At 67.9% G+C, this 56,194-nt stretch carries 54 protein-coding genes (2 of these 54 running past the window's edge); 25 read left to right on the forward strand and 29 right to left on the reverse strand.

The genetic code is table 11. From position 1 onward, the window contains the following. The 11 genes from AC1Q87_RS17165 to AC1Q87_RS17215 all read left to right on the forward strand — a co-directional run. A protein-coding gene (locus tag AC1Q87_RS17165) for an efflux RND transporter permease subunit (RefSeq protein WP_183772333.1) crosses the window boundary here: on the forward strand, positions 1–2,581 show its 3' portion. 662 nt of this gene lie to the left of the window's left edge; 2,581 of the gene's 3,243 nt are visible here — the last part of the coding sequence; its start codon lies beyond the left edge, outside the window; it ends in the stop codon at positions 2,579–2,581. 68 nt (positions 2,582–2,649) lie between these two features. Next, positions 2,650–3,948: a calcium:cation antiporter family protein gene (locus AC1Q87_RS17170; protein WP_492610080.1), complete on the forward strand. Its 1,299-nt coding sequence runs from the start codon at positions 2,650–2,652 to the stop codon at positions 3,946–3,948. Continuing rightward, on the forward strand, positions 3,935–4,381 hold the full coding sequence (locus AC1Q87_RS17175) for a hypothetical protein (protein ID WP_492610081.1): 447 nt from the start codon (positions 3,935–3,937) through the stop codon (positions 4,379–4,381). Before AC1Q87_RS17170 ends, AC1Q87_RS17175 begins: the two co-directional genes overlap by 14 nt. Further along, positions 4,378–4,836, forward strand: a complete 459-nt coding sequence (locus AC1Q87_RS17180) for a DUF411 domain-containing protein (protein WP_183772337.1) — start codon at positions 4,378–4,380, stop codon at positions 4,834–4,836. The genes AC1Q87_RS17175 and AC1Q87_RS17180 overlap by 4 nt, the downstream gene beginning before the upstream one ends. Before the next feature lie 12 nt (positions 4,837–4,848). Then, positions 4,849–5,199, forward strand: coding sequence for a DUF190 domain-containing protein (locus AC1Q87_RS17185; RefSeq protein WP_183772340.1), 351 nt, complete (start codon positions 4,849–4,851; stop codon positions 5,197–5,199). A 138-nt stretch (positions 5,200–5,337) separates the two neighbouring features. Continuing rightward, positions 5,338–6,036 carry a M23 family metallopeptidase gene (locus AC1Q87_RS17190; protein WP_343056118.1) on the forward strand — a complete coding sequence of 233 codons (699 nt, stop codon included), beginning with the start codon at positions 5,338–5,340 and terminating at the stop codon, positions 6,034–6,036. A gap of 296 nt (positions 6,037–6,332) precedes the next feature. Beyond that, on the forward strand, positions 6,333–6,686 hold the full coding sequence (locus AC1Q87_RS17195; protein ID WP_183772342.1) for a hypothetical protein: 354 nt from the start codon (positions 6,333–6,335) through the stop codon (positions 6,684–6,686). 51 nt (positions 6,687–6,737) lie between these two features. Further along, on the forward strand, positions 6,738–7,994 hold the full coding sequence (locus AC1Q87_RS17200; RefSeq protein WP_492610082.1) for a TolC family protein: 1,257 nt from the start codon (positions 6,738–6,740) through the stop codon (positions 7,992–7,994). Next, the gene (locus tag AC1Q87_RS17205; protein WP_183772346.1) at positions 7,991–9,235 is read left to right on the forward strand and encodes an efflux RND transporter periplasmic adaptor subunit; all 1,245 of its coding nucleotides are present in this window, start codon (positions 7,991–7,993) and stop codon (positions 9,233–9,235) included. Before AC1Q87_RS17200 ends, AC1Q87_RS17205 begins: the two co-directional genes overlap by 4 nt. A 9-nt stretch (positions 9,236–9,244) precedes the next feature. Beyond that, on the forward strand, positions 9,245–12,466 hold the full coding sequence (locus AC1Q87_RS17210) for an efflux RND transporter permease subunit (protein WP_183772348.1): 3,222 nt from the start codon (positions 9,245–9,247) through the stop codon (positions 12,464–12,466). Positions 12,467–12,565: 99 nt separating this feature from the next. Continuing rightward, a complete protein-coding gene (locus tag AC1Q87_RS17215) occupies positions 12,566–15,052 on the forward strand; it encodes a heavy metal translocating P-type ATPase (RefSeq protein WP_183772350.1) in 2,487 nt (828 codons plus the stop codon). A 19-nt stretch (positions 15,053–15,071) separates the two neighbouring features. On the opposite strand, the gene AC1Q87_RS17220 is transcribed toward AC1Q87_RS17215, so the two are convergent. Both AC1Q87_RS17220 and AC1Q87_RS17225 read right to left on the reverse strand, forming a co-directional pair. Beyond that, complete coding sequence (locus tag AC1Q87_RS17220; RefSeq protein WP_183772352.1) at positions 15,072–15,590, reverse strand: rhodanese family protein; 519 nt, start codon at positions 15,588–15,590, stop codon at positions 15,072–15,074. Next, the gene (locus tag AC1Q87_RS17225) at positions 15,556–15,918 is read right to left on the reverse strand and encodes an ArsR/SmtB family transcription factor (RefSeq protein WP_492610083.1); all 363 of its coding nucleotides are present in this window, start codon (positions 15,916–15,918) and stop codon (positions 15,556–15,558) included. The genes AC1Q87_RS17220 and AC1Q87_RS17225 overlap by 35 nt, the downstream gene beginning before the upstream one ends. A 75-nt stretch (positions 15,919–15,993) precedes the next feature. Between AC1Q87_RS17225 and AC1Q87_RS17230 the strand changes: the two genes are divergently transcribed. Then, complete coding sequence (locus AC1Q87_RS17230; protein WP_183772356.1) at positions 15,994–16,845, forward strand: MBL fold metallo-hydrolase; 852 nt, start codon at positions 15,994–15,996, stop codon at positions 16,843–16,845. A gap of 66 nt (positions 16,846–16,911) precedes the next feature. Further along, complete coding sequence (locus AC1Q87_RS17235; RefSeq protein WP_183772358.1) at positions 16,912–17,088, forward strand: hypothetical protein; 177 nt, start codon at positions 16,912–16,914, stop codon at positions 17,086–17,088. Between the two features lie 26 nt (positions 17,089–17,114). Here AC1Q87_RS17235 and AC1Q87_RS17240 read toward each other — a convergent pair whose 3' ends face one another. The 4 genes from AC1Q87_RS17240 to AC1Q87_RS17255 form a co-directional block, all read right to left on the reverse strand. Further along, a complete protein-coding gene (locus AC1Q87_RS17240; protein WP_183772360.1) occupies positions 17,115–17,780 on the reverse strand; it encodes a class I SAM-dependent methyltransferase in 666 nt (221 codons plus the stop codon). A 42-nt stretch (positions 17,781–17,822) separates the two neighbouring features. Then, a protein-coding gene (locus AC1Q87_RS17245; RefSeq protein WP_492610084.1) for an IS5 family transposase occupies positions 17,823–18,580 on the reverse strand; the annotation gives its coding sequence in 2 pieces (ribosomal slippage) (positions 17,823–18,238 and positions 18,238–18,580; 759 coding nt in all). A 78-nt stretch (positions 18,581–18,658) separates the two neighbouring features. Further along, a complete protein-coding gene (locus tag AC1Q87_RS17250; protein ID WP_183776741.1) occupies positions 18,659–19,411 on the reverse strand; it encodes a helix-turn-helix transcriptional regulator in 753 nt (250 codons plus the stop codon). Next, positions 19,412–21,535 carry a heavy metal translocating P-type ATPase gene (locus AC1Q87_RS17255; RefSeq protein WP_312161387.1) on the reverse strand — a complete coding sequence of 708 codons (2,124 nt, stop codon included), beginning with the start codon at positions 21,533–21,535 and terminating at the stop codon, positions 19,412–19,414. A gap of 198 nt (positions 21,536–21,733) precedes the next feature. Here AC1Q87_RS17255 and AC1Q87_RS17260 point away from each other — a divergent pair, with 198 nt between their 5' ends. Further along, positions 21,734–23,662 carry a cytochrome c/FTR1 family iron permease gene (locus tag AC1Q87_RS17260; protein WP_183776742.1) on the forward strand — a complete coding sequence of 643 codons (1,929 nt, stop codon included), beginning with the start codon at positions 21,734–21,736 and terminating at the stop codon, positions 23,660–23,662. Between the two features lie 147 nt (positions 23,663–23,809). Here AC1Q87_RS17260 and AC1Q87_RS17265 read toward each other — a convergent pair whose 3' ends face one another. The 11 genes from AC1Q87_RS17265 to AC1Q87_RS17315 all read right to left on the reverse strand — a co-directional run bounded on the left by AC1Q87_RS17265 (position 23,810) and on the right by AC1Q87_RS17315 (position 34,313). Then, a complete protein-coding gene (locus AC1Q87_RS17265; RefSeq protein ID WP_183776743.1) occupies positions 23,810–24,196 on the reverse strand; it encodes a copper-binding protein in 387 nt (128 codons plus the stop codon). Beyond that, entirely contained in the window at positions 24,193–27,351 is a 3,159-nt protein-coding gene (locus AC1Q87_RS17270) for an efflux RND transporter permease subunit (RefSeq protein WP_183776744.1), read from the reverse strand. The genes AC1Q87_RS17265 and AC1Q87_RS17270 overlap by 4 nt, the downstream gene beginning before the upstream one ends. Next, complete coding sequence (locus AC1Q87_RS17275) at positions 27,348–28,823, reverse strand: efflux RND transporter periplasmic adaptor subunit (protein ID WP_183776745.1); 1,476 nt, start codon at positions 28,821–28,823, stop codon at positions 27,348–27,350. Before AC1Q87_RS17275 ends, AC1Q87_RS17270 begins: the two co-directional genes overlap by 4 nt. Further along, positions 28,820–30,046, reverse strand: coding sequence for a TolC family protein (locus AC1Q87_RS17280; protein ID WP_312161392.1), 1,227 nt, complete (start codon positions 30,044–30,046; stop codon positions 28,820–28,822). The genes AC1Q87_RS17275 and AC1Q87_RS17280 overlap by 4 nt, the downstream gene beginning before the upstream one ends. Positions 30,047–30,162: 116 nt before the next feature. Continuing rightward, the gene (locus tag AC1Q87_RS17285; protein WP_183776747.1) at positions 30,163–30,453 is read right to left on the reverse strand and encodes a hypothetical protein; all 291 of its coding nucleotides are present in this window, start codon (positions 30,451–30,453) and stop codon (positions 30,163–30,165) included. Positions 30,454–30,570: 117 nt separating this feature from the next. Further along, positions 30,571–30,963 (reverse strand): hypothetical protein, encoded by a 393-nt coding sequence (locus AC1Q87_RS17290; RefSeq protein ID WP_183776749.1) that lies wholly within the window; start codon positions 30,961–30,963, stop codon positions 30,571–30,573. A 140-nt stretch (positions 30,964–31,103) separates the two neighbouring features. After that, positions 31,104–31,304 carry a hypothetical protein gene (locus tag AC1Q87_RS17295; RefSeq protein ID WP_183776751.1) on the reverse strand — a complete coding sequence of 67 codons (201 nt, stop codon included), beginning with the start codon at positions 31,302–31,304 and terminating at the stop codon, positions 31,104–31,106. 548 nt (positions 31,305–31,852) lie between these two features. Beyond that, on the reverse strand, positions 31,853–32,266 hold the full coding sequence (arsC, locus tag AC1Q87_RS17300) for an arsenate reductase (glutaredoxin) (RefSeq protein WP_183776759.1): 414 nt from the start codon (positions 32,264–32,266) through the stop codon (positions 31,853–31,855). Further along, positions 32,263–33,348, reverse strand: coding sequence for an ACR3 family arsenite efflux transporter (gene arsB / locus AC1Q87_RS17305; RefSeq protein ID WP_183776761.1), 1,086 nt, complete (start codon positions 33,346–33,348; stop codon positions 32,263–32,265). The genes arsC and arsB overlap by 4 nt, the downstream gene beginning before the upstream one ends. Positions 33,349–33,403: 55 nt before the next feature. Further along, entirely contained in the window at positions 33,404–33,943 is a 540-nt protein-coding gene (locus tag AC1Q87_RS17310; RefSeq protein ID WP_183776763.1) for an arsenate reductase ArsC, read from the reverse strand. A 10-nt stretch (positions 33,944–33,953) separates the two neighbouring features. Next, complete coding sequence (locus AC1Q87_RS17315) at positions 33,954–34,313, reverse strand: ArsR/SmtB family transcription factor (protein WP_183776765.1); 360 nt, start codon at positions 34,311–34,313, stop codon at positions 33,954–33,956. Positions 34,314–34,386: 73 nt separating this feature from the next. On the opposite strand from AC1Q87_RS17315, the gene arsH reads away from it, so the two are divergent. From arsH to AC1Q87_RS17340, 5 genes are all read left to right on the forward strand, one after another. Next, on the forward strand, positions 34,387–35,121 hold the full coding sequence (gene arsH, locus AC1Q87_RS17320; protein ID WP_183776772.1) for an arsenical resistance protein ArsH: 735 nt from the start codon (positions 34,387–34,389) through the stop codon (positions 35,119–35,121). After that, positions 35,121–36,386: an ATP-grasp domain-containing protein gene (locus AC1Q87_RS17325; RefSeq protein ID WP_183776776.1), complete on the forward strand. Its 1,266-nt coding sequence runs from the start codon at positions 35,121–35,123 to the stop codon at positions 36,384–36,386. The genes arsH and AC1Q87_RS17325 overlap by 1 nt, the downstream gene beginning before the upstream one ends. Positions 36,387–36,618: 232 nt before the next feature. Next, complete coding sequence (locus tag AC1Q87_RS17330) at positions 36,619–37,488, forward strand: cation efflux transmembrane domain-containing protein (RefSeq protein WP_183776781.1); 870 nt, start codon at positions 36,619–36,621, stop codon at positions 37,486–37,488. Between the two features lie 8 nt (positions 37,489–37,496). Next, positions 37,497–39,767, forward strand: a complete 2,271-nt coding sequence (locus AC1Q87_RS17335; RefSeq protein WP_183776785.1) for a methyltransferase domain-containing protein — start codon at positions 37,497–37,499, stop codon at positions 39,765–39,767. Positions 39,768–39,817: 50 nt separating this feature from the next. Next, the gene (locus tag AC1Q87_RS17340; RefSeq protein ID WP_312161399.1) at positions 39,818–40,336 is read left to right on the forward strand and encodes an MAPEG family protein; all 519 of its coding nucleotides are present in this window, start codon (positions 39,818–39,820) and stop codon (positions 40,334–40,336) included. Between the two features lie 254 nt (positions 40,337–40,590). Here the strand turns inward: AC1Q87_RS17340 and AC1Q87_RS17345 are convergent, their stop codons facing one another. The 9 genes from AC1Q87_RS17345 to AC1Q87_RS17385 form a co-directional block, all read right to left on the reverse strand. Then, entirely contained in the window at positions 40,591–41,388 is a 798-nt protein-coding gene (locus AC1Q87_RS17345; protein WP_492610085.1) for a ferredoxin--NADP reductase, read from the reverse strand. 11 nt (positions 41,389–41,399) lie between these two features. Next, the gene (locus tag AC1Q87_RS17350; RefSeq protein ID WP_492610086.1) at positions 41,400–41,747 is read right to left on the reverse strand and encodes a DUF3325 domain-containing protein; all 348 of its coding nucleotides are present in this window, start codon (positions 41,745–41,747) and stop codon (positions 41,400–41,402) included. After that, positions 41,744–43,339: a PepSY-associated TM helix domain-containing protein gene (locus AC1Q87_RS17355; protein WP_492610087.1), complete on the reverse strand. Its 1,596-nt coding sequence runs from the start codon at positions 43,337–43,339 to the stop codon at positions 41,744–41,746. Before AC1Q87_RS17355 ends, AC1Q87_RS17350 begins: the two co-directional genes overlap by 4 nt. After that, on the reverse strand, positions 43,336–43,680 hold the full coding sequence (locus AC1Q87_RS17360) for a hypothetical protein (protein ID WP_492610088.1): 345 nt from the start codon (positions 43,678–43,680) through the stop codon (positions 43,336–43,338). The genes AC1Q87_RS17355 and AC1Q87_RS17360 overlap by 4 nt, the downstream gene beginning before the upstream one ends. 2 nt (positions 43,681–43,682) lie before the next feature. After that, the gene (locus AC1Q87_RS17365; RefSeq protein ID WP_492610089.1) at positions 43,683–45,902 is read right to left on the reverse strand and encodes a TonB-dependent siderophore receptor; all 2,220 of its coding nucleotides are present in this window, start codon (positions 45,900–45,902) and stop codon (positions 43,683–43,685) included. A 116-nt stretch (positions 45,903–46,018) separates the two neighbouring features. After that, positions 46,019–46,873 carry a class I SAM-dependent methyltransferase gene (locus AC1Q87_RS17370; RefSeq protein WP_492610090.1) on the reverse strand — a complete coding sequence of 285 codons (855 nt, stop codon included), beginning with the start codon at positions 46,871–46,873 and terminating at the stop codon, positions 46,019–46,021. A gap of 46 nt (positions 46,874–46,919) precedes the next feature. Then, entirely contained in the window at positions 46,920–47,579 is a 660-nt protein-coding gene (locus AC1Q87_RS17375) for a methyltransferase domain-containing protein (RefSeq protein WP_492610091.1), read from the reverse strand. Then, positions 47,563–48,006: a Cu(I)-responsive transcriptional regulator gene (cueR, locus tag AC1Q87_RS17380; protein WP_436062580.1), complete on the reverse strand. Its 444-nt coding sequence runs from the start codon at positions 48,004–48,006 to the stop codon at positions 47,563–47,565. The genes AC1Q87_RS17375 and cueR overlap by 17 nt, the downstream gene beginning before the upstream one ends. Positions 48,007–48,017: 11 nt before the next feature. After that, positions 48,018–50,495 (reverse strand): heavy metal translocating P-type ATPase, encoded by a 2,478-nt coding sequence (locus AC1Q87_RS17385; RefSeq protein ID WP_492610092.1) that lies wholly within the window; start codon positions 50,493–50,495, stop codon positions 48,018–48,020. A 139-nt stretch (positions 50,496–50,634) separates the two neighbouring features. On the opposite strand from AC1Q87_RS17385, the gene AC1Q87_RS17390 reads away from it, so the two are divergent. Then, positions 50,635–50,832: a heavy-metal-associated domain-containing protein gene (locus tag AC1Q87_RS17390; protein ID WP_492610093.1), complete on the forward strand. Its 198-nt coding sequence runs from the start codon at positions 50,635–50,637 to the stop codon at positions 50,830–50,832. A 3-nt stretch (positions 50,833–50,835) separates the two neighbouring features. Here AC1Q87_RS17390 and AC1Q87_RS17395 read toward each other — a convergent pair whose 3' ends face one another. From AC1Q87_RS17395 to AC1Q87_RS17405, 3 genes are all read right to left on the reverse strand, one after another. Next, a complete protein-coding gene (locus tag AC1Q87_RS17395; protein WP_492610094.1) occupies positions 50,836–51,144 on the reverse strand; it encodes a YMGG-like glycine zipper-containing protein in 309 nt (102 codons plus the stop codon). A gap of 63 nt (positions 51,145–51,207) precedes the next feature. Continuing rightward, positions 51,208–52,353, reverse strand: a complete 1,146-nt coding sequence (locus tag AC1Q87_RS17400; RefSeq protein WP_492610095.1) for a patatin-like phospholipase family protein — start codon at positions 52,351–52,353, stop codon at positions 51,208–51,210. Between the two features lie 63 nt (positions 52,354–52,416). Next, on the reverse strand, positions 52,417–52,812 hold the full coding sequence (locus AC1Q87_RS17405) for an MAPEG family protein (RefSeq protein ID WP_492610096.1): 396 nt from the start codon (positions 52,810–52,812) through the stop codon (positions 52,417–52,419). A gap of 138 nt (positions 52,813–52,950) precedes the next feature. On the opposite strand from AC1Q87_RS17405, the gene AC1Q87_RS17410 reads away from it, so the two are divergent. The 5 genes from AC1Q87_RS17410 to AC1Q87_RS17430 form a co-directional block, all read left to right on the forward strand. After that, entirely contained in the window at positions 52,951–53,856 is a 906-nt protein-coding gene (locus tag AC1Q87_RS17410; protein ID WP_492610097.1) for a DMT family transporter, read from the forward strand. Between the two features lie 133 nt (positions 53,857–53,989). Continuing rightward, a complete protein-coding gene (locus AC1Q87_RS17415; protein WP_492610098.1) occupies positions 53,990–54,532 on the forward strand; it encodes a tetratricopeptide repeat protein in 543 nt (180 codons plus the stop codon). Positions 54,533–54,569: 37 nt separating this feature from the next. After that, the gene (locus AC1Q87_RS17420; RefSeq protein WP_492610099.1) at positions 54,570–54,932 is read left to right on the forward strand and encodes a hypothetical protein; all 363 of its coding nucleotides are present in this window, start codon (positions 54,570–54,572) and stop codon (positions 54,930–54,932) included. Between the two features lie 69 nt (positions 54,933–55,001). Beyond that, complete coding sequence (gene ypfJ / locus AC1Q87_RS17425) at positions 55,002–55,847, forward strand: KPN_02809 family neutral zinc metallopeptidase (protein WP_492610100.1); 846 nt, start codon at positions 55,002–55,004, stop codon at positions 55,845–55,847. An 8-nt stretch (positions 55,848–55,855) separates the two neighbouring features. Then, a protein-coding gene (locus AC1Q87_RS17430) for a DUF4336 domain-containing protein (RefSeq protein ID WP_492610101.1) crosses the window boundary here: on the forward strand, positions 55,856–56,194 show its beginning. The gene runs 363 nt beyond the window's last position; 339 of the gene's 702 nt are visible here — the first part of the coding sequence; its start codon is at positions 55,856–55,858; the stop codon falls past the right edge of the window.

Consider the following 56,194-nt stretch of genomic DNA (forward strand, 5'->3'; position numbering starts at 1 on the left):
GCCCGACCCATCGAAACTCGCAGCCTATGGCGTCTCCTACACCGAGCTCGCCAAGGCGCTGGAGGCCTCTAACCTCTCGGTGGGCGCCAATTTCATCCAGCGAGCCGGTGAGGCTTACCTCGTGCGCGCCGACGCCCGGGTCCGCACCCTCGACGAAATCCAGAACGCGGTGATCGCGACCCGCGGCACGGTCCCGGTCGCCGTCAAGGACGTCGCCACGGTCCGCGTGGGCGGTGATCTGCGCACCGGAGCGGCCACCAAGAAGGGTGAGGAAGTCGTCGTCGGCACGGCCTTGATGTTGATTGGCGAGAACAGTCGTTCGGTGGCCAAGGCCGTTGGCGAGAAGCTCGACGATGTCCGCAAGTCGCTGCCGCCTGGCGTCGTGGTCAACACGACTCTCGATCGCTCGGTGCTGGTCAACGCGACCATCGCCACCGTGGAGCGTAACCTGACCGAGGGGGCGATCCTCGTTGCGGCGACCCTTTTCCTCCTGCTCGGCAACGTGCGAGCGGCGCTCATCGCAGTGCTGATCATCCCGCTGTCATTCCTGATGATGGCGATCGGCATGAACAAGCTGAACGTGCCGGGCAACCTGATGAGCCTTGGCGCGCTCGACTTCGGCCTCATCGTAGATGGCACCGTGATCATCATTGAGAACTGCCTTTTGAGGCTGGCCGAGCGCCAGCATCGGGAAGGCCGGCTGCTACTACTCCCCGAACGCCTCGAGACGGTTTTGCACGCCTCCCAGGAGATGATCCGGCCGACGGTCTACGGCCAGGCGATCATCTTCCTGGTGTTCGCGCCGCTGCTCACCTTCACGGGAGTCGAGGGCAAGACGTTCTCCCCCATGGCCATCACGATCATGCTGGCCCTCGGCGCGGCGTTCATTCTGTCCCTGACCTTCGTCCCGGCGATGGTCGCCATCCTTATGCGAGGCAAGGTCTCGGAGAAGGAGGTGAGGATCATCGCCTACTCCAAGCGCCACTACGATCCGGTGCTCAAGCGCGCGATCGCTCGGCCATGGCCCTTCATCGGCGCCGGCGTGGCCCTCTTCCTGGTCGCGGGCGGCGTCTACACCACGCTCGGCCAGGAGTTCATTCCGCAGCTCGACGAGAAGAACCTCGCGATGGGGTCGTTGAAGATCCCGTCCACATCCCTTGAGCAATCCAAGAGCATGCAACAGCTGGTGGAACGCGCCGTCACCTCCTTGCCGGAGGTGGAGATGATGTTCTCCAAGACTGGCACCGCCGAGGTCGCTACCGACCCGATGCCGCCAAACCAGTCGGACGGTTTCATCATCCTCAAGCCGCAGAAGGAGTGGCCTGAAGGCGTCAAGACGAAGGCGCAAGTTGTCGAGCGGATCGAGGCCAAGGTCGCGCCTCTGCTGGGCAACAGCTACGAGGTCAGTCAGCCGATCCAGATGCGCTTCAACGAGCTCATCGCGGGGGTTCGGGGCGACGTCGCCATCAAGCTCTATGGAGACGACCTCGACAAGATGGGCCTCGCGGCGGCGAAGATTGGCGCCGCGCTGGAGAGCATCCAGGGGGCCGACGGAGTTCGCATCGAGCAAACCGCCGGCGCGCCCACCCTGGATGTTCGGTTCGACCGGCCCGCGATCGCCAGGTTTGGCCTGACTGTCGAAGAGGTCGCCGAGACCGTGGCCGCCGCCCTAGGCGGTCGCCAGGCGGGGGACGTCTTCGAAGGCGACAAGCGCTTCGACATCACTGTCCGTGTGCCAATGGCGAACCGCAACGACCTGGAAGCGATTGGTGCGCTGCCTGTGATGCTGCCGTCCGCCAATGGCGGCATGCAGCGTTCGGTGCCGCTGCGTGAGTTGGTGCAGTTCCGGTTCGCCGACGGTCTGAACCAAGTCAGCCGCGAAGACGGCAAGCGGCGTGTCGTGATCCAAGTCAACGTCCGCGACCGCGATATCGGTTCCTTTGTCAACGAAGCTCGAACCAAGGTCGAGGCCGTGGCCCTGCCTCCCGGCTCTTGGATCACGTGGGGCGGCCAATTCGAGAACCTCAAGGCCGCGACGGCTCGTCTCGGGCTTGTCGTCCCGATCTGCTTCATCATGATCTTCGTGATCCTCTACATGGCCCTGGGCGGCCTGGCGCCAGCCGCGTCGGTCTTTGCGGCTATTCCGCTCGGATTGTCGGGCGGGGTGTTCGCCCTGGCGCTCACCGGGATCACCTTTTCGATTTCGGCGGCTGTGGGCTTCATCGTCCTAGCTGGGGTCGCGGTGCTGAACGGCCTGGTGGTGATGTCGTCGATCCGGCAGCGGCTCGACGAGGGCATGCCGGTCTCCGAGGCGATTTATGAGGGCGCCGCTGAGCGCTTTCGGCCTGTCCTAATGACCGGCTTGGTGCCGGCCATCGGCTTCATCCCGATGGCGCTCGCTACCGGGACCGGCGCTGAGGTGCAGAAGCCCCTGGCCATGGTGGTCATCGGCGGCCTGATCACCGCCACCGCGGTCACCCTGGTGGTGCTTCCCGCCATCTCTCAACTGATCCTCCGCCTGGGCCGACGCCGAGCCGACCCCGCGGAGAGCCCGGCGGCGCTCACCCCCATAGCGCCGTGACTGGGGGCGCCGGCGTGGCCCACCTCCGCGCCGGCGCCAACCAGGCCCGATCATCGGAAGGAGTTCGCGTGACCCGTTCCAAAGTTCAGCCTCGCCAATTGTGGATTCCAGTAGCCATCGCCGTGGCCGCAATGCTCCCGGCCGTGGCGCTCCGCATTGAGGGCTGGCGACCAAACGCTGTGCTCGACATGGCGGTGTTTGGCGCGGCGATCCTAGCGGCGGGCTTCCTGCTGTCTTGGGGCGCGGAGGCGGCCGAGAAATACATCTCACAGGGCCTGATCCTGGCCGCGGTCGCCCTTGTCACGGTCTTGCCGGAGTACGCAGTCGACATCTACTACGCCTTTCAGGCGGGGCGGGCGCCGGACGAGGGATATGTCGCCTTCGCCGCGGCCAATATGACCGGCGCCAACCGATTGCTGATCGGCCTCGCATGGCCGGCCATGGTGCTCCTGCACTGGTGGCGGAGTCGCCAGCAGAGCATTCAGCTGGCGCGTGCCAACGCCGTGGAGATCATCGCGCTGGCGGTCTCCAGCGCCTATGCCTTCCTGATTGTTTGGAAGAACACGATCAGCGCGTGGGACTCGCTCGTGCTGATCGGCGTGTTCGGAGCCTACCTCTGGCGTGTCAGCCGCGTCCCCAAGGCGGCGGATGAGGACGAGGAGGACGAGCCGGGCCCTGGCGCCGTGATCGCTCAGATGCGGCCGGCTCTGCGCTGGCCAGTGATGATCGGCATGACCGCCATTGCTGCAGGAGTCATCCTCGCCGTCGCCGAACCATTCGCAGAGTCGATGATTGATGGCGGGCGCGCGCTCGGGATCGATCAGTTCCTACTCATCCAATGGCTTGCTCCGATCGCCAGCGAGGCTCCCGCTGTCGTAATCGCAGTGCTGTTCGTCCTCGCAGGCCGCGCGGCCGCAGGCCTGGTCGCGATGATCAGCGACAAGATCAATCAGTGGACCCTGCTGGTGGGCATGCTGCCACTGGCCATGAGCCTTGGCGCCGGCAGGCTGATGGCGATGCCGCTGGACGCGCGCCAGCACGAGGAGTTCTTCCTCACGGCCGCGCAATCCCTCTTCGGGCTCGCCTTGCTGCTCCGGGGGCGGCTCTCCCTGCCGGGCGCTGTCGCGCTGCTTGTCCTGTTCGTGGCGCAACTGGCAGTCGCCTTCACTCTGCGGGGCGACGCATCCCGCGACATCGCTGCGCTCACCCTGGTCGCGTGGGGCTACCTGGCTCTGGCCGCCGGAGTCATGGCGCTCAACGGTCGCTCAATCCTGAAACTCGTTCGGACGGCTGCGTCGCTGAACACGGCCGACGACCCGGCGATCACCGCCCCCCCAGCCAGGAGGTCGTCCGATGCGACGCACTGACCGCCTTCAGGGGCGCTGGACCGCCGCGCTAGTCCTGGTCCTCGGTTTTTGGCTGGCCGGCTGCCCAAGCGTCGCGGCGCCGCCTACGACCCTCGTGCTCGAACAGGTCGCCGGCCGAACATGGCGCGCGGACGCACGCGGCCTCGCCATCGAGATCCGCCAGGAGACAGACGGCCGCCTGACGATTGCCTTCCTGGGCGCGGGGGGCGAACCCGTCGCTCCACCGCCCGCCAATGCGATCACTCTGTCGGCTACGGACGGCGTTCGCGCTCACTTCGAGCCCATCGGACTGAACTGGCGCTCGCGCGATATCGCAGGGGCGCCCGCCGACGGCGATCGCTTGAGCATCGTGGAGGCCGACCATCGACACGACTTCCAGCTGAATGTGCATCCCGCGGACGCTCAGCCGCCTCTTGGAGTCTCTCGGCGATGACCGGCTTCTCCAGACGCAGCGCGCTGGCCGTCTTGGCGCTCGGCGTTACCGGCGCTGGGTTGGCGTTCCCAGCCGCAGCGGCAAGCGGACAGGTGTTTCGTTCCCCCTCCTGCACCTGCTGCGGGGCTTGGATCGACCACATGGCTCGGGCCGGGTATCGCCTGGAAAGCGTCGTTTCCGATGACCTCGTTGCCGTCCGCCGAAGCCTCGGGGCGCCAGATGCGCTGGACGCTTGTCAGACGGCCATATTCTCCGGCTTCGCCATTGAAGGCCACGTGCCGCCGAGCGACGTCAACAGCCTGCTCGCGAGGCGACCGACCAGAGCCGTCGGGTTGGCCGTGCCAGTGATGCCCCTCGGCTCTCCTGGAATGGAAACGCCCAACGACGACCGCGAGGCGTACGCCACGCTCGTGATCCTGCCTGCTGGCCGGACCCGCACCTTCGCCCAACACTAGAGGAGACCCCTAATGCAGATTCCTGGTCAAGCGGTCCTGCTCCGCATCTACACTGACGAGAACGCGCTCAGCGGCGCGGAATCGCTCATCAGCGTCATCGTCAAACGTGCGCGGGCGGCTCGCCTTGCGGGCGCCACGGTGCTCCGTGGCCGGATGGGCTTTGGCGAATCCGCGCGGCTCCACGAGGTCCGCCCCTTTGACCTCAGCGACAACCTGCCTGTGGTGGTCGAGATCGTCGATGAGGAGTTCCGACTGCGGTCGTTCCTCGCCACCCTCGCTGACCTCACTGACATCGGGCTCGTGACCTTCGAGAAGGTCGAGGTGCTGCGCTATGGCGGCCACCGCGCTGAGCCGCGGACCTGAAGGAGGGACGCCATCCCTGAAGCGCTAGGGCTCGTTCCCCGGCGCTGCTTGCAGGCATGGCCTGGGATGCGGCCTCGATCGTGACGCCGAGGGGGCGTCGTTTTTACCCAACTTGCCTTGGACGAAGGAGAATTCAGCGTGACCACCACGTTCGATCATGCGGAAGCCTTGCGGCGGTTGGAGCGCCGCTTGGAGCGGCTCCGTCGTGCGACGCCTTGGGCAATCATCGTCGTCGGACTCGCGCTTGGCCTGGCCATTGGACGGAACGCAGGCGCAGTGACGACGCCATCGCGGTCGACATTTCCTGTCGTTGCGGCTCTTCCACCTATGTCCGCGACGGGTGGGCTCGACCTCGACGCCGATGGCCGCTTGGACGTGGCGGCTCCCGTGGACAGCAATCTACGCGGAACCGATGCGTTTGGCTCTGGGGCGTTCGGCGCGGCCCGCGATGGCGGCCGCCGTCAGCATCGTGGCGTGGATTTGGTGGCCGCTCCCGGGACGCCGGTCCGCGCACCCATTTCCGGCCGGGTGACCCGCGTTGGCGCGGCCTACAGCGACAGCGCCGCACTGACATATGTTGAGATCGCCAACCCTGCGACACGCTACGTAGCGCGTGTCCTCTATGTCGGCTCCCAAGTCACACCGGGGACAACGGTCGCCGCGGGCGACCTGATCGGCCGGGCGCAAGATCTTGCCGTGCGCTACGGCGCAGGCATGACCAATCATGTCCACTTGGAACTCACTGGACGCAGCGGCGGACGGCTGAATCCTCTGGTGATCCTGCCGAGCATGACGGGTGAACGAAGCAGCGCTACGGCAAGGGGCGTAGTGTTGTGACGAGTGAAAGGAGGGATGGCCGTGACAGACGCCCGTCGTTGTGGGCGGTGCTTCTGTTCATCGTATCGATGACATTCACCGCGAGCATGGCCTGGCTGGCCTTCAACTAGTCGGGAGCAGTCGGCTCGCGAAGGCCGCACGAGGGCGGCTTGGTCACCGTCCCGCATCTTCGCCTAGCTTGGCAGATCATCGTCCACACCCCTGCCACGTACCGAGCGGGAGCACATTCAAACTGTGCCTCAACGTGATCTTATAACGCATTCCCACGGCGCAGGCCCGCGTCTATAGGGCGACCAATGGCGCTTCTACGCACATGGTGGCGGACACTCGGCGGCCTGATGGTCGTCGCCTTCGCCATGGCGTTTGTGGCGGGGTCGGCGATCGACGCCGTCGCCTGCCAGGACGAAGGCAGCCCGGTCGGCGTAGCTGGCGATCTGCACTATGTCCTCGTCGCTGACGACTCCGAACCCGATCCGATCCACAGCGCAGTCGAAACCTGCGCCCACGGCCATTGCCACCACCTAGGGCTGGGCTTCGCCCAGGGCCAGGACGTCAGTGCGCGCCGCTCTTCGGAGCCGCACAGCTGGGCGCTCGCACGCCTGCATCCCGACTTCGACCCTTCCAGCCTAGAACGTCCGCCTCGCGCGTGATGACCCGGCGCCTCCCCGCGCCTTCCGTCATCACAATCGAGAAGGATTATCGTGTCTTATCATCGAGGGCCGCTGCTTGCGGCCGCGTCAGGGCTGGCGGCCCTGGGGCTCTTTGTCGGCGCGCCCGCCGCTGAGCCTGTTCCGCCGTTCGCCGAACTCGTGGCGCAAGCTGATGCAACCGCGCCGCGCCTTGCCGAAGCCCGCGCCGCGGTCTCCCGGGCCGAAGGCCTGGCGCTGCAGGCCAGCGCCTTTCCAAACCCAACGATCGGTATCGATCGGGAGAACTTTTCCGGCACCGGGCCATACAGTGGGTCCGGCGTCGCCGAGACCACGGCGACCCTAGGCCAGACCCTGGAGCTCGGCGGCAAGCAGGCCGCCCGCATCGGGGTCGGGCGGGCCGAACTGGACGCCGCCCGGAGGCGCGAAGCGCAGGCGCGTACCGATTTCCGGTTCGATTTGGCCCTCGCCTACGCCGAAGCCGAAGCTAGCGACCGGCGCCTCATCCTCGCTGAGGACACGTTGGCGGCCGCCAAGCAGGATGCCGCCATTGCGCGAGCCTTCGTGCAGGCGGGGCGGGAGCCGGAATTGCGTCGGCTCCAGGCCGAGGCGTCCTTGCAGAGCGCGCTCGCTGCGCTCGACGAGGCGCAAGCGGCACGGGCGACGGCGTTCTCGAACCTGACCGCCCTAGCCGGTGCAGCCACACCGTTCACTTCGATCCCCACAAGCCTGCTCGACCAGGGCGCCTCATTTTTTGGGCGGCGGTCGCTGGATCCGGAGCACAGCGTTGCGATCTTGGTCGCCGAGGCCGAGCGCGAGGCAGCGCAGCGGCGGGTGACGTTGGAGCGCCGCCAGGCTGTTCCAGATCTATCCGTCTCGGTCGGCGTACGGCGCTTCTCTGAATCAGATTCGACCGCATTGGTCGCTGGGGTCTCAGCGCCGCTTCCGCTCTTTGACCGGAACAAGGGCAATATCCGTGCGGCTCGGGCCGACGTGAACGCGGCCGAGGCAAGGCTCAACGCTGCACGTCTGGACGCCGCCGCCGCCGTACGTTCGGGGACGGCCCGGATCGCCGCAGCCGAAGCCCGACTTTCGGCCGCCCTTGAGGGCGAAAGAGTCGCCCAGGAAGCCTACCGGCTGACCCGCATCGGCTACGAAGCCGGCAAGATCGATCTCGCCGAGCTTCTCAACACCCGCCGCGCTCTGACGGACGCGCGGGCCCAATCCATCGCTGCCGCCGTAGAGCGGATCGGCGCCCAGGCCGCCCTTGTCCGATTGACGGGCGTCGCCGAGACCGGAGTACCCCAATGACCAAAGACAAGCAGCGCCTCTTTGGCGCGGTGGCTGCGGCCGCTGTAATCGCTGGCGGCGCGGGCTTTGGCCTGTCCGCCTTGCTCAATCGCAACGACGCCCCCGCGGCGGCGAAGACCTCTGACAGCCATGGGGAGGAAGGCGAGGCCGGGCACGCTGAGGATGGCAAAGCCGGAGAAGCCGGTCACGCTGAAGAGGGTGGTCACGCCGAAGGCGGCGCCGAGAAGGATGAAGAGGGCGTCGTCGCCCTGACGCCGGACCAGTTGCAGGCAGCTGGCATCAAAATCGTGGCGGTCGGCCAGGGTGGTGGTGGCGAGACGCGGCTCTCGGGCCGGGTGGAGCCCGTCATCGATGCGCGGGCCAGTGTCGGCGCTGCCGTCGCCGGTCGCATCGAGCAGGTCCTTGTGGCTCCCGGTCAGTCGGTGCGCGCCGGGCAACCATTGATCGTTCTGGTCAGCGGCGACGCCGCGACCTATCGCGCTGAAGCCGATGCGGCGGTTGCTGCGGCAGACGCCGCCCGCCGCGCTTACGACCGTGACCGGAGCCTTGGCGAACAGGGCGTGGTCGCGCGGCAAGAGGTGGAAACCTCCCGTGCTCAAGCGATGAGCGCGGAGGCCAGTGCTCGAGCTGCGCGTGCGCGGTCGGCCGCGGCCGGCGGCCCCAATGCATCTGGCCGGACCAGCGTGACTTCGCCGATCTCCGGCGTTGTTTCCAGCGTCGCGGTGGGGCCGGGCGGCTTCGTCGCCCAGGGCGGCGTTGTCGCTGAGGTCACCAACCCTGCGCGCGTGGAGTTGGTGTTCAATGCGCCGCCCGCCATCGCGACGGGTTTGCGCGCTGGTGCGCCCATTCGTGTCCACGGTCCTGCCGGCGAGTTTGACGCTGTGGTGACCGGGGTCGCCGCCGCCGCCAACGCCTCAACCGGCGCGACCGTGGTCCGCGCACGGCCAAGCGGGGGCGCAGCGCCCCCTGTCGGATCACCGGTAACCGCGGCCGTCGTCACCGGCGGTGCGACTGGGGGCGTCACGGTGCCGTCCGAGGCCGTGCAGACGGTCGAGGGTGGAAGCGTCGTCTTCCTCCAAACTGCTGGGGGCTTCAGGGCTGTGCCCGTCCTCACCGGTCGCCAGGCGGGCGGCCGAACCGAGATTCTGCGAGGGCTGAACGGGTCCGAACGGATCGCCGGCGCCAACGCCTTCCTGCTGAAAGCCGAGCTCGCCAAGGGCCAGGCCGAGCACGGGCACTAGGGGGCGCGCATGTTCAAACTTCTCATAGAAGCATCCGTTCGCTTTCGATGGTTCGTGGTGCTGGCGGTGGCGCTGGTCTGCGCCGTCGGCCTCTTCGAACTCACCCGGCTGCCGATCGACGCCGTGCCGGATATCACGAACCGTCAGGTGCAAATCACCACGGTCGCTCCTGCTCTGGCGCCTGAGCAGATCGAGCGCCAGGTAACCTATCCACTTGAGACGGCGTTGGCCGGCATCCCGGGACTTACCAGCACCCGGTCGCTGTCGCGCAACGGCTTCAGCCAGATCACTGCGATCTTCACCGACCAGACCGATATCTACTTCGCCCGACAGCAGGTGGCTGAGCGGTTAGCCCAGGCGCGGGAGCGTATGCCCGAAGGGGTGGAGCCTGCACTGTCGCCGATCACCACGGGGTTGGGCGAGGTCCTCATGTGGACCGTCGACTACGAGCCCTACAGCCAGAAGACGCTGGCTAAGCCAGGGCAACCGGGCTGGCAGGAGGAGGGCGTCTATCTCACTCCCGAGGGAGAACGCCTGACCACTCCGCAGCAGCGGGCGACCTATCTTCGCACGGTTCAGGACTGGATCATCGCGCCGCAGATGCGCACGACCACGGGGCTGGCGGGGGTCGATACGGTCGGCGGCTACGTCAAGGAGTTCGCGGTCAGGCCAGACGTCGCCAAGCTCGCCGGCTACGGACTGAGTCTGAACGATCTCGTCCTGGCTCTCGATCGAGCCAACATCCAATCGGGCGCCGGCTACATTCAGCGTGCCGGGGAAGCCTTGGTGGTGCGTACCGACGCCCTCGCGGCCACGGCGGAGGACCTTGCCCAAGCGCCGGTGACCAACCGCAGCGGCCTGGTCGTTCGCGTGGCGGATGTCGCTACGGTCGAGGCGGGCCAAGCGCCTAGGCTGGGCGGGGCAAGCCGAGACGGGCATGAGGCCGTGCTGGGCACGGCTCTGATGATCGCGGGCGGCAATAGCCGCACGGTGGCGCAGGCGGCCGCCGAGCGTCTTTCGGTGGTCGACGACTCCCTGCCGCCCAGCATCGTCGCCGTACCGGTGTTGAACCGCAGTGAGCTGGTCAACTCGACCATCGCTACAGTGGCGCGCAATCTTACCGAGGGCGCGCTCCTGGTGATCGTGATCCTCTTCCTGCTGCTGGGGAACATCCGCGCCGCGATCATCACCTCCTTGATGATCCCGCTCTCATTCCTGTTCGCCGTCATCGGCATGAACCGGTTCGGCATCAGCGGAAACCTGATGAGCCTGGGCGCCCTCGATTTCGGCCTAATGGTCGATGGCGGCGTCGTGGTGATCGAGAACACGCTGCTGATGCTGACCAAGCGCCGTGCTGAGCTTGGACGCCTTCTGACCCGTCACGAGCGTCTGGATGTCGCCATCCAGTCGGCCCGGCAAATGGTCAAGCCGGCCGCATTCGGACAGCTGATCATTCTTCTGGTCTTCGCCCCGCTGCTCACCCTTGAGGGGGTCGAAGGCAAGACCTTCCAGCCGATGGGCGCGACGGTGATGCTCGCCCTCGTGGGCGCCTTCATCTTCTCGTTCACCTTCGTGCCGGCCATGACGGCGCTGCTCGTCCGCGATCCCAAGACGGTCCACACCGGTCCGGATGGAGAGGTCGAGGAACACGAGACCAAGATCCTGCGTTTCGCGCGCCGGTTCATCCAGCCTGCCATCGTGGCGGCGGTCGCTCGGCCAAAGGTGGTCCTGATCTCGGCGATCACCGCCCTTGTGTTGGGGGCGGTGTCCTTCACTGTCCTTGGCCGAGAATTCATTCCAACCCTCGATGAGGGCGATATCGCCATGCAGGCTCTGCGGGTGCCGTCGGCTTCACTCGAACAGTCCCTGGCCATGCAGATGGCGCTGGAGAAGGTCATCAAAGCCCAGCCGGAGGTGGAGACGATGTTCTCGCGCACCGGCACGGCCGAGGCCGCAGTCGACCCGATGCCGCCCAATATCTCCGACAGCGTCATCGTCTTGAAGGACCGCAAGGACTGGCCCGACCCGAAGCTGCCGAAGGAGGAGCTCATTGCTCGGTTCGAGAAGGTGGCTTCTGGACAGATCGGCAACAACTTCGAGTTCAGCCAGCCCATTGAACTGCGCTTCAATGAACTGATCTCCGGGGTTCGAACCGACCTTGCGGTGATGGTCTACGGCGACGACTTCGCCACTCTGCAGCGTGTCAGCGACCAAATCGCCGGCGTCCTGCGCGAGACGTCCGGATCGGCGGACGTCCGGGTCGAGCAGGCGTCAGGCCTGCCGACCCTGACAATCACCGTCGATCGCTTTGCCGCCGCCAACTACGGGCTGTCGGCAGCCGATATCAGTGAGGCGGTCTCTGCGGGGATCGGCGGAGCAGAGGCCGGGCGAATCTTTGAAGGCGATCGCCGCTTCGATGTGGTGGTGCGCCTTCCAGAAGACGCGCGCAACGACCCGGCGGCGTTGGCCGCTCTCCCGATTAGCGGGCCGAACGGCACAGTCGTTCCGCTGTCGTCAGTCGCCCGCATCCAGACCGGAGAGGGACCAAACCAAATCAGTCGCCAGAATGGCAGTCGTCGCATGGTGGTCCAGGCCAACGTTCGCGGTCGCGATCTCGGAGGCTTCGTCACCGATGCCCAGGAAAGGGTGGCCAAGGTCGACCTTCCGGCCGGGGTGTATCTCGACTGGGGCGGCCAATTCGAGAACCTGCAGCGCGCCGAGCAGCGGCTCTCGCTCGTCATTCCGATTGTTTTCGTGCTGATCGGGATCCTGCTCTTCATGGCCTTGGGCTCGTTTGCTGAAGCTGGTCTGGTGTTCGCCTGCGTTCCCTTGGCCCTCGTCGGAGGGGCGCTCGCTCTACTGTTGCGCGGCATGCCGTTCTCGGTGTCCGCAGCCGTCGGCTTCATCGCCGTCTCAGGGGTCGCGACGCTGAACGGGCTCGTGCTCATGCAGTCGATCCGGGAGCGGCTCGACGGCGGCCTAGACCCGCGTACAGCGGCGATCGAAGGTGCATCGAGCCGCCTACGAGCAGTGCTCACGACTGCGCTGGTGGCGATCGTTGGCTTCATCCCGATGGCGATCGCCAGCGGGGCAGGGGCCGAAGTGCAAAAGCCGCTGGCGACTGTGGTCATCGGCGGGCTGCTGACGGCGACGGCGCTGACCCTCCTGGTGCTGCCGACCTTCGCGGCCCAGGCGGTTAGGCACCGCAAGAGTGAAGGGATCGAAGACTAGCTCGATCCCGGCGTTCAACGGCAGGCGGCGGGAAGCCGTCGCCTGCTTCGTCCAACCAGTCTCGAGGCCGCACGTTCTGGCCTCATCAAGAGGTTCGGCATGATCCAGACGCTTCAACTCGACATCCCGCTGATCTTGCCGGAGGTGCACGACAGTTCGGACGCTTGCGTCAGGCGGCTTACCGACGAGATTGCAGGGCGGCCTGGCGTCACCAAGGCCCATGTGGTGGACGGCGCTGAGGCCAAGGAGCCTCACCTCTGCGTCCACTATGATCCCGCTGTCATCTCGCTATCGCGGCTACGAGAACTCGTCACCGCATCGGGCGCGGCGATCACAGAACGCTTTGGTCACGCTGTCTGGCAGGTTCAGGGCATCCAGCATGAGCGCCGCGCGCGGACGATCACAGAGCGTCTTGCCGCAACTCCTGGCGTGCTTGAGGCCGACGCCAGCGCCGCGGGTCTCGTCCGGATCGAGTTCGATCGGACTTTCGTATCGCAGGAAGAGGTACTGAAGGTCCTCGCTGGGCTTGGTGTGACGCCTGTCACGAAGGCCCCGGCGAGAGAGGCGAAGGCTCACGATGAGCACGGAAAGCCGGGCCATGTTCACAAGGAAGGTGAGGATCACGGGCACGCTCATGGCGGCCCGCTCGGGGCCAATAGCGAACTGATCTTTTCGCTGCTTTGCGGGGGGCTGCTGGCGACGGGCTTCCTGATCGAAAAGCTGGTCCCCGCCGCGCCGGCCTGGTTGCCGACCGCGCTTTATGTAGGGGCCTACGGCTTCGGGGGTTTCTTCACGCTCCGCGAAGCCTTCGACAACCTTCGCCTTAAGCGCTTTGAAATCGACACCCTGATGCTCGTTGCGGCCGCAGGTGCTGCGGCGCTGGGGGCGTGGGCTGAGGGGGCGCTGCTGCTGTTCCTCTTCAGTCTAGGCCATGCGCTCGAGCACTACGCCATGGGGCGCGCCAAGCGCGCGATCGAAGCATTGGCCGAACTTGCGCCACGCACCGCGACCGTCCGACGCCAGGGCGGAACAACCGAAGTGGGGGTCGAGGACCTCGTGCTTGGGGATGTGGTGATTGTCCGCCCGAACGAGCGCCTGCCCGCCGATGGATTTGTGGTGAAAGGCGCGTCCAGCATCAACCAGGCCCCGGTTACCGGCGAGAGCATGCCGGTCGACAAGCGCCCGGTCGAGAATCCGTCTCTGGCTCGCGCTAGGCCCGATGGCGTCGACGCTACGTCTCGGGTGTTCGCCGGCACTATAAACGGGGCCGGCGCGATTGAGGTGGAGGTCACGCGCCTCTCCACCGATTCCGCCTTGGCCAAGGTCGTACGCTTGGTTAGCGAGGCCGAGACCCGAAAGTCTCCGACGCAGAGGTTCACCGACAAGTTCGAGCGGATCTTCGTGCCCGTCGTCCTGGTGCTGGCGTTCGTGTTGCTCTTTGCATGGGTCGTCGTCGACGAGCCCTTCTCGGACAGTTTCTATCGCGCCATGGCGGTGCTCGTCGCCGCAAGTCCCTGCGCGCTGGCTATCGCTACGCCCAGCGCCGTGCTCTCTGGCGTCGCAAGAGCGGCCAAGGGCGGCGTTCTCATCAAAGGCGGCGCGCCGCTGGAGGATCTGGGCTCACTGCGGTCCATCGCTTTTGACAAGACCGGGACGCTCACTGAAGGGCGGCCGCGGATCACGGACGTCATCGCCGCGCCCGCGGTGGATGATGAAGAACTTCTGCGTGTCGCGGTCGCGGTCGAGATGCTCAGCGATCATCCGCTTGCCGAAGCGATCGCCCGCGACGGCCGTGAACGGCTCGGGGCAGCGGGCAAGGCCATCGGTGCGGCTAGCGAACTGAACAACCTCATCGGACGCGGCGTCGTCGCCCGGCTGGACGGCGAAACCGTTTGGATCGGCAAGGCCGAGATGTTCGGCGTGGATGGCGTGCCGCCGCTTGGCGCTGAGTCCGCGCAGGCCATTGCTCGCCTTCGTGACCAAGGTCGCACGACCATGGCGGTGCGCAAGGGGGACCGCGACCTGGGCGTCATCGGCCTGATGGACACTCCCCGAGAGGCTGCGCGCGAAGCCTTGGCTGCGCTGCGGCGGCTCGGCATCACCCGCATGCTGATGATCTCTGGGGACCACAGCAAGGTCGCCGAGGCGATCGCCAAGGATGTCGGCTTGGACGAGGCTTGGGGTGATCTCATGCCAGAGGACAAGGTCGAGGCCATCCGCAAACTCCGGGCGGAGGACAAGGTCGCGATGGTCGGCGACGGTGTGAACGACGCGCCGGCTATGGCCAACGCGACGGTCGGCATCGCCATGGGCGCTGCGGGCTCGGACGTTGCGCTTGAGACTGCCGACGTCGCTTTAATGGCGGACGACCTGCGTCACCTGCCTTTCGCCGTCGGGCTTAGCCGCCGAACCCGATCAGTCATTCGGCAGAACGTCTTCATCAGTCTGGGGGTGGTCGCGGTCCTCGTGCCGGCGACGATCCTGGGGCTTGGCATCGGACCGGCCGTGGCGATGCACGAAGGCTCCACACTGGTCGTCGTCTTCAACGCGTTGCGGCTGCTGGCCTACAGCGATCGGGGGGCCTGATAACAGCTCCGCCTACTTCCTAGAGCAAGCGGCGGTTCCAAGGCGCGAAGGCCAGCAGGCGAGCCATGCCGCAGAAGCCGGTGGCGCCCGCGAGCGTCAGTCCCGCGCCGACGAAGGCCGCGACGGCGAAAAAGCCGGGATGCACCAGCAGGCCGAGCAACACGCCCAGCAGCACCAGCGAACCGGCGCCGATCTGGACCTGGCGCATCATCTCTAAACGCGCACGCCGGTCCTGCTCGATCGGCAAGCCCGCCTTGATCCAGCCATCCAGTCCGCCCTGAAGGACAAAGGCTTCGCCGGTCACGCCCGCGGCTAGGCGGTCGCCGTCGGCGTCGGTGCGCATGCCCGTGCGGCAGGTGAAGATCACTTGGCGGCCAGCTGGGGCTACGCCAGGCGCCGTGAGTGGTCGGGACAGTGCGCCCTTCACACGGGTGCGGGCGAATTCGTCGGGCTCGCGGATGTCCACCAGTATGGCCTGGCCGGCGTTCAGGCGGGCTGCGGCGTCAATCGGCGTCAGGGGCGTCAGCTTGGCGGTCATGGCTCTTCCTCGTGTCCGGGGGACAGAAGATCTCGGCGAGTGTCGTCACCACCCGCACCGCGGCGGGATTGGCAATCCGGTACCAGATGGTCTGGCCGTCGCGGCGCGTGGCCACGATCGCCTCCTCGCGAAGCACCGCCAGGTGCTGCGAAAGGGCCGACTGCGAAAGGCCGACCCGAGGAAGTAAGTCCCCGACCGACAGCTCGCCGTCCCCCAGTTGGCAGAGGACCATCAGCCGACGCTCGTTGGCCAGCGCGCGAAGGAGCTTGGCGGCTTCCCCGGCGCTGGCCTCGAAACGGGTGATGTCGAAGTTCGCGAGATCGAACATGGTCGCCATATATGCGAAGTTGCTAAATTAGCAATAGCTAATATATAGAGAGCCGAAAGCCAGGAGGCTCCGACCATGATCCTTAGCGTAGAGGGCTTCTTCGATGAGGCCACACACACGATCTCCTATCTGATCTCTGACCCGGCAACGAAGGCTGCGGCGATCATCGACCCTGTGCTCGACTTCGACCCCAAGGTCGCGCGCGTTTCGACCGCCTCCGCGGACGCCTTGCTAGCCGCCGTCCAGGCTCGGGGACTGCAACTGCATTGGATCCTGGAAACCCACGCCCACGCCGACCACCTCTCCGGCGCCGACTACCTGCGCGCCAAGACCGGGGCAAAGGTCGTCATCGGGGCCGATATCCAGGCCGTGCAGAAGAGCTTCGGCGAGCTGTTCGAGGCTGAGGCCGACGGTCGGGTCTTCGACCGGCTGGTTCGGGAGGGCGAGACCCTACCGCTCGGTGACCTCCGGATCAGCGTCCTGCACACCCCCGGCCACACCCCGGCCTGTGTGACCTATCACGTGGGCGACGCGATCTTCGTCGGCGACACCCTGTTCATGCCCGACTACGGCACCGCCAGGGCCGACTTCCCCGGTGGCGACGCTGCGACCCTGTACCGGTCGATCCGCAAGATCCTGGCCCTGCCGCCTGAGACCCGCGTCTTCGTCGGTCACGACTATCTGCCCGCCGGCCGCGACACCGTCGTCTGGGAAACCACTGTGGCGGCCCAGCGCCGGGATAACGTCCACGTCCGTGAGGGTGTCAGCGAGGCCGAGTTCGTGTCGATGCGCGAGGCGCGCGACGCCACACTGGCGGCGCCGACTTTGATCCTGCCATCCCTTCAGGTGAATATCCGCGCCGGCGCTCTGCCCGCCCCGTCGTCCGAAGGCCGGGTGTTCCTCAAGTTGCCGGTGAATGCGCTGTAGCCCCGGCCGCCCTCAATCCGCCATCGCCGGTGTCTAGCGTTGACTCTCTATCAAGGAGGCCAACGCATGAGGCTGTTGCCGATCGCGCTGTTCGGGGTGTTGGTTTTGACCGGGTGCGCCACGAAGCCACGGGAGACCTTCGCCGAGCCGAAGGCCGCGGGTCAGCCTGCGAGCGCGGCGGACTACGGCGTTGACATTCCGACCCGCGACGTCGCGGTTGAGCCCAAGCTAGGCGCGCCGTAGGAACACCCGCCCGCTGAGGCTGGTCGCTAGCGCGACGGGGCCGTCGCACAATAGAGCGAGATAGACCCCGTTGGGGTCGGCACGATGCGCGTCTCCTCGATGTCCGCCAGGCCCGCCGCCGACATCAGACCCGGCAGGACGCCGTCAGCGTTCGGCTGGGTGTGAGCGAAACCATCGAGCATCTGCACCTGTCGGAACAGCAGGCGCATCAGCGGGGTACGCTGATGACCGTAGTCGGCGATCACGACCCGGCCGCCGGGCTTCAGCGCCGTCCGCATGGCCTCCAGGATCGCGCGTTTCACCTCAAGGGAGCACTGGTGGAGCACGAGGCTGGATACGACCTTGTCGACAGTCCCTTCCGGCGTGACCTCGCCGAGGGCGTCGCCGAAGCCTTCCCGCCACTCAACAGCCAGCCCGGCCTCGTCTGCCTTCTGTTTGGCGAGCGCCAGGACGTTCGGATCAGGATCGACGCCGATGATCCGCGCCTCGGGGCAGGCGGCCTTGAGCATGAGCGCGAAGGTGCCCGTCCCGCATCCGACATCGAGAATGATCTCATGTTCGCGCGGAGCGACCAGCTTCAGCAGCGCCGCCCGCCAGCGTCGTTCACGCGTCATGAGGGCGATGGCCCTGTCGTAGGTCTGGGTCAACTCATGGCGGCCAAGGGCCGGAGTGAAGTCGCGCGTGTTGGTCATGACAGTTCCCGTTGTGGGGAACGCTCTAGGCGGAATCGACATTCAGCGCAGCCAGATCATGGTGGCGGCGAGGTGTACGAAGCCTAGGAAGTGGATGGCCCTGCGGTCGTAGCGGGTGGCGAAGCGTCGGAAGTGCTTGAGCTTTGAGAAGCAGCGCTCGATGCGGTTGCGTGCGCGATAGGCTTCTATGTCGTGGGCGATGAGCACCTTGCGGGTGCGGTTGGATGGGATGACCGCCTCTGCGCCGGCCTCGGCGATGAGCTGGCGCAGGGCGTTGGAGTCGTAGGCCTTGTCGGCGAGCACGGCGCTGGGGCGGAAGCCGCCGAGCAGGGCTGGTGCGGCCAAGGCGTCGCCGCTCTGGCCGGCGGTGAGGATGAACCGGATCGGCCGTCCGAAGGTGTCGGCGGCCATGTGGATCTTGGTGGTCAGTCCGCCTCGGGAGCGCCCCAGAGCCTGATCCGAGGCCCCCCTTTTCCGGTCGCCGCCTGCTGGTGGGCGCGAACCAGGGTGCTGTCGATCATCAAGTACTGATTGTCCCGGTCCTTGATCAGGTCGGCGAACACCCGATCCCAGACCCCGGCCTTGGACCATCTGCTGAAGCGTTTGTGCAGCGTCTTCCAGCGCCCATAGCGCTCAGGTAGGTCGCACCAGTGCGCGCCCGAGCGCAGCACCCACAGCACGCCGTTGACGAACAACCGGTTGTCAGCAGCCGTACGTCCAGGATCGCCCGCCTTGCCCGGCAACAGGCCGGCGATCCGCTCCCACTGGACCTGGCTCAACTCGTAGCGCTTCACCGACATCAATAGGGCTCCGTCCATCGAACCGAGCCCTATGAATCAGACATCTCACATCGTGAGAATCCTGAATGTCGATATCGCCTAGGCCTCGCCTGACGAACCCGCATGAACATAGCGGCTGCGTCGGGCCGGCGGCCTGGGTAGCCGCAAGGCGCTGGGCGCGATGCCGAACATCGCCCGCAGGGTTCGGGAAAAATGCGCTGCGTCGGCGAAGCCCGCACCGTGCGCGGCCGTGGTCGCGTCGTCGCCCGCCTTGAGGGCCTGGGCAGCCCAGCCGATCCGCCGCCAAAGCACATATCGCCGAAACGGCAGGCCCATGGCGTCCACGAAGAGGTGTCGGAAGCGCTCCGCCGACAGCCCCGTCTTCGCTGCAGCCGCCTCAAGCGGGACTGCGCCTAGGGGCAGCAGGCGGTCGATTTCCGCCAGGGCCGGCTGAAGTCGCGTCAGGGTCGGCCGCGGTGGGAGCGGGGTGTCTAGAACGCGCGCCCAGGTCCATGCGTCATGCCCAGCGAAGGCTCGTGCGACGATAACCGGAGGGGGGGAGGCGGCGGCCGACCACGACCGGGCGAACTGCAGCGGCAGCGAGGCGAGGGTCGGTTCGATAAACACGATCTCGGCTTCGGCCGCCGGCTCCAGCCGATGCGGAACCAGCGGATCGATGAGGATGACACGCCCGATCGCTCGCTGCCCGGCCGCGTCGATCACCGTCACGGGCGCCGGGGCGACCACTGCCTGCGCCGCCAGGTGCCGGTGGAGGCGGCTGTCGCCGACCGCTCCGCGCCAGATCGCCCAGTGATCGCCCGCCTCGAACGCGCCGGACCAGAGGCCGCCCATCTAGAGGTCTGACGAGCGGCTGCGTTCGAAGCGCAGCAGGCGCAGGGCGTTGGCAGTCACGAGGGCGGTTGCGCCCGTGTCGGCAAGGATCGCCATCCAGAGCGGCGTGGTTCCCATCAGGGTCGTTGCGAGGAAGACCGCCTTAAGACCGAGCGCGATGGCGACATTCTGCCAAATGTTACGCAGCGTGCCGCGCGACAGGCGCACCAGATCTGCGACGCCAGTCACCTTGTCGTTGAGGAGGGCCGCGTCGGCGGTCTCCAAGGCGACGTCGGTTCCGCCCCCCATGGAAACGCCGACCGAGGCCGCGGCGAGCGCCGGCGCGTCATTGATGCCGTCGCCGATCATGGCGATGGGACCGTGCGCACGCAGGTCCTGGATACGCGATAGCTTGACGTCGGGCAGCAGCTCCGCTTCGGCCTCGATCTGCAGCGCCTCGCCGATCGCTCGAGCGGCGCGGGCATTGTCGCCGGTCAGCATCACCGTGCGCAGGCCCATCGCGCGCAGTTGCGCCAGTCCTTGGACGGCGTCGGGGCGGGGTTCGTCGCGCAGAGCCAGGGCGCCGAGCGCGCGTTTGGATTCCAGCACCACAACCACGGTCTTGCCTTCGCTCTCAAGCGCCTGCAGGCGTGCGACCTGCTCGGCGCTCAACTGCGCCTGCTCGGCGGCGAAGCGTGGCGAGCCGACCGAAACAAAACCGCTCTTCAGGCGGCCGGTGACCGCTTTGCCCGGTGTGGCGGTCACGCCATAGGCGATAGGCAGCGTCAGACCATCGGCTTCGGCGCGGGCGATGATCGCTAAGCCAAGGGGATGGCTCGACCCCTTCTCGACGGCTGCGGCTTTAGCTAGCAAATCGCTTGGCTCGCCCTCGAAAGCGACAATGTCGCTGACCTGGGGGCGGCCGAGGGTCAACGTGCCGGTCTTGTCGAAGGCCACCGTGGCGACCTTGCCGAGCGTTTCCAGGGCCGCGCCGCCTTTCACGAGCAGACCCTTGCGCGCACCCGCGGCGAGGCCGGACGCAATCGCCGCTGGGGTCGAGATAACCAGTGCACAAGGACAGGCGATGAGCAGAACCGCCAGGCCACGGTAGATCCACGTATGCCATTCCGCGCCCAAGAGGAGGGGGGGCAGCACGATGATCAGGGCGGCGACCGCCATCGCGGCGGGCGTGTACCAGGCGCTGAAGCGGTCGATGAAACGGGCCATCGGCGCGCGGGCGCCTTGGGCCTCCTCGACCAGATGGATGATCCGCGCGATCGTGTTGTCGGCGGCGGCCTTGGTGATGGCGACCCGCAGTTGGCCGTTGCCGTTGATGCTCCCGGCATAGATTTCTGCTCCCGGTTCCTTCGTCACCGGGACGGACTCCCCCGTAACGGGGGCTTGGTTGACCTCCGAGGTCCCGCTGATCACTTCGCCGTCAGACGGCGCGCGATCGCCGGGGCGGATCACCACGATATCCCCGACCGCCAACTCGGCGGCGGCGACCTGTTCAATGACGCCGTCGCGCTCGCGCAAGGCCGAGCGGGGGACGAGATCGACAAGAGCGCGAATACCCGCTCGGGCCTTCGACGCAGCCACTCCCTCCAACAGTTCGCCGACCGTGAAGAGAAAGACGACGACCGCCGCTTCCTCAGCCTCGCCGATGGCGATCGCGCCGGCGGCGGCCACCGACATCAGGGTTTCAATGCTGAACGGCGTGCCGGACACCGCGCCGGCGATCGCGCGTCGGGCGATGGGCACTAGGCCCACCAGGGTCGCGATCGCGTAGACCCATGTGGTCCATTCCGGCGCCAAGCGCGCGATCACGAAGGCAACAGCCAACGCCAGGCCCGAGGCCAGCGCCAATTGCGCCTTGCGCGATCGCCACCAGATTTCGTCGCTGGGCGCGCCAACTTCGGAGATGGGTCCGCCATCGTCGCTCGGCGTGTAGCCCAGTCCGCGAATGCGTTCCCGAATGACGATCGGCGACGTGCGATCGGCGTCATAGGCGAGCGTCAGCCGCTGCAGGCTGTAGTTCACGTCGATATCGCTGACGCCCGGGACTCGCTTGAGCGCGTTCTCGATTTTCGTCGCGCAGGCGCCACAGTCCATCCCGTCGACGCGCAGGGTCAGAGCTGTGCTCACGATGCGCCTCCCGATCTGGTGGAGGCTACCTCTCGCCGAACCGTGATCATTGACCTCTCCTCCGATACACGATCGCGCGACGGTACATCCTCAAGTCGCTAGAGGATCAAGCGGCCGTCGTCACTGGCAGGCTTGAGGTCGTGGCTCGCCAAGCGGCGCAATGCCCTGATAAGGAGAATTGATAGCATCAGGTTCTCCATGCGCATCCTGTCCAACTTCGTCGCCGCTGTCGTTGCGGCCCTGTCATTCCTCGTGTTGCCGGCCATGGCGCAGGAGAGCAGTTCGGCGCAGACCGCGTGGCGACTGCTGGACTATGTCGCGGTCGACTACGCCGGCGCCGTCGACAACGGGCAGGTCATTAGCCCAGCCGAGTATGCGGAGATGGTGGAGTTCGCCGGGGCGGTCCGCGCGCGCCTTGCCACCTTGCCGGCGACTCCGGCTCGCCCGCAGCTCGTACGTGACGCCGCTGCGCTGGAGGCGGCGGTTCTGGCCAAGGCTCCACCGGCCCAAGTGAGCCGTGACGCCCACAACTTGGCGAGCGCGCTGCTGGCCGCCTATCCAACGCCTCTGGCTCCGCGCATGGTTCCGGACCTGAACCGCGCCGCGCGTCTCTACGCCGAGCAGTGCGCGGCCTGCCACGGCGCCAACGGCGCCGGCGACGGGCCGAACGCCGAAGGACTCGACCCGCCCCCGATCGCGTTCACCGACTTGGCGCGAGCGCAGCAGCGGAGCCTCTTCGGTCTCTATCAGGTCATCGGGCAGGGCTTGGACGGCACGGCCATGGCCAGCTACGCACATCTCTCAGAATCGGACCGCTGGGCGCTCGCGTTCTACGTCGGAGGCCTCGCCTATGAAGACGCTCAGACCAAGGCTGGCGAGCGGCTCTGGCGCCAAGATGCGGAAGTCCGCGCTCGGTTCAGCACCCTTGCGGCGCTGACCCAGACGACGCCGCAGGCCCTGGCCGCCGACTTCGGCCCCGAAAAGGCGCAGGCGCTCACCGCCTACCTTCGTAAGACGCCGAAGGCGCTCTCGGGACAGGGCCCCAATCTTGATCTGGCGAGGGCGCGGCTTGCAGAGAGCGCCACGGCCTATGCGGGGGGCGACCCGCGACGGGCGACTGACTTGGCGCTGTCGGCCTATCTCGACGGCTTCGAGCCGGTCGAGCCGCTTCTCAAGGCGCGCGATCCGGCGCTGATGAGCCGGATAGAGAGCGGTATGGGCGCCTATCGATCAGCGATAGCAGCCGGTCAGCCCGTGGCTGCGGTGCAAGGCCAGGCCGAACAGCTCGCCGCCTACATGGACGCCGCCGAGCGCGCCCTTGCGCCCGAGAAGGCCAGTCAGGCCTCTGCATTCCTGGGCGCCTTCACGATCTTGCTGCGCGAGGGCCTAGAAGCGCTGCTGGTGGTAGTGGCGATGGTCGCCTTTTTGCGCAAGGCTGGGCGGGCCGATGTCCTGCCCTATGTGCATGGCGGCTGGAGCGCGGCCCTGGGCGCCGGGGTACTGACCTGGGCGGCCGCTACCTATCTGATCTCGATCAGCGGCGCGAGCCGCGAGCTGATGGAGGGCTTCGGCTCGATCATCGCCGCTGTAGTGCTGGTTTCGGTCGGAATCTGGATGCACGGCAAGAGCCGCGCTGATGTCTGGCAACGCTACATCCGCGATAAGCTCTCCAAGGCCCTGTCGCGAAAGTCGGCCTGGTTCCTTTTCGCCTTGGCCTTCCTGGTCGTTTACCGGGAGGTCTTCGAAACCATCCTCTTCTACGCCGCGCTCTGGAGCCAGGGTGGACATATGGCGATGCTGGCTGGCGCCGCCTCCGGCGCGGTCGTGCTGGCGGTGGTCGGTTGGGCGCTCTTGCGCTACAGCCGCAAGCTCCCCATCACCCAGTTCTTCGCCTTCAGCTCAATTCTCATCGCCATCCTCGCGGTGATCCTCGCGGGCAAGGGCGTGGCCGGGCTTCAGGAGGCCGGGCTTTTGGGAATTCGGCCTATCGCAGGACTGCCGCGGATCGAGATCCTCGGCCTCTATCCGACCTGGCAAGGTGTCGCCGCCCAATTTGCAACACTTCTGGTGATGGTGTTCGGTTTCATTCGAAACAGCCGAACCGCGTCCGTACGTGCCTCGTCGTAAGGGAGGCCGGACACGGGCGATTGCTCCATTTCGCTTCGGTCGCGTTGTAGGGCGGCCGTGCGTCCAGAATGGTCGCCGGGCGTTGCGCGAACGCTGGTGCTCACAGCGCGGCTGAGTGGTGGGCGACTTTCGTCGCCCACGCTGAGCTTACTGCTTCTGGATCGCGGTGATCTCGCCGGCTCCATCCTTGACGGTCAGGTCGAAGGCGACCTTGTCTCCGACCTTCACGGACTGAGCCAGTTCTGGCGTGGCCTTGAAGCCCATGGTCATTGCCGGCCAGCTCACCTCAGGGATCTCCTCGTGGTCGAGCGTGATCGTGCCGGCCGCAACGTCGACGGCTGTGACGACGCCCTTCGCCTTCACAGATTTGGCGGCTGCTGCATCGGACGCCATGCTGGCCATATTGTCTCCAGCCGGCATTGCCGGAGCGGGGGCAGCAGGAGCTTCCGCGGCCTTCTGTTCGGCCGGTTGGCCGCAGGCCGCCAGCGCGAGGGTCAGGCCGAGGCCCATGACAGTCAGGGTGGTGCGCTTCATCGGATATCTCCTTGTCTGGAAGCGGGTGGGAAGGGCGTGTGCGAGGATCTGCGGCGGAGCAGCAGATAGCCGGCCGGGATGACCAGCATGGAGAGCAAAGGGGCGGTGAGCATGCCACCGATCATCGGGGCGGCGATCCGGCTCATGACCTCTGAGCCGGCGCCATGCCCGATCAAGATCGGGGCGAGGCCGGCGAGGATCACCGCCACGGTCATGGCCTTGGGGCGTACCCGCAGCAGGGCCCCTTCGCGGACGGCGGCTTTGACCTGGTCAGGGGAGGGATGCTCGCCCCGGTCTTTCAGCGCATCCTTCAGATAGATCAGCATCACGACGCCGAACTCGGCGGCGACGCCGGCGAGCGCGATGAGGCCCACGCCTGTAGCCACCGACTGGTGATAGCCGAGCAGATAGAGCGCCCAAATGCCGCCTGTGAGCGCGAAGGGCAGGGTCGCCATGATCAGGGCCGCCTCGTCGAAGCGCCGGAAGATCACATAGAGCAGGACGAAGATGATCAGGAGCGTCGCCGGCACGACAAGCTTCAGCCGTTCGACCGCCCGCTGCAGATATTCGAACTGGCCCGAATAGGCGATTGAGACGCCGGGCGAGAGCTTCACGTCCTTGGCGACGGCGTCCCGCAGGTCGGCGACGACGGAGGTCAGGTCGCGGTCTCGCACATCGATATAGACCCAGGTCGAGAGCCGGCCGTTCTCGGTCTTGAGCATCGGCGGTCCGTCGGCGATTTCGATCCTTGCCACCGTCCCGAGCGTGATCTGCTGCCCGGCCGGAGTGAGGACCGGTAGGTTGCGCAGCCCCTCCAGGCTGTCGCGGCTCTCGCGCGGATAGCGGACATTGATCGGATAGCGGGCTAGGCCCTCGACGGTCTGGCCGACAGTCTCGCCGCCGATGGCGCCGGCGACGATCTCCTGTACGTCGGCGATGTTGAGCCCGAAGCGGGCCGCGGCGGCGCGGTCGATGTCGACATCGACATAGCGCCCGCCGGTCAGCCGTTCGGCCAGGGCCGAGCTGACGCCGGGAACACTCTTGGCGGTCGTCTCCACCTCGCGGGCGATGCGGTCGAGCTCGGCGAGGTTAGCGCCCGAGACCTTCACCCCGATCGGGCTCTTGATGCCGGTCGCCAGCATGTCGATGCGGTTGCGGATCGGCGGAACCCAGACATTGGCCAGGCCCGGGACCTTCACCGCACGGTCCAGCTCTTCGACCAGCTTGTCGGGCGTCATGCCGGGCCGCCACTCGCTGCGCGGCTTGAACTGGATGGTGGTCTCGAACATCTCCAGCGGCGCGGGGTCGGTGGCGCTCTCGGCGCGGCCGGCCTTGCCGAATACGGTCTTCACCTCCGGCACGGTCTTGATCAGCCGGTCGGTCTGCTGCAGCAGCTCGCCGGCCTTTTGCGCCGAGAGCCCGGGCAGGGCCGAGGGCATGTAGAGCAGGTCGCCCTCGTCCATGGCCGGAATGAACTCGCCGCCAAGCCGGCTGAGCGGCCAGGCCGTGGTGGCGAAGACCAATGCAGCGATGATCAGGGTGGTCCGCGGACGGTCCATCACCCAGTCCAGGGCCGGCTTGTAGGCGGCGGTCAGCCACCGGTTCAGGGCGTTGTCGCTTTCGCGCGGGATGCGGCCGCGGATCAGGTAGCCCATCAGCACCGGGACCACGGTCACCGACAGGATCGCTGCTCCAGCCATGGCGTAGGTCTTCGTGAAGGCCAGCGGCGAGAAGAGGCGGCCTTCCTGCCCCTGGAGCGTGAAGACCGGCACGAACGAGAGGGTGATGATCACTAGGCTGAAGAACAGGGCCGGGCCGACCTCGGCCGCGGCGTCGGTGATGACCCGCCAACGGGTTTCGCCCTCGAGCGGCTGGCCGGGGTGTTCCTCCTCCCAGCGCTCGATCTTCTTGTGGGCGTTCTCGATCATCACCACGGCGGCGTCGACCATAGCCCCGATGGCGATGGCGATGCCGCCCAGCGACATGATGTTGGCGTTGACGCCCTGGGCGCGCATGACGATCAGCGCGAACAGCACGCCCAGCGGCAGGGTCAGGATCGCCACCAGCGCCGATCGCGCGTGCCAAAGGAAGATTGCGCAGACCAAGGCGACGACCACGAACTCCTCGACCAGCTTCTCGCGCAGATTGGCGATCGCCCGGTCGATGAGCTGGGATCGGTCATAGGTGGTCACAACCTCGACGCCGGGCGGCAGACTCTTCTTCAGGTCCGCGAACTTGGCCTTCACGGCGGCGATGGTCTCCCGCGCGTTCTTGCCCGAACGCAGGATCACCACGCCGCCGGCGACCTCGCCCTGGCCGTTCAGTTCGGCCAGGCCGCGGCGCATCTCCGGACCGAGCTGGACGATGGCCACGTCGCCCAGCCGCACCGGCACGCCCCCGGCGGCGGTCTTCAGCGGAATGGCCCGGAAGTCGTCGAGGCTGGTGAGATAGCCGGAGGCGCGGACCATGTACTCGGCCTCGGCCAGCTCCAGCACCGAGCCGCCGGTCTCGCTGTTGGCCCGCTGTATCGCCTCTACGGCCTGGCGGTGGGTGATGCCGTAGGCGGCGAGCTTCACCGGGTCGAGCACGACCTGGTACTGCTTGACCATGCCGCCGATGCTGGCGACCTCCGCCACGCCCGGCAGGCTCTTCAGCTCATAGCGCAGGAACCAGTCCTGCAGGGACCGCAACTCCGACAGGTCATGGCGGCCGGTGCGGTCGACCAGGGCGTATTCGTAGACCCAGCCGACCCCGGTGGCGTCCGGCCCCAGCGCCGGCTTGGCCGCTTCCGGCAAGCGGGCCTGGACCTGGTTCAGGTACTCCAGCACCCGCGAGCGGGCCCAGTAGAGGTCGGTCCCGTCCTCGAAGATCACATAGACGAAGCTGTCGCCGAAGAACGAGTAGCCGCGGACGGTCCTGGCGCCCGGTACCGAGAGCATCGTAGTGGTCAGCGGATAGGTGACTTGGTTCTCGACGATCTGCGGCGCCTGGCCGGGATAGGGGGTGCGGATGATCACCTGCACGTCGGATAGGTCGGGCAGGGCGTCGACTGGTGTCGTGCGCGCCGCGAGCGCGCCGGCCGCGATAAGCGCCACGGCGGCGAGCAGAACGAAGAAACGATTGCGGACCGACCAGCGGATCAGGGCGGCGATCATCGCGCCGCCCCCATCCGGGCGATACGACGCACGACGGCTCCATCCGGCCGCTGCTCGAAGCCGAACGCCACCTGGTCGCCGACCTTCAGGCCCTTGGCCAGGGCGGCCGGCTCCAGCTTGAAGGTCATGGTCATGGCGGGCCAGCCAACCGCGGGCACGGGCTCATGACTGAGGGTGATGGATTCGGCCGACAGAGCCTCGATCCGACCCCGCGTCTCATGGAGCGCGCCCGGCGCCGTGGTCGGCGTACCCGCACCGGTCGCGAGCGGCCGCGCCTGCAGCCCGGCGAGGCTCGCTTCGGAATCGATCAGGAATTGGCCGGAAGCAACGACCTGCTGGCCTTCGCTGAGGCCGGCCAGGATTTCGGTGCGCTCGCCGCTCTCGCGGCCGACCCGAACCTCCACCGGCGCGTACCGGCCTTGCTCGCCGGCCACCATGACGAGGCTGCGCTTGCCAGTGCGGATCACCGCCTCGGACGGCACGGACAAGGCCGTCTGCGCCTCGCCGCCGAGATGGACCGTGGCGAACATCCCAGGCCGCAGTCGTCCGCTAGGATTAGGCAGCTCCGCCCGAACGGTGAGCGTCCGGCTCTCCGCCTGGGCGGCCGGCAGGATGGCTGCGATCCGGCCGCTAAAGGTCTCGCCGGGGAATGCAGCGAGAGTTGCCGTGACGGCCTGGCCGATCTTGATCTGATTGGTCTGGGCCTCCGGGACCGCCGCGTTGAGCCAGACGCTTGAGAGGCCCGACACCTGCGCAAGGGTCTGCCCCGCGCTGACGGTCATGCCTTGGCGCACGTCCAGGGTCTGGAGTGCGCCGCCGATCGGGGCGCTGACCGTGATGACGTTGCGGGGGCGACCGGTGCGAGCGACCTGGTCGATCAGCGGATCCGGCATACCCAGCAGCGCCAGTCGCTGGCGGGCGGCAGCCTCCAGCCTCGCGTCGCCAGACTTTCGCACCGCGAGGTACTCGGCCTGGGCGCCGCTCCAGGACGGCACGAGCAGGTCGGCGATCGGCGCTCCGGCGGCGATGACATCGCCAGGCGCGCGGGCATGGACCCGTTGCACAAAACCGTCGGCCCTGGCCTGGACGATGGCGACGCTGCGCTGGTTGAAGTCGAGGACGCCTGTCGCCTCGACGCTCTGGGCGAACGCGCTGCGCTCGACCCGGGCCAACCTCACGCCGAGGTTCTGCGCCGCCGCTGGGTCGATCCGCACGCCGCCGCCCGCTTCGGTCTCGTCGGCGTACTTGGGGATCAGGTCCATATTCATGGACGACTTGCCGGGCCCCGGATAGCGCTCCATTGGGACCATCGGATCGTACCAGTAGAGGATCTTGCGCCCCTCCGATCCGGGCGTGCCGGCCGATGGGGCTGGGAGCCTCTGCAAGTGAGCCAAGCCATAACCGAGCCCGCCGGCGGCGAGGGCGACCACGGCCGCGGCGGCGGCGAGCTGAGTGCGGGAGAGGGCGATCATTGGGCGTCGCTTCCGTAGGTCTGGACGATGCGGACCGCGTCGCGCTGGACGGCGGCCTCGCGGTCGAGAATGTCGATCTTGGCTTCGGCGAGGGCGACCAGCGCGCCCAGTACGTCCGACAGCCCCGCCGTGCCGGCGGCATAGCTCGCCGTCTCCAGGTCGGCGCGGCGGGCGGCCAGCGGCTCCAGGGTCGTGCGGCCGCGCATGAGACGGTCGTGATGCATGGCGTGGTCGGCGAGGTCGGCCTCCAGCGCTGCGGCCAGCGCCCGGCGCGCCGCCTCCCGTTCGTAGCGGACGCGGGTGGCGCTGGAGGCGCGAGCGGCGACCATCGGGTCCTGTCGTTTGGCGGCGAACAGCGGCAGGCTGACCGACGCACCAAGCGAGACCATGTCGCCATACATCGGGTCGCGGTGCTGGTAGGTGAGATCCCAGCTCCAATCCGGCCGCTTCTCCGCCTTTGCGGCCGAGACATCGGCGTCGGCTTGGCGGCCGGCGGCGTCATAGGCCCGGAGCGCGGGCAGCCTCTCGAGGCCGGCGCGCAAATTGGCCGGATCGACTTGGAAGTTCGGCGGGGGGCCAGCCACATCAGCATCGGCCTCGCCAGTCCAACGAACGAGTTCAGCCCGGGCCCTGCCAACCGCGGCGACCAGTTCGGCGCGCCGATCGTCGAGGGCGGCGCTGAGTTGGTCTGGCTCGAGGGCTTGGGCGGGCCGCGTCGATCCGGACGCCAGTTGCGACGGCGCGCTGGCGCGCAGGGGCGTGAGGGCGCGCTCCACCTCATCCAACGCCGCGAGCCGCTTCCTGGCGTAGAAGAGGTCGATCCAGGCCAGGGAGGCCGCAAGACGGACCGCCCGCGCCTCGACCCGTGCGCCGGCCTCGGCTGCCTCTATGTCTGCGGTGGCGCGTTCACGGTCCGCGCGGCGTTTGGCGGAGCTGGGCATGTCCTGGCTCACACCGACCGTGGCCATGGTCATGCTGTCGCGGTCGAAGGTCCCCGCTGGAGGTCCTGAGATCGGGAAGTTGCCGAGACCCACGGCGAGCTTCGGGTCGGGTAGGCGGCCAGCGGATACGGCTGCGGAGCGCGCCGCGGCGACATCGGCGTCCTTGCTCAAGAGGCTTGGCGCTGAGGTGTCGGCGAGCCTGAGCGCGGCATCGAAGGTTAGTGGCGCAGCCTGGGCCGCGCCGCCTAACGCCGCGCAGGCCAGGGTCAAGACAAGACGCATCGGAGTTCCGGTCGTGATCATGATGAAACGAGGGCCGGTAGCGCCGACGGTTGATCACCGCCGGCGCCCCTGCATCCCCGCGCCAGGGGATAGACGGCGCGGGGATTGGCAGTCGGCTAGCCCTTCGGCTGCGGGCTGTGGCGGCCCATGCTCATGCACATGTCGCGCATGGCCGCGTCGCTCTTCATCATCGGGCAGTCGCAATCCGCCGCCCGTGCCTGGTCACCCGCAGCGGGCGAGCCTGGGACCTTTTCGACTGTGCGGAAGTAGTCGTGCGGGTTCGAGGACGGCGGGGCGACCCGCAGGCGGTAGTCGCCCTGCGGCTCAGCGGCGGCCGCATGGGCCGCGGCTGACAGGCCGAGCGTCAGCGCCGCAGCGCTGATCGCAGTGAGTGTTCGGAAGGTCATGATCCTTCTCCATGCCGATGGCGCCCGTCCGACGGACGGGCTGATCTGATTGAGCGGCGTCATGCGCGCGTCCGCGGTCGCTCGTTGAGAGCTCCTGCAGACGCTGACGCCAGCGCGTCAGGCCAGCGGTCTAGGAGGATGGAAGAGCAAGGGGGCGAGCACGCCCTCGCGCGTTAGGTCGGAGAGCGCGAAGTGCACGCCCTCGTAGGTGAACGTATGCGGGATGCTCGCAATCGCCGGAACTGGCGGCGGCACCGTGGCGCAGCCCATCTTACCAATGCAATCGAGCGTGACGCCCTTACATGGTGTCGGCTTGGAGACCGGCCTGGGCGCATCGGCCATTTGCGACATGCCAGGCATATCGGCGCAGTCCATCCCAGCCATTGCAACGTGGTCAGCCGGTGCAGCCGCCTCGACCATCGCCATCATTGGCATAGCACGCGCCGTCGTCTGGCCGACGAAGCCGACCAGGGCGAGCGCTGCGACGACGATGCGGATCAGGTTCCACATGAGGCGATAGGGGTATGCCCGAGCTTCGGTTTGCGCAAGGTCACAGTTCGGCGGCGACGGCCTGGACGATCAACCGGGCCGTCATTGAGCAATACGCGGCGCCTGCGCCGATCCCTCGGAATCGACGCAGACTAGGTGCGTCAGCGAGGCCGCTCGACCGCGACGGCGTCGGCCTTTTCGCCTTCGGCCGCGAGCGGTTCACGGGTCACCGTGCGGAAGTAGTCGTGTGGGTTCGAGGATGGCGGCGCGGTGCGATAGGCGTACTGTCCGGACACGGCGCAGGCCCCGGTCGCCAGCGGCAGGCTGAGCGCCAAGGCGGTGATGGTGAAGCGAATGGTCATGGGTCTTCCCCAAGATTGATGGATCCGCCGGGCGGTGAGCCGTCCCGGCGAGACGGCGCCTGGGCTGGGGCCGGATCTCGCTCGCGAGCGGCCGGCGCAGGCGCGGTGGAACCGACGATTTCGTCGTCGGCCTCAGGCCAACAGTTTCGGGGGCCGATCTGGGCCGGGAGGCCTATGGGGATGCACGGCGGGACCGTTTCCAGGCTCAGGCGCCACTTGAGCGGCTAGGGCCGCCCCACTCGGCGTCGCCGACAGCACTGCGACCGCGCCGGCACAGATGCTTGCGCACGTTGCGGCGCAGTTCTTCAGCGCCTTGTCGCAGCAGGGAGTGATCGGGGCGCTCGGCTGTTCGCCGGGAGGCTCATCCATGGACGCCATGGCGTTTGGCCTTGATGCCTCCACGCCGCACTCAATGGTCGCCGCCGAGGCGGTGATCGGGCTGGCCACCAGGGCCAGAATGGCGAGGATGGCGATTAGAAGTCGCGCCATACGGACATTATCCGCCCGATTGGCTGAAGTGTCACTGGCGGGCGGAGCTTCCGCGCGACTTAGAGGCGGACGACCTCGCCGTCTTCTTTCGTGAAAGTCTCCGGTGCGCGGTCGAGCAGGTCGAGAACCGCTTCCGAAGGCCGGCACAACCTGACGCCCTTCGGCGTCACGACGATCGGCCGGTTCACCAGGATCGGGTGTTCGACCATTGCCGCGAGCAGCGCATCGTCGCTGACATCGGGATCTAGGAGGCCAAGTTCGGCGGCCGGCGTGCCTTTCTCGCGCAGGATGTCGCGCGGTGCGGCGTGCATCTCGCTCAGAAGATGGACAAGCTGTTCGCGGGTCCAGCCGGCCTCGAGGTACTCGACGACGGCCGGCTCGTAGCCGGCCGCCTGGATCATCGCCAGGGCGTTGCGGGAGGTGCCGCAGGCCGGATTGTGGAAGATGGCGATCGGAAATTCGGATGAGCTCATGACTTCACCGGCGAGGCTTTCGGAGTTGGGGTCTGTTCGCGGGCGGCCACCCGGCGCACGGCGCCGCCACGCTCGTACCAACCCTTGCTGGCGTTCACGATCGCGACGACCGAGAGCATGACCGGGACTTCGATCAGAACGCCGACGACGGTCGCCAAAGCCGCGCCCGACGTGAAGCCGAACAGGCTGATGGCGGCGGCGACCGCCAGCTCGAAGAAGTTGCTGGCCCCGATCAGGGCCGACGGCCCGGCGACGCAGTGGGCTTCACCGCTAGCGCGGTTAAGCAGATAGGCCAGCCCGGAGTTGAAGTAGACCTGGATCAGGATCGGAACGGCCAGCATGGCGATGATCGCCGGCTGGGCGATGATCTGCTGGCCCTGGAAGCCGAACAGCAGGACCAGCGTCGCCAGGAGCGCGATGATCGAGACCGGGCCGAGCGTGGCGAGCGCGCCTTGCAGCGCAGCTTCGCCGCGGGTCATCAGGGCCTTGCGGGCGACCTGGGCGATGATCACCGGAATGACGATGTAGAGCCCGACGGAGAGCATCAGGGTCTCCCAGGGCACGGTGATCGCGGAAATGCCCAGCAGCAGACCGACGATCGGAGCAAAAGCCACGATCATGATGGCGTCGTTCACCGCGACCTGGCTGAGCGTGAAGTTCGGCTCGCCGCGCGTCAGGTTGCTCCAGACGAACACCATCGCGGTGCAAGGCGCAGCCGCGAGTAGGATCAGCCCGGCGATGTAACTGTTGATCTCGCCGGCCGGCAGGTAGGGGCGGAACAGATAGCCGATGAAGAAGGCGCCCAGGGCTGCCATCGAAAACGGCTTCACCGCCCAGTTGATGAACAGGGTCACCCCGATCCCGCGCCAATGGCGGCCGACCTGGCGCATCGCGCCGAAGTCGACCTTCATCAGCATCGGAATGATCATCAGCCAGATCAGGACGGCGACCGGCAGATTGACCTTGGCGACCTCGGCCGAGCCAATCAGCTGGAAGGCAGGCTGAAAGAAGTGGCCCAAACCAATGCCGAGCACGATGCAGAGCGCTACCCAGAGGGTCAGGTAGCGCTCAAAAAGCGACATGGCTTTCGGCGCTTCGGGCGCCGTCTGTTCACGCGACACAGTCATCCTCTCAAAGTCATTCGGTCCCGGCGGGCTCGCCCTGGGTCTTGCCGATGTCGTCCAGGCGCTTCTGCAGCGAGAGGCTGTCGAGCGAGGTGATCGGCAGGTTCACGAAGATGCTGATGCGATTGTTCAGCATCCGGTAGGCGTCGGCGAAGGCGAGGGTCTTCTCGGCCTCGCTACCCTCGACCGCTGCGGGGTCAGGCAGACCCCAATGGGCGCTCATCGGCTGACCCGGCCAGATCGGGCAGACCTCGCCAGCGGCGTTGTCGCAGACGGTGAATACGAAATCGAGTTCGGGGGCCTCGGGGTTGTTGAGCGCGGCGAACTCGTCCCAGGGCTTCGAGCGCAACTGGTCGGTCGGGTAGTTGAGCTTCTGCAGCAGCGTGATGGCGTAGGGATTGACCTTGCCGGCCGGCATGGAGCCGGCGGAGTAGGCTTTGAACTTGCCCGCCCCGACCCGGTTCATGATCGATTCCGCGAGGATCGATCGCGCCGAATTGCCGGTGCAGAGGAAGAGGACGTTGAAGGGCAGCTTCTTCTCGGGGTGGAGCATGGCGCGTTCCCTAGGCTTTGACGAGGTCGTCCGCGCAGCAGGCGCTGCGGCTGAGCATGTCGGCCAAGGGCGCGCAGATCTCCGGCGATCCGGCGCAGCAGTCTTCCATCAGGAAGGCCAGCAGCGCGCTCATGGCGTCGTAGTGGGCGGTGTAGATGATCGAGCGGCCTTCGCGGCGCGAGCCGACCAAGCCGGCATGGCTCAGGACGGTGAGGCTCGCCGAAAGCGTGTTCGGCAAAATCTCAAGCCTGCGAGCCAGCTCTCCGGCCGCCAAACCAGACGGGCCGGCTTGAACCAACAGGCGGAAGGCGGCGAGGCGGTTTTCGTGGGCGAGCGCGGCGAGGCTGGTGACGGCGGCTTTCATTTCCATATTTCCAACATACATGAAATATGCGACCGTTCAATGACGCTCGCGCTAGCTGCTTCGCAAAATTGAGTACCCGATGACCGATTTTCCGGCCCTTGAGCCGCAGTTCCTTGACGCCCCGACGCTCGCCAAGCTGGAGCCGCCGAAGGTCTCCTCGCACCCGCCGCGCATCCTGCTGCTCTACGGCTCGCTGCGCGAACGGTCCTACAGCCGCTTCCTGACCGAGGAGGCCGCTCGCATCCTTGAGCGCCTTGGCGCAGAGACGAAGATCTTCGATCCCACCGGCTTGCCTCTGCCGGACGCGGAGTCGCCCGATCACCCCAAGGTGCAGGAACTGCGCGCACTGTCCCTCTGGTCGGAAGGCCAGGTGTGGTGCAGTCCCGAACGCCACGGCGCGGTCACCGGGATCATGAAGGCCCAGATCGACTGGATTCCTCTGGAGGTCGGCAGCGTTCGCCCGACGCAAGGACGCACGCTGGCGGTCATGCAAGTCAGCGGCGGCTCACAGTCGTTCAACGCCGTGAACACGCTGCGCCTGCTGGGACGCTGGATGCGAATGATCACCATTCCGAACCAGTCCTCGGTGGCCAAAGCCTATCAGGAGTTCGACGAGGCCGGCCGCATGAAGCCGTCGGCCTACTACGATCGGGTGGTCGACGTGATGGAGGAACTGGTGAAGTTCACTCTGCTGACCCGAGGCCGCTCCGACTATCTGGTCGACCGCTATAGCGAGCGGAAGGCCGAGGGGCGGGTGACGGTCGGCGACGAACTGGGCGCCATCGCCATGGCTCATGAGCGGAAGGCCAGCTAGTGCGGCCGCTCACTCAGGAAGAGCAGCTCAACCGAGATTGCTTCTGTATCGACGTGGATCCGGACCACGTCTGGTCGATTGTCGACCGGGCAGGGGGCGGCGTCGTCCCGCTCGACGTGCTGAAGGCCGCACGTCCGCACCTCTTCTCCGAGGCCCCGGTGTTCCTGTCGGCCGCCGACCTGGCGGCGATGCAAGCCGTCGTGGCGGCCATCGAGGCGGTCGCAGAGTTGCCTGCCTTCCAGGACCTCGTGCTGGGCTGGGCGCCAGAGATCGCGAAGGCTGACCCTGGGCCGCGCGGCGCCTTCATGGGCTACGACTTCCACCTGACCCCTGAGGGGCCCAAGCTCATCGAGGTCAACACAAACGCCGGAGGCGCCTTCCTGAACGCCTTGCTGGCGCAGGCCCAGGTCGCCTGCTGCCCTCAGGTGCGGGCGCTCGTGCCGGCGGCGACGCCGTTGGAGGATTTCGAGGCCGCCGCCTGGCGCATGTTCGAGGCCGAGTGGCGACTGCAGGGAAGGGCAGGGCATTCGCGCGTTGTCGCCATCATCGATGAGCGGCCGGAGGAGCAGTATCTCTATCCCGAGTTCCTGCTGGCCCAGGCCTTCTTTGAGCGCCACGGCGTGGAGGCGCTGATCGCGGATCCCCGAGACCTGCGCTTAGAAGGCGGGCGCCTGCGCCTGGGCGGCGTGGCCATCGACATGGTCTACAATCGCCTGGTCGACTTCTCGTTTTGCCGGCCCGAACACGCCGTCCTTCGGCAGGCCTATTCGACCGGCGACGTGGTCGTGACTCCCAACCCGCGCAATCACGCCCTGCTGGCTGACAAGCGCAACCTGACGATACTGTCGGACCCACAGCGGTTGGAAGAGCTGGGTGTTCCAACGGGCCTCCGCCGCGCGTTGGCTCGCCTACCTGATGCGCGCCTGGTGACGCCCGAGAACGCCGACGCGCTTTGGCGGGGGCGAAAATCGCTGTTCTTCAAGCCGGCGAACGGCCATGCCGGGAAGGCGGTCTATCGCGGCGACAAGCTGACGCGCGGCGTCTGGGAGACGATCGTCCGGGGCGGCTACATCGCTCAGGACTTTGCGCCGCCCAGCGAGCGCCACGTCCAGGTCGACGGTGACCCGCAGCCCCGAAAGATGGACGTCCGCCTCTACACCTATGCCGGCGAGACGATGCTCGCCGCCGCGCGTCTCTATCAGGGCCAGACGACCAACTTCCGGACGCCGGGAGGCGGATTTGCGCCGGTGATCACGCTCGCATAGTTCGAAGCGCCTGAACGTGCAGGGAGGCGCTTTCATGATTCACGCGTGCGAGTTCGGCGAGACCTAGGTCTCTTCGTGACACGCAAGGGCGACGCGGCAGATCGAGGGCTAAAGAAGCCCGGCAGCGTGTGCGCTTGGCGGTGGGAGGCGAGTGGGTCCGGCGCGCATTTTTCTGGTTGATCCTCTAGCAGCTAGAGCAATTAGGGTCGGCTTGGAAACAAGGTCGCCCACGATGACGAAGACCGACGCTAGCGCCCTAGACGTGGTTCGCTACCGGATCACCGGCATGGACTGTGGCGACTGCGCCGCCAAGATCGAGAAGGCGGTCGGCAAGCTGCCCGGCGTAGAGGAAGCACGCGTCTCCATCGCCACGTCGCTGATGACGCTGAAGCTTGACAACCCGGCGCTCCGCGCGCCGACGGTCGAGCAGGCGGTGGAGTCGCTCGGCTATCGGCTCGACCGGCTGCGAGAAGCGGTTACGGACGACGACGATTTGCCGGACCTCAGTCATGTTACGCCGGCCTACAAGCGGGCGCTCTGGCTCGTCGTTTTGATCAACGCTGGCTATGGCCTGGTCCAGATGGCCGCCGGTTTTGTGGCAGGCTCGCAGGCGCTTAAGGCCGACGCATTGGACTTCATGGGCGACGGGACCATCACCTTCTTGGGCCTCCTGGCCATCGGCTGGTCGCTCGTTTGGCGCGCGCGCTCCGCCCTCATGCAGGGCGTATTCCTAGGGCTGCTGGGCGCCGGCGTCCTGCTCAACACGGCCTATCGGGTGCTGGTGCTCAACCGTCCGGAGGCCGAGATCATGGGGGTCTTCGGCGTGATCGCCCTGGTCGCCAACGTGATCGCCGCGCTCCTGCTCGTGCCGCACCGGAGCGGCGATGCTAACGCGAAGGCGGTCTGGCTGTTCTCGCGCAACGACGCGCTCGGCAACCTCGCCGTAGTCATCGCCGCGGGCCTCGTCGCCTGGACCGGCACGGCCTGGCCCGACCTCGTCGTGGCCGTGATCATCGCGGGCCTCTTCCTTCAATCCTCCTGGTCGATCGTCCGCCATGCGCGGACGGACCTGCGCGAGGCGCGCCTCTTGGCGGCGGCATGAGTGCGGGGATGAGACGCGGTCCAACGCCATTGTCTCCCAGGGCGCCGCTGGGATTGCCGGCGCGGGCGGTCAAAGATCTGCATCAGGCCGTGGCGCACGCCAACGCCGGTCGCTGGACGGACGCCCGGGGCTATGCAGAGAGGGTCCTGGCCGTGCAGCCTCGGGACCCGTCGGCCATGAATGTGCTCGGCACGGTCGCGTTGAACACGGGGCGCGCCGGGGAGGCCATCACGTGGTTCGAGCGGGCGGCGACAGGGCAGCCGAAAAATCCGTTCATTCAGTACAACCTGGGGGAGGCCCACCGGCGCGCGCAAGCTTACGAGGCTGCCGCCGCGGCGTTCGTACGCGCCGGCCGGCTGAAGCCGGATTTCGCCGAGGCCTTCGCCGCCGCCGGGGACACGCTTCGGCGGCTCGGCCGAAGCGGCGAGGCCGAGGCTCACTACAAGAAGGCGCTTCGAATCGCACCGGCCTTGGCCGCGGCGCTGAGCGGGTATGGCCTGTTGCGCCTCGGCGTCAGCGATCCGGCCGGCGCCGCCGACCTCTTCGCTGCGGGCCTGAGTGCAACGTCGCTCGGCCATCCATTGCGAGCCGCCCTGCTCACGAACCTCGGCCTTGCGCTTCTGCAGCTCGGGCAAGGTGTTGGGGGGCTCGACGCGCTCGCGCAGGCCGTGGAGGCAGCCCCCGACGACGACGGGGCTTGGCGGCGGTTGGCCCGGGCGCTGCGGCACACGCGCGTGGCTCCGGCGACGCCCGTCTTTCGCGCGCTCCTTCTCCAGCTGTTCGATCGCACTGACGTCAATCCCCGCAACCTGGCGACCGCGGCCATCGCCGTCCTGCGTCAGGATCCGGAGATCGATCGGCTCCTCGGATCGATCGCCGTTGCCCCGCGGATGTTGGCGAAGACGCTGGAGCGCGAGGCCGCGGCCGCCACTCGGCTGGTGGCGGATCCGCTGTTCCGAGGCCTCCTGGCCTCAGCGCCGATCCCGGACGTCGGGATCGAGTTGCTGCTTGTGCAACTGCGGGCGGATCTTCTGGTGCTTGCAGACCGAGAACCCGAGGCGCTCGAAGGGGAGCTCGGCCTCGCGGTTGCGCTCGCCCGGCAGGCGTTCCTCAACGAGTACGCCCACTTCGCCGAAGCGGAGGAGCAACGGCGGGTGGACGCCCAGATCGCCGCCCTCGACCACGGCGAACTGGACGCTGGAGACGCGGCGCGGGTCGCGATCGTGGCCGCCTATCGGCCGCTGGCGTCGACGCCCTTAGCCGCGCGTCTCCGGGCCAGGCCCCTGCCGGCGCTTGCCGACCTGCTGCGCGAACAGCTAGCCGAGCCGGCCGAGGAGGCGGCGCTGCGCGCCGCCCTTCCGATTCTCAAGTCTCCAACCGACGCCGTCTCGCTCGCGGTCCGGGCGCAGTACGAGCAGAATCCCTATCCCCGCTGGACCCGCGGCAGCCTTGACGAGCCGCTGGCCTTCCGCTCGGCGGTGCAGAGCGCTGTCCCGGACTTGCCGGCCTGCGAGGTTCCTGACCTTGAGCGGCCGCGCGTGCTTGTGGCCGGCTGCGGCACGGGCCTCGAAACCCTGCGCGTGGCGAACATCTACCGCGGCGCCTCGATCCTTGCCGTCGACCTCAGTGCGACGAGCCTCGGCTACGCCATGCGCAAGGCCCGGGAATACGAGCTGACCGAGGTCCAGCACCTGCAGGCCGACATCCTCGACCTGCCAGCGCTCAGCGAGCGCTTCGACCTAATCGACAGCTTCGGAGTGCTGCACCACATGGCCGATCCGGCCAAGGCGCTGCAGGTTGTCGCCGAGTTGCTCAAGCCCGAAGGATTCCTTCTCGTTGGTCTCTACAGCGAGATCGGCAGGCAAGCGGTGGTGGCGGCGCGAGCGCACATCGCGCGGTCCGGCTATCGGGATGACGCCGAAGGCATACGGGCGTTGCGGCGGGACCTGATGCTCGACGGCGAGCCGCCGGAGCTGGAGGGCGTGATGAGCCCGGCCTCCGACTTCTGGACGCTCTCGGACTGTCGGGACCTACTGTTCCACGTGAACGAGCATCGCTTCACCCTGCTGCAGGTCGGCGAATTGCTGGGCGGTGCCGGGCTCGAGTTCCTCGGCGTGCAGTTCGGCCATGCGGCCGATCAGGCGCGTTACCTTGCGGAGAACCAGCGAACGGCCGCCCTGCGCGATTTCGAGCGTCTGCATCGGTACGAGCTGCAGTATCCCGAGACCTTCGGGGACACCTATCGGCTCTGGGCCCGTCCTAGGAGGCCATCGAGGTGAGACAGCCCCTTGTGTCGCCGCACGTCGACCTTCCGAAGGAGCAGCGAGCCGTGCTTCAGCAGTCGCTCCTGGCCTTAGCCGTCTGCGCCCCGATCCTCGTGATCGCTAGCCTGGGCCTGCCCAGGATCTTCACCTTTCCCGAGCCCCTGGTGGAGCGACTGGCCTTCGCACTCAGGGCCGGACTCGTAGTCGTGCTTTGGGTCGTGCTGGGCGTGCGGATGGTCGCCAAGGTGCGGTTTGAGTCCGCGGAGGACAATGCAGGTTCCGCCTACAGCCGGCCAAGTCCTCGCCTAGCGGTGCCAAGAGCCTTCCTCCAGAACACCCTCGAACAGGCGTTCATCACGGTCGTCGCAATCCTCGCACTCGCTACGGTCGGCGGCGAAGCGGCGCTAGCCTACGTTATTGCGACCGTCGTGCTCTTCAGCCTCGGGCGGGTGACTTTCCTGCGCGGCTATCCGCATGGCGCGGGCGGTCGCGCCTTCGGCATCGCCATGACGGTGCTCCCCGGCCTCGGCGCCATTGGCTGGGCGGCGATCGACGTTGCGTCCGAGGTGGCGGCCTTGGGCTGAGCTCGACTCCATCCGCCGCCACAGGTGGTGAAGCCGTGACAGTGCTGCCGCATCGAAGCGGCTTGACCCCGCCGCATATGTCGCCGTACCGCACGAGTTACACAGTCGGTTACACAGCTCGCTTGACGCGGAAATAAAATATATTAGAATCAAAAGATTGGTGGAATCGGAGGGGACTCAAAATCCGGTTCCGAAAGGAGTGTCGGTTCGAGCCCGACCGCCCGCACCAACTCCTCCTCTCTGATGGCCGGCGCCTAGCCGGCGAAGGCCTTCTCGTAGACGTAGGCGCCGGGCTCGGCGATCGAGCCTTCGGCGAAGCCGCGCGCATCGAGCAGGGTGCGCAGGTCGGCCAGCATCGGCGGCCCGCCGCAGACCATGATCCGGTCGTTCGAGGGATCCAGCGGCGGCAGGTCGAGATCGGCGGCGAGCCGTCCGGATTCGATCAGCTGCGTGATCCGGCCCTCGGTCTTGAAAGCGCCGCGGGTGAGCGTCGGATAGTAACTCAGCCGCTCGCCGACGAACTCGCCCAGCTCGGGATGGGCGTGCAGGGTCTCGAGCATCTCGCGGTAGCCGAGGTCGGCCTCGGCGCGGCAGGTGTGGGTGACCACCACCCGCTCGAAGCGGTCGTAGACTTCCGGATCGCGAGTCAGGCTGAGGAACGGCGCCAGGCCGGTGCCGGTCGACAGCAGGTAGAGCGTGCGGCCCGGCAGCAGCGCGTCCAGCACCAGCGTCCCGGTCGGCTTGCGGCCGACCAGCACCTCGTCGCCGACCTGGATGTTCTGCAGCTTCGAGGTCAGCGGGCCGTCGGCGACCTTGATCGAGTAGAACTCCAGCTCCTCGGCGTAGTGCGGGCTGGCGATGGAGTAGGCGCGCACCAGCGGCTTTCCCTCGACCTGCAGCCCGATCATCACGAACTGGCCGCTCTGGAAGCGCAGGGCCGGCGAGCGGGTGGTGCGGAAGGTGAACAGCTGGTCCGTCCAGTGATGGACGTGGGTGACGCGCTCGACGTTGAAGGCGGCGTTGGCCTTGGGCGCGGCGGTGACGGCGGTCATCGCGGGTACTCCTACTTGATCGACAGCAACAGGGCGCTGGCCGCCAGCATCGCGCCAACGAAGGCCGCGCCGGCGCCGGCCTGGGCGGCCTGCCGGGGGCGATAGGGCGCGACCAGGGTCAGGGTCAGCGCGGCCAGCGAGATCGCCCCCACCCACTCGACCGAGCCGAACTTCCAGCCGTCGGCCCAGACCGCGCAGGCATAGGCCGCGGCGAGGCCCGCGGCCCCGCCCCAGCGCACCTGGCGCTGGCGCAGCGGGTCGAGCTTGGCGCCCAGCAGTTCGGGCTGGTGCTTGGCCATCGAGGCGCAGACGCCGACGAAGCCGGCATAGGCGAACAGCAGCATGGCGAGATGGGTCATGCGGCCTCCGTGGCGACGGTGGGAGCGGGCGCCTTGCGCTTGGGCTTAGCGGCCGGCTTGTAGCGGGCCGCCTTCCAGCCGCAGAAGGCCAGCAGGGCGCCCAGCGCCACCAGGGTCAGGTCGAAGGCGACCATCGCCCAGTCGCCGCGCATGGCGTTGGCGAAGAGGTTGCGCTGCGGCGTGGTGATCGCGCTGACGATCGGCAGGGCGGCGACCATGAAGGCGGCGAGGCCCAAGGTCTCCATCCAGGCTTTCTTGTTCGGCCGCAGGCAGGCGTAGAGGATCATCCCGCCCCAGAGGATGAACATGCTGTGCACCTCCCAGGGCGAGCGGTTGGCCATCTCGACCGGCAGCAGGCGGTTGGCCCACAGCATGGCGGCCATGCCGGCCGGCACCCCGGCGATGGTGCCGATGTTCAGCTTCTCGACCAGGCGGAAGCCGAAGTGCGGGCGCTCGGGATCGGGCAGCTTCTGGCGGCGGGCGACCGACCACAGCACCAGGCCGGTGGCGACCATGGCGCAGCCGGCCAAACTGCACAGGAAGTAGACCCAGCGCAGCACCGGCTCGGCGAAGCGGCCCATGTGCAGGCCGTACATCGCCCCGCCCGTCACATTGGCCGGTCCCGGCTGCGGCGAACGCGACAGCAGGTTTCCGTTCGCATCGAAGGTCAGCGAACCTCCCCGATAGGAAAGGTTGTCGCCGGAATGGCGCGTCACCTCGATGCGGGCCGCGGCGTCGCCGGGATTGCTGACGCTGATGGACGAGGGCCGGCCGCCGCCCCAGGCCTTGGAGGCTTCGTCCAGCACCTTCGGCAGGGGGATGAGCGGGGCGGCGACGCCGCTGCGCTCGACCTCCTCGGCCCGTGGGAACACGGCTTTGAAGTAGGCGTCGTCCGACGTGTAGTTCGCGAGCACGCCCCAGGGCATGTACAGCGTCATCAGCGTGACCAGGCCGGTGTAGGTGATCATCGCGTGGAACGGCAGCGCCAGGACCGCGGTCATGTTGTGCGCGTCCAGCCACGAGCGCTGGGCGGCCTTGGTCGGCCGGAACGTGAAGAAGTCCTTGAAGATGCGCTTGTGGGTGATCACCCCGGAGACGATCGCCACCAGCATGAACATCGCGCAGAGGCCGGCGAACCAGCGGCCCCAGATGACCGGGATGTAGTGCATCTGGAAATGGAAGCGGTAGAAGAACTCGCCGCCGCGGGTCTCGCGCGGCTTGACCACTTCGCCGGTGGCCGCGTCCAGGGTCGCCTGGGTGTCGCGGTTGCGGCCGCGGCGGCGCGGGCGCTCTTCCTCGCCCGGCTTGGGCTGCGGCTGCCAGAACACGTTGGCCGTCGCCTGGCGCTCGTTGGGCAGCGAGATCGACCAGCTCTTGGCGTTCGGGGCGACCTTGGACAGGTACGCCGCCGCGCCGGCCGCGCTGATGTGATAGTCCGCCGGCATGCCGGTTTCCGGCTCCATCCAGCGGGTGATCTCGGGGCGGAAGTAGGTGGCGGTTCCGGTCAGGAACATGGCCAGCAGCACCCAGCCGACCAGCAGGCCGCTCCAGGTGTGCAGCCAGGCCATCGATTGGCGGAAGGACCCGTTCATAGCCGCGGCTCCACGATCAGCGAGATCCACAGGATGGCGCCCAGCGCGGCGCAGCCGGCGGCCAGGCCCAGCCACACGCGCCAGGTCTTCGGGTCGGCGAAGGCCCAGATGACCACGGCGGTGTAGACGGCGAAGGAGAGCAGGGTGGCCGCGATGGTCGCTTCCTCCGCCCCGCCCGGCAGCAGCCGGGCGAGCACGGCGGTCGAGAGCGCCGCGAAGACGTAGCCGACGACGATGGCCGCCACGGCTCGGGCGGCCACGTCCAGCCGCTGGCGCCAAGTGGGGCCTTTCGGCCCCTTGCGCTTGGCCGCCGGCGGCGGCGCGGTCTGCGCGACGCTCATGCTCAGAACGCCGCCCGCAGGGTCAGTGTCACCTTGCGCGGCTCGCCATAGTAGCCGCCGTTGTAGAAGCCGACGCGGCGATAGTAGGTCTCGTCGAACAGGTTATCGACGTTGAGCGTCGCGCTGAGCTTCTCGTTGAAGCGGTAGCGGGCCATCAGGCTGGCCAGCACGTACGAGCCCTGCGAGACGTTGACCCGCATGGTCGGCGGGTTGGTCCCCGGGGCGCTGGTGTTGCCCGGAACCGGGATCGTCGCGAGGGTGTAGATCTCGCTCTGCCAGTTCAGGCCGCCGCCGATGGTCAGGCCCTCGAGCCGGCCCGACAGGTCGTAGCTGGTCTGGATGCGGGCGATGTTGCGCGGGTTCAGGGTATTGATCCGCACCTTCGCCGCGTTCTCGGTGTAGGCGTAGGTGTAGCCGCCGGCCACGCGCCAGCGCGGGGTCAGCTGGCCGGTGATCTCGGCCTCGAAGCCGCGGGTCTCGGCCCCGGTCACCGCGCGATAGGCGGTGCTGCCGTCCGGCAGCAGGAAGCCGTCGGGCACGGTCGGGTCGACCTCGGCCAGATTGTCCTGCTGGACGTAGAAGCCGGTCATCGCGGCATAGAGCTGGCCGTCGAAGAACTCGGCCTTCAGGCCGCCTTCGTAGTTGGCGCCGATGACCGGATCCAGCTGCTCGTTGTTCTTGTCCTTGTTGCTCTGCGGCTTGAACAGGTCCGAGTAGCTGACATAGGCCGAGATCTGCGAGGTGATGTCGAAGATCGCCCCGAAGTACGGGGTGACCTTGTCCTCGGAATAGGCGTTGGCGGTCCGCTGGTAGACGCCGGCGAGGTTGTAACGGTCGCTCTGGGTCTCGTACTGGCTGCTGCGGGCGCCGACGATGATCTTCAGGCGGTCGGTGGGGTTGAGGCGCACCGCGCCGTAGACGCCGGTCTCCTTGATGCGGTTGATCTGGGCCGGCGTGCCGTAGCGCAGCAGCACCGGCTCGGGGATGCGGCCGTCCCAGGTGAAGATGTTCGGGACGGTCATCGCATAGGGACGCTTCGACGCATCGATGGTGTCGTTCATCGTCGTCTCGTCGCGGTCGTAGCCGTTGGCGCCGACGACCAGCTCATGCTTGCGGCCGAACAGCTGGAACGGACCGCTGGCGTAGACGTCGAACGCGGTCTCTTCCTGGTGGTAGACGTTGTAGTAGTCGGCGACGATCAGGCCGCTGCCGTTGTTCGGGTCCGGATAGCCGCCGTAGCCGTAGTAGAGCTTGGCCGTGGAGTCGCTGTCGCGCTTGTTGTAGGCGGCGCGGAACTTCCAGTCGCCGGGCAGGTCCTGTTCCAGCACCGCGTAGTAGTTGGTGCTGTTGCGGTCCCAGGTGCTCCAACGCGCGGCGGCGTTGTAGGAGCGATCGAAGCTGGTCGCCGACCCGTCACGGAAATACAGCGGCGAGGTGCCCCAGGTCGTGCCCTTCGGCGTCACCTCTGTGTAGTCGACGCCGACCCGCACCAGGGTGCTTTCGGTCACGTCGGCTTCGACCACCGCCATGCCGATCTTCTTCTTCTCCTCGTAGAAGTCGATGTACGACTCCTTGTCCTCGAAGGCGCCGGAGATGCGCGCACGCACGCGGCCGTCGGCGAAGATCGGGCCCGAGACGTCTGCCTCGATGCGGCCGCGGTTCCAGCTGCCGACGACGGCTGCGACCGAGGCGGCGAACTCGCGGGTCGGGGCCTTGCGCAGCAGGTTGACGGTGGCCGACGGATCGCCCGAGCCGGTGACTAGGCCGGTGGCGCCGCGCACGACCTCGACGCGGTCGTAGAGCACCGTGTCGCCCATGACGCTGCTGCCCGACGAATAGGCCGTAGGCACGCCGTCGAGCTGGAAGTTCGAGATCGAGAAGCCGCGCGAGGTGAAGTTCACGCGGTTGGAGTCGTTCTCCTGCACCGTGATGCCGGTGGTCTGCTCCAGCACGTTGGCGATTGTCACCAGGCCGAAGTCGTCCATGCGTTCGCGGGTGATCACGGTCACCGACTGAGGGGTCTCACGCAGCGACAGCGGCAGCTTGGCGGCGGATTCGGTGACCTTGACGCCATAGCCGTCCTTGGTTCCGGTCACCTCGACGCCCTCGACCGTACCGTCGGCGTTCGCATCGTCGGCGAACGCTGGTGAAGTCAGGGCCGTGCCCGACAGCAGGACCATGGCCAAGGCGGCCGGGCGGAACTTGGAACGCGTACTGGACAACGACTACCCCCGTTACTGGCCGCTCAAGGCGGCGGCTGTTTTCGGGGGGCGGGGTAAGCGCCTATGTATTTAGTTGCAAGCGATTCTTAGTTTCATTCGCAATGCGGGCCGGCGCGTCAGCCGTACCGCACCGCTGAAAGCCCGTACATCAGGGGGATGCGCGCCATGTGGTCGGGCGGCGCCAGGCGTCCGCCGCCCAGGTCGCGCATGTCCGAGAACCCCGCCCATCCATTGGCGTAGGGGTACTCCTCCAGCCGCTCGATCGTCAGGCCGGCCTTCACCAGGGCGCTGACCACTTGGCCGACGCCCCAATAGAATTCGAAGGCCGGGTTCGGATTGCGGAAGGTCTCGACGCCGGGGTGATAGGCGTCGAGCGCCAGGGTCTCGCCAGAATCGGCGACATAGTCGCCGACGCCGTCCGGCTCGTGGATCGGTCCCTCGGCGAAGTAGTCGTGACGCGGCGCCCACTGGGGATCGAACACCATGGCGAACGGGTGGAACTCGACCATCGCAAACCGCCCGCCGGGCGCCAGCACGCCGGCGACGCCGCGCGCCCAGGCGTCGATGTCCGATAGCCAGCAGATCGCCCCGTAAGACGTGAAGACCCGTTCGAAGCGGCGCCCGTCGGCCGCCGCGGCCTCGAACCACTCGAACAGGTCGGCGCGCTCGAAGCGGGCGGGGAGGGCGCTGTCGGCCGACAGTCGTGTCGCGAACGCGATCGCCTCGTCGGAGATGTCGACGCCGGTGACCTGCGCCCCCAGCCGCGCCAGGCTGACGCTGTCCTGGCCGGAATTGCATTGCAGGTGCGCGAGGCTGCGCCCGGCGACGTCGCCCAGCAGGGCGAGCTCCTCCGGATAGAGCGTCGAGCCGCCGGCGCGGAAGAACGCCGCCTGGTCGCCCTTATGGCTGTTGTGGGCGCGGGTGGCCTCATTCCAGGACAGGCGGTTGGCTTGGTGCAGGTCAGGTCGCATGACTGCTTACTCCGCGCGCTTGGTGCAGGAACGATGGAGGCCGCGCTCAGCCTCGCTTGACTGAAAGATACGCGCCATAGCCGAGCGCCTGGTAGAGCCGCGCCGGCGGGCCAAAGTCGGCCTGCGCCAACAGCGCCGCCAGACGCTCTTCGTCGATCGGGTGGAACTCGCGGGCCATCCGCTGCTCGGCGGCGTCCAGCATCGCAGCCGCAACGCCGGCGCCGGCCATCCAGGCGCGGTAGGCGCCGGGCGGCGTCGCCAGCGCGGCGAGGTCGGCCAGGGCCAGCGCCCCGCCGGGCCGCAGCTTGCCGGCGACCTGGGCCAGGAACAAGGCCCGCGCACCGTCGTCGGGCAGGAAGTGGGCGACCAGCACGGCGGCTGCGGCGTCGAAGTCGGCGTCGTCCAGGTCGGCCGCGTAGCCGACGTGGAACCGAACGCGGCCGCCGATGCCGGCCGCCTGCGCTCGCGCCTGAGCCAGCGCGATCATGTCCGGTTCCGGATCCAGCGCCGTGAACGTCCAGCCGGGGGCGGCGCGGGCCAGGGCCAGCAGGTCCTCGCCGTCGCCGGCCCCGACGATCAGCACCCTGGCGTGTTCGGGCGCGCTGGCGAGCAGGGCTGCGGCGATCACCTCGTGCATCGCCTCGTAGCCGGGGACGCGGGCGCGGATCTTGGCGCCGTAGGCCTGCGCCTCAGGCCCCGTGAACATGCGCTCTCCGGGTCTTGGGTTTCGGATCGGACGGCAGCGCGCCTTGCGTCAGGTCGGCCAGGATCGGGCAGTCGGGCCGGTCGTCGCCGGCGCAGCAGTGCGACAGGTGGCGCAGGGTGTCGGCCATGGCCTGCATCTCGGCGATGCGGGCGTCGAGGTCGGCCAGATGCCGGTCGGCGATCGCCTTGACCTCGCGGCTGGGCCGCCCGCGGTCGCGCCACAGCGACAGGAGCTGGGTGATCTCCGGCATCGAGAAGCCCAGCGAGCGGGCGCGGCGGATGAAGCGCAGCTCGTTGATCTCGCGCTCGTCGTACTCGCGGTAGTTGGCGTCGGTCCGCGCCGAGGGCCGCACCAGCCCGATCTCGTCGTAGTAGCGGATCATCTTGGTGGTGACGCCGGACGCCTTGGAGGCCTGGCCGATGTTCATGGTGATCTCCTTCAGACGGCGACTGGAGGCCGGAAGGCCTTCAGTCGCAGAGCGTTGGTGAGGACGCTGACGCTGGACAGCGCCATGGCGCCGGCCGCCACCATCGGCGACAGCAGCAGGCCGAACGTGGGGAAGAGGACGCCGGCGGCGACCGGGATCAGGATGACGTTGTAGCCGAACGCCCAGATCAGGTTCTGGCCGATGTTGTTCATCACCGCCCGGCTCAGCGCCGCCGCCGTGGCCACCGCCCGTAGGTCGCTGCGCATCAGCACGACGTCGGCGCTTTCGATGGCGACGTCCGTCCCTGCGCCCATCGCGATCCCCACGTCGGCGGCGGCCAGGGCCGGGGCGTCGTTGACCCCGTCGCCGACGAAGGCGATGGCGCCGAAGCGGGCGCGCAGCGCCTGCACCGCGGCCACCTTGCCGTCCGGCAGCACCTCGGCCTCGATCTCGTCCAGGCCCAGCTTGGCGGCGACGGCGCGGGCGGTGTGGGCGTTGTCGCCGGTGATCATCGCCACCTTCAGCCCCATCGCGTGCAGGGCGGCCAACGCCTGAGGCGTCGTCGGCTTGATCGGGTCGGCCACCGCCAGCACTGCGGCAAGCTTGCCGTCGACCGCGACATAGAGCGGGCTCTTGGCCTCGGCGCCCAGTCGGGCGGCCGTGTCGCTGAACACGCCGACGTCGAGGCCGAGCTTGGCCATGAAGCGGTCGGCTCCAACCTGCACCAGCCGGCCGTCGATCTTGGCCTGGGCGCCGTAGCCGGTGACGGCCTCGAACGCTTGCGGTTCGGCGACGGCGAGGCTCTTGGCCTTGGCGGCTTCGACGATGGCTTCGGCGATCGGGTGCTCCGAGCGGCTCTCGACCGCGGCGGTCAGGGCCAGAACTTCGTCTTCGCCGAAGCCTTCGGCGGCGTGCAGATCCGTGAGGGCGGGGCGGCCCTCGGTCAGGGTGCCGGTCTTGTCGAAGGCCACGATCTTGACGTCGCGCAGCGCCTGCAGCGCCTCGCCGCGCCGGAACAGCACGCCCAGCTCGGCGGCCTTGCCGGTGCCGACCATGATCGAGGTCGGCGTGGCCAGGCCCATGGCGCAGGGGCAGGCGATGATCAGCACCGCCACGGCGTTGACCAAGGCGAAGGCCAGCGCCGGGCTCGGGCCGAACACCATCCAGGCGGCGAAGGTCAGCAGAGCCGCGGCGATCACCGCCGGCACGAACCAGGCGGTCACCTTGTCGACCGTGGCCTGGATCGGCAGCTTCGAGCCCTGGGCGGCTTCGACCATCCGCACGATCTGCGCCAGCATGGTCTGGGCGCCGACCTTGGTGGCGCGGAACTGGAACGCGCCGGTCTTGTTGACGGTGCCGCCGACCACGGTGTCGCCGGGCTTCTTCTCGACCGGGATCGGTTCGCCGGTGATCATCGACTCATCGACGAACGAGCCGCCGTCGATGACCTCGCCGTCGACCGCGACGCGCTCGCCCGGTCGGACCACGACCACGTCGCCGGCGATCACCTCGGCGATCGGAACCTCCGTCACCTCGCCGCCGCGCAGCACGCGGGCGGTCTTGGCCTGCAGGGTCATCAGCCGCTTGATCGCCTCGCTGGTGCGGCCCTTGGCCTGGGCCTCGAACAGCCGGCCCAGCAGGATCAGGGTCACGATGACGGCGGCCGCCTCGTAATAGACGTGGTCGGCGCCGGCCGGCAGCAGGAACGGCGCGAAGGTCGCCACCGCCGAGTAGGCGAAGGCCGCGCTAGTTCCCAGCACCACCAGCGAGTTCATGTCCGGCGTGCGGCGGATCAGGTTCGGCACGCCCTTGCGGAAGAAGCGCAGACCGGGGCCGAACAGCACGATCGCCGCCAGCACGAAGCTCGCCAGCCGCCAGGGTTGCTCGCCGATGGTTCCCGCCAGCCAGTGGTGGATGCCGGGGATGAAGTGGCGGCCCATCTCGATCACGAACAGCGGCAGAGTGCCGGCGGCGGCGACCGCGACGGCGCGCTTAAGTCCGGTGATCTCGGCCTCGCGGGCCTGGCGCTCGCGGTCGGCCAGGTCGGGGGCGGCGGCGGGATCGATTTCCTGGGCGCCGTAGCCGATGGCCTCGACGGCGGCGACCAGCTGGGCGCCCGCTGCGCCGCCGGCCAAGGCGCGGACTTGCGCGCGCTCGGTCGCCAGGTTGACCTGCGCGTCCAGCACGCCAGGCACGGCCTTCAACGCCTTCTCGACCTTGGCGACGCACGATGCGCAGGTCATCCCCTCGATCTTGAGGTCGACGGTGCGGTCAAGCGGCTCGTAGCCGGCCTTGCGGATCGCCTCGACCACGGCGGCGGTGTCGCCGTCCGGCGTCAGTTCCACATGCGCCCGCTCGGCGGCCAGATTGACGCTGGCGGCGGCGACGCCGGGCACGGCGGCGATCGCTTTTTCGACGCGCCCCACGCACGAGGCGCAGGTCATCCCGAGGACGGGAATCTCCAACGGCTGCAGGACGGTTTGCGACATGACGGGCTCCTCGAACTCTCGATGCCCGGCATCTTTCAACTCTCCCACCATGGGAGGGTCAAGCGACGATTTTCGCGTTGACCTTCCTGTCGTGGGAAGGTGCAGAACCGCTCCGACAGAGTTTCGAGGAGCAGACCCGATGATGATTTTTCAGGTTGAAGGCATGTCCTGCGGCCACTGCGTGCAGTCCGTGACCAAGGCCGTCCAGGCGGTCGAGCCCAAGGCCCAGGTCGCCGTCGACCTCGCGGCCGGTCGCGTCACCGTCGAAGGCGGCGAGCGCCGCGAGGCCGTGGCTCAGGCGATCAAGGACGCCGGCTACAGCGTCGCGGCGGCCTAGCCGTCAGTTGCGACGGCTGCCGTCTTCCCAATAGTACCGGCGCGCGCCGGGATCGTAGTAGTAATACCGGCCCGCGCGCTCGTCGTAGTACTGGCGGCGGTTGATGTTGTCGTTGTGCTTGGGCGTCGTCGCCGCGCCCAGCGCCGCCCCGGCCGCGCCGCCGATCAGCGCCCCTGTCCAGGAGCTGTCGACCGCGCCGCCGATCGCTGCGCCGGCCAGGCCGCCGGTCGCCGCACGTTCGGTGGTGGTGGTGCCGCAGGCGGCCAGGAGCAGGACCGAGCCGACCGCGGCGGTCTTCAGACTGAGTGTCATCGCGAACCTCTCTGGGTTACGCCGTCCCGCTGGTTCGAACGGTCGCGCGCCTGGGGCGGTTCCCTAATCCGGCCGGGCCCAGGCCTTGCCGGCGATCGCGTTCTCCTCGCCCACCTTGAACAGCTTGCGCATGTTCTCGGGCTGGAAATTCAGGCTGCCGCTCTCGGCCTCGCGCGGCACCTCGGCGATCTCGAACTCCATGCGGTTGCGCTCGGCGAAGGCCCGGTTGGCGGCGATGTGGGCGCGCAGGTTGGTCTTCATCATGGTGTCGAAGGCCCGGCCCAGGATGGTCGGCGCGCGGCCGCGCACGACCGCGAAGCTCGGGTCCAGCTTGCCGTTGACCAGCACGAAGATCCGCGCCGGCGTCGTCGCCTGGCCTTCCGGAGCGTTCCAGAAATAGAGACCCTCGGGGATCGAGACGAACGGCGCGGTCACCCCGCCGTCGACGTGCATCTCGTCGATCATCCGGCCGTCGGCGTCGCCGATCGGGATGATCACCGGCGGGAAGACCCCCGGGATGGCGGCCGAGGCGACCAGCACCTCGCGGAACAGCTTCAGCGCGTCGGGCCCGCCGCGCGAGGCGATCGCCCCCATGTCCCAGACCACGGTCTGCTGGCTGTCGAGATTGGTGGTGGCGATCAGCAGCCGCCGGCCCTTGGCGTGCTCCTGGGCGATCTCGTGCAGCATCACCGGGGTGCAGTAGGTCTCGACAAGGTCGCGCAGGTACTCGGGGCTGTAGAGGCTAGACGAGAACAGCACCCCCAGGCCCTGGCCCTTCAGCACCTGGCTGGCCCGGCCGCCGGCATAGGCCTCGCGCAGGGTCTTGTCCCAGTGCGAGCCCAGGAACGCGAACGGTGCGATCAGCGCCCCGGTGCTGACCCCGGTGACCACCTCGAAGCTCGGCCGCGTGCCGGCCTGCGTCCAGCCGACCATCACCCCGGCCCCATAGGCGCCGTCGGCCCCGCCGCCGGAGATCGCCAGCACGTCGACCCGCCGGTCGCCGGCGGCGGCCAGTTGGCGCTGGGTGCGGTTGGTGAAGGCCAGGGCCGAGGCCTGGTCCGACGCGTCGAAGCGGATGTCGGCTGCGGTCGGGGGCAGGGCGCGGTGCGCCTCGTCGGCGGTGAAGTCCTCGCGCGAGAACGAGGCGCAGCCGGCCAGCGGCGCTGCGAACAGCGCCACGACAAGGGCCGCTAGTACTGAACTACGCATCATCGCGCCCTTGCCGCACGCCGGCCCTACGCCGTCAACCGATCGACGACTTTAGTGACGTCCTTAAGGCAGCAGGATCGCCTGGGCGATCATGCCGAGGCCGACGATGCTGACCAGCCAAGCCAGCGAGCGGATCTGGCGCACGCCCCAGGCATAGAGCGGCACGTAGGCGACCCGGGCCCAGAAATAGATCTGCGCGCCCAGCGCGGTGATCTCGCTCTCCTTGCCGGCGACGTGGGCGATGAGCACCGCGCCGAGGAACAGCGGCAGGGTCTCGAACAGGTTGTCCTGGGCGCGCTTGAGCCGTAGGGCTTTGTCGCTCAGCGGCGGCATCTCGCCGTCACGCGGGCCGGTGTTCCACTTCAGCCCGTACTGGCTGGTCCTGGCGATGTCGAACAGCAGGATCTGCGCGAAGGCCAGAACCAGCGTCCACGCCGCCATCAACAATCCGATGGTCATGCCGAATCTCCCCGAGTTTGCACCCCACTGTGGAGCCAGAGGCCCGTGGCGGCGAGTCGCAAGCGCCGGTCGGCGGGCCGGCGGCTATGGCGCTGGGCGGGCAGGGCCTCTATGCACGGCGGTTCCAAGGAGAGACCAGTGCCCGCCGACGTCCCGTCCCACGCCGTCCAGCAGAGCAACGGCGCGGGGATCGCCCTGCGCGTGGCGGCGATGGCCTGCATGGCGGTGCTGGCCGCGCTGGTGAAGGCCTGCGCCGAGCGCGGCGCGCCGGTGCTGGAGATCGTCTTCTTCCGCAACGCCTTCGCCTTCGTGCCGGTGCTGCTCTACGTCTCGCGCACGACCGGGTTCTCGGTGCTGAAGACCAACCGCCTCGGCGGCCACGCCACCCGCGCGGCGGTCGGGCTGGTCGGCATGGTCTGCGGCTTCACCGCGGTCTCGATGCTGCCGCTCACCGAGTCGACGGCGCTGTCCTTCGCCTCGCCGCTGTTCATGACCGCGCTGTCGGCGCTGATCCTCAAGGAAGTGGTCGGCGTCCATCGCTGGGCGGCGGTGGCCATCGGCTTCGTCGGGGTGCTGATCATGGTCCGCCCCGACCCCGGCCACATGGCCAATCTCGGCACCGCCTTCGCGCTGCTGGGCGCGCTGGGCGCGGCCGGGGCGATGATCGCGATCCGCGAGATCGGCCGCACCGAGCCTGGGCCCACCATCGTCTTCTACTTCACCCTGGCCGGGATGCTGCTGGGCCTGTCGAGCCTGCCGTTCGGCGGCTGGACGATCCCCGACGTGACCACCCTGGTCATGCTGATCAGCGCCGGGCTGATCGGCGGCACGGGCCAGCTGCTGCTGACCGAGGCCCTGCGCCGCGCGCCCGTCGCGGTGGTCGCGCCGTTCGACTACAGCCAACTGATCTGGGCCGGGATCATCGGCTATCTGGTCTGGGACGAGATCCCGCGCGCGGCCACCATCGCCGGCGCGCTCGTGGTGGCCGGCAGCGGCGTCTACATCCTGTTCCGCGAGACCCGCCGCCTGCGCCGCGGCGTCTGAGGCGCCCCTAGGCTTCACATTGACAGACCCGCGTTACGGGAGGACTCTGCCGACGTCCCGGACGAACGCATCGGGCCCCGCCTGACCCGCCCCGCCCGAGGACGCCGGGAGGCCGAAAATGTTCAAAGGGGTCATGCTTGCAGTGATCGCGTTGGCGATACTGGCTGTCGCCACCACCGCCGAAGGCGCCGTCACGGTGCTCGGCGGCGGGCTCGCGCAGGAATGCGCCGACGCCGCCATCCGCGGCGAAGACGATCCGCAATACCAGGACAGCTGCACCCTGGCGCTGGAGACCGAACTGCTCGATCCGCGCGATCGCGCCGGCACCTTCGTCAACCGCGGCGTGCTCAAGCTGCGTCGCGCCGCCTATGCCGACGCCGCCCGTGACTTCGACAGCGCTGTCCGCCTGCAGCCGGAGATGGGCGAGGCCTACGTCAATCGCGGGGCGGCCTGGATCGGCCGTAAGCGCTACGCCGAGGGGCTCAGCGACCTCAACCGCAGCCTCGAGCTGGGCGTCAGCGAGCCGGAGAAGGCCTACTACAACCGCGCCCTGGCGCACGAAGGCCTGGACGACCCCAAGGCGGCCTATTTCGACTACCAGAAGGCTCTGGAGCTGGCCCCCGAATGGACCGCCCCGCGCGAGCAGCTGACCCGCTTCACCGTTTCGCGTCGCTGACGCGGAGCCTTGCGGCCGGTTGGCGCGTTTCATGGTCATGCGACCGATGCTTCTCGCCCTGGCTGTCTTCGCCGCGTCGGCATCGCCGGCGCCGGCCCAGGCGCCGCGCGACCCGGTCGCCCGCGACCTGACCATCCGCAACCAGGAGCTCCAGGCCCAGCAGATGATCGACCGGCAACGGTCCGTGGCCCTGGAGAACGACCTCAACAGCCTGGATGCGCGGGTGCAGAGCCAGGAGCGGATGCAGGGTTTGCGGATGCAGCGCGGGCCGACGCTGGCGCCGCTCGATCAGGACGTGAAGGCGCCGTCCCTCAACATGGGCAGTTTCGCCTCGATCCCCGACGCCGCCCTGGCCGCCTCCAACGCCCGCGTGCGCGAAGCCTCGCAAAACAAGCGCTGACAGCGGCGGCGATAGGACGCATCCTCCGGCCGGGCTGGGGCGTTGAGGCGTCACTGGAGGGATCAGGACATGCGTTGGCAGGGCGGCCGTAGGGGCGGCAACATCGAGGATCGCCGCGGGATGAGCGCGGCCGGGGTCGGCGGCATCGGGCTGGGCGGCTTGGCCCTAGCCCTGATCGGCTATTTCGTGTTCGGCATCGATCCGTCGACCACCATGTCGGTGGTGCAGGGCGGCGGCCAGGCCGAGCAGCAGGAAGGCGCGCGCGGCACGACCCAGGACGAGGGCGGCCAGTTCGTCGACGTCATCGAACAATCGACCACCGACGTCTGGAGCCAGATCTTCGCGGCCGAGGGCCAGCGCTATCGTCGTCCGGCGGCGGTGGTGATCTATGACCAGGCGACCGGCACCGGCTGCGGCATGGGTCAGTCGGCGATGGGCCCGTTCTATTGCCCAGCCGACCAGAAGGTCTATCTCGACCTGGCGTTCTGGAACGAGCTGGAAAGCCGCTTCGGGGCCAAGGGCGAAGCGGCCCGCGCCTATGTCATCGCCCACGAGGTCGGCCACCACGTCCAGAACCTGACCGGCGCCACCAACAACGTCGAACGCGGCTCGCGCGGCGCCGACTCCACGGCCGTGCGGCTTGAGCTGCAGGCCGACTGCTACGCCGGCGTCTGGGTCGCCCATGCCCCGGCCGCGTCCGGCGGCCAGGTGGCGCTCGATCCCGCCGACATCGAGGACGGCATCCGCGCCGCCGCGGCGGTCGGCGACGACGCCATCCAGAAGCAGTCCCAGGGCCGTGTCATGCCCGACGCCTTCACCCACGGCTCCAGCGAACAGCGCATGCGCTGGTTCCGCATCGGGGTGGAGAAGGGCGATCCGGCCGCTTGCGACACCTTCCGGGCCGGGCGGCTCTAGACCCGCAGATGCGCGTCGCACGACTGGCGCCGTTCGGGCCCGAGATTTGGCTGGCCGACGGCGGCGAGGCGCAGGTCGCCGGCTTTCGCTATCCGACGCGGATGGCGGTGATCCGGCTGACGGGCGGCGGCCTGCTGGTCTGGTCGCCGGTGCGGCTCGATGACGACCTGGCCGCCGGCCTGGCCGTGTTGGGCGAGGTCCGCATCCTGGTCGCGCCCAACTCGCTGCATGACCTGCATCTGGCGCAATGGCGCGCGGCGTTCCCGACCGCCCGGCTGTATGCGGCGCCCGGTCTGGCCGCCAAGCGGGCGGACCTGCGCATCGATGTGGAACTGGGGGACACGCCG

It is taken from the genome of Phenylobacterium sp. GW823-FHT02A09 (assembly GCF_058797775.1).

Bases quoted from the DNA above. Each gene is read 5' to 3' on its own strand.
- AC1Q87_RS17175 (WP_492610081.1), top strand. From the start codon at position 3,935: ATGCGACGCACTGACCGCCTTCAGGGGCGCTGGACCGCCGCGCTAGTC.
- AC1Q87_RS17180 (WP_183772337.1), top strand. From the start codon at position 4,378: ATGACCGGCTTCTCCAGACGCAGCGCGCTGGCCGTCTTGGCGCTCGGC.
- AC1Q87_RS17185 (WP_183772340.1), top strand. From the start codon at position 4,849: ATGCAGATTCCTGGTCAAGCGGTCCTGCTCCGCATCTACACTGACGAG.
- AC1Q87_RS17195 (WP_183772342.1), top strand. From the start codon at position 6,333: ATGGCGCTTCTACGCACATGGTGGCGGACACTCGGCGGCCTGATGGTC.
- AC1Q87_RS17205 (WP_183772346.1), top strand. From the start codon at position 7,991: ATGACCAAAGACAAGCAGCGCCTCTTTGGCGCGGTGGCTGCGGCCGCT.
- AC1Q87_RS17210 (WP_183772348.1), top strand. From the start codon at position 9,245: ATGTTCAAACTTCTCATAGAAGCATCCGTTCGCTTTCGATGGTTCGTG.
- AC1Q87_RS17215 (WP_183772350.1), top strand. From the start codon at position 12,566: ATGATCCAGACGCTTCAACTCGACATCCCGCTGATCTTGCCGGAGGTG.
- AC1Q87_RS17220 (WP_183772352.1), bottom strand. From the start codon at position 15,590: ATGACCGCCAAGCTGACGCCCCTGACGCCGATTGACGCCGCAGCCCGC.
- AC1Q87_RS17225 (WP_492610083.1), bottom strand. From the start codon at position 15,918: ATGTTCGATCTCGCGAACTTCGACATCACCCGTTTCGAGGCCAGCGCC.
- AC1Q87_RS17230 (WP_183772356.1), top strand. From the start codon at position 15,994: ATGATCCTTAGCGTAGAGGGCTTCTTCGATGAGGCCACACACACGATC.
- AC1Q87_RS17235 (WP_183772358.1), top strand. From the start codon at position 16,912: ATGAGGCTGTTGCCGATCGCGCTGTTCGGGGTGTTGGTTTTGACCGGG.
- AC1Q87_RS17240 (WP_183772360.1), bottom strand. From the start codon at position 17,780: ATGACCAACACGCGCGACTTCACTCCGGCCCTTGGCCGCCATGAGTTG.
- AC1Q87_RS17250 (WP_183776741.1), bottom strand. From the start codon at position 19,411: ATGGGCGGCCTCTGGTCCGGCGCGTTCGAGGCGGGCGATCACTGGGCG.
- AC1Q87_RS17260 (WP_183776742.1), top strand. From the start codon at position 21,734: ATGCGCATCCTGTCCAACTTCGTCGCCGCTGTCGTTGCGGCCCTGTCA.
- AC1Q87_RS17265 (WP_183776743.1), bottom strand. From the start codon at position 24,196: ATGAAGCGCACCACCCTGACTGTCATGGGCCTCGGCCTGACCCTCGCG.
- AC1Q87_RS17270 (WP_183776744.1), bottom strand. From the start codon at position 27,351: ATGATCGCCGCCCTGATCCGCTGGTCGGTCCGCAATCGTTTCTTCGTT.
- AC1Q87_RS17275 (WP_183776745.1), bottom strand. From the start codon at position 28,823: ATGATCGCCCTCTCCCGCACTCAGCTCGCCGCCGCCGCGGCCGTGGTC.
- AC1Q87_RS17280 (WP_312161392.1), bottom strand. From the start codon at position 30,046: ATGCGTCTTGTCTTGACCCTGGCCTGCGCGGCGTTAGGCGGCGCGGCC.
- AC1Q87_RS17285 (WP_183776747.1), bottom strand. From the start codon at position 30,453: ATGACCTTCCGAACACTCACTGCGATCAGCGCTGCGGCGCTGACGCTC.
- AC1Q87_RS17290 (WP_183776749.1), bottom strand. From the start codon at position 30,963: ATGTGGAACCTGATCCGCATCGTCGTCGCAGCGCTCGCCCTGGTCGGC.
- AC1Q87_RS17295 (WP_183776751.1), bottom strand. From the start codon at position 31,304: ATGACCATTCGCTTCACCATCACCGCCTTGGCGCTCAGCCTGCCGCTG.
- arsC (WP_183776759.1), bottom strand. From the start codon at position 32,266: ATGAGCTCATCCGAATTTCCGATCGCCATCTTCCACAATCCGGCCTGC.
- arsB (WP_183776761.1), bottom strand. From the start codon at position 33,348: ATGTCGCTTTTTGAGCGCTACCTGACCCTCTGGGTAGCGCTCTGCATC.
- AC1Q87_RS17310 (WP_183776763.1), bottom strand. From the start codon at position 33,943: ATGCTCCACCCCGAGAAGAAGCTGCCCTTCAACGTCCTCTTCCTCTGC.
- AC1Q87_RS17315 (WP_183776765.1), bottom strand. From the start codon at position 34,313: ATGGAAATGAAAGCCGCCGTCACCAGCCTCGCCGCGCTCGCCCACGAA.
- arsH (WP_183776772.1), top strand. From the start codon at position 34,387: ATGACCGATTTTCCGGCCCTTGAGCCGCAGTTCCTTGACGCCCCGACG.
- AC1Q87_RS17330 (WP_183776781.1), top strand. From the start codon at position 36,619: ATGACGAAGACCGACGCTAGCGCCCTAGACGTGGTTCGCTACCGGATC.
- AC1Q87_RS17335 (WP_183776785.1), top strand. From the start codon at position 37,497: ATGAGACGCGGTCCAACGCCATTGTCTCCCAGGGCGCCGCTGGGATTG.
- AC1Q87_RS17345 (WP_492610085.1), bottom strand. From the start codon at position 41,388: ATGACCGCCGTCACCGCCGCGCCCAAGGCCAACGCCGCCTTCAACGTC.
- AC1Q87_RS17350 (WP_492610086.1), bottom strand. From the start codon at position 41,747: ATGACCCATCTCGCCATGCTGCTGTTCGCCTATGCCGGCTTCGTCGGC.
- AC1Q87_RS17355 (WP_492610087.1), bottom strand. From the start codon at position 43,339: ATGAACGGGTCCTTCCGCCAATCGATGGCCTGGCTGCACACCTGGAGC.
- AC1Q87_RS17360 (WP_492610088.1), bottom strand. From the start codon at position 43,680: ATGAGCGTCGCGCAGACCGCGCCGCCGCCGGCGGCCAAGCGCAAGGGG.
- AC1Q87_RS17370 (WP_492610090.1), bottom strand. From the start codon at position 46,873: ATGCGACCTGACCTGCACCAAGCCAACCGCCTGTCCTGGAATGAGGCC.
- AC1Q87_RS17375 (WP_492610091.1), bottom strand. From the start codon at position 47,579: ATGTTCACGGGGCCTGAGGCGCAGGCCTACGGCGCCAAGATCCGCGCC.
- cueR (WP_436062580.1), bottom strand. From the start codon at position 48,006: ATGAACATCGGCCAGGCCTCCAAGGCGTCCGGCGTCACCACCAAGATG.
- AC1Q87_RS17385 (WP_492610092.1), bottom strand. From the start codon at position 50,495: ATGTCGCAAACCGTCCTGCAGCCGTTGGAGATTCCCGTCCTCGGGATG.
- AC1Q87_RS17390 (WP_492610093.1), top strand. From the start codon at position 50,635: ATGATGATTTTTCAGGTTGAAGGCATGTCCTGCGGCCACTGCGTGCAG.
- AC1Q87_RS17395 (WP_492610094.1), bottom strand. From the start codon at position 51,144: ATGACACTCAGTCTGAAGACCGCCGCGGTCGGCTCGGTCCTGCTCCTG.
- AC1Q87_RS17400 (WP_492610095.1), bottom strand. From the start codon at position 52,353: ATGCGTAGTTCAGTACTAGCGGCCCTTGTCGTGGCGCTGTTCGCAGCG.
- AC1Q87_RS17405 (WP_492610096.1), bottom strand. From the start codon at position 52,812: ATGACCATCGGATTGTTGATGGCGGCGTGGACGCTGGTTCTGGCCTTC.
- AC1Q87_RS17415 (WP_492610098.1), top strand. From the start codon at position 53,990: ATGCTTGCAGTGATCGCGTTGGCGATACTGGCTGTCGCCACCACCGCC.
- AC1Q87_RS17420 (WP_492610099.1), top strand. From the start codon at position 54,570: ATGCGACCGATGCTTCTCGCCCTGGCTGTCTTCGCCGCGTCGGCATCG.
- ypfJ (WP_492610100.1), top strand. From the start codon at position 55,002: ATGCGTTGGCAGGGCGGCCGTAGGGGCGGCAACATCGAGGATCGCCGC.